A 44,078-nucleotide genomic window follows, 5' to 3' on the forward strand; every position below is an offset into this window, starting at 1 on the left:
ATAGCAACAAACATTGATACGATGGTGTTACCGTCGCAATCACAGAATTGCGTGCCCTGGTGGTGAAATTGGTAGACACAAGGGATTTAAAATCCTCGACGTTCGCGTCGTGCCGGTTCAAGTCCGGCCCGGGGCACCATCTATAAAGAAGCTCACAAGCGTTGGTTTGTGAGCTTTTTTTTGTGAATTTATTGAGTTTGTCTTGCTTTTCTGTATTTCTCCCCCAAAAAAGCCCACTGCTCTCTCATTTCTGTTGTGGTCGCATGCCTCCTTTGCTTTCAAGTTACGTAAATTTCTGGTCTTAAATTGGGTTGATATTTTTCATTGAGGTGGCAGAAATTCTATGCTGGCTTTTTATGCACTTCACTGAGTGTTTTTGTTCCAAGGTGCATGTGCTGTCTCATGTCTTTGTATTTTGAGAACGATTCATTCACCAACTTGGAGAGCTTTCTCACTGTTGGATTCGGATGCAAAAAGAACTCGCTCTTAGGTATGCTGTTGACCCGCCTTGCTACTGTATTTTGATAGCAATCGTAACCATTGAACATTGATGGGTTCATGCCATGTTGCTTTAGTTTGCTTTGATGTTATTCAGAATAATACTATGCGTACCTGCTGAGTGATGGATGGTCTTTGTGCGGGTGTGCTTGTTTTGAGTTACTAGTTAAAGTGCTTTCACAACATCTTTGGCCCTCATCTCTTTGCTCGGCTTATAGTGCAGTGTCTTTAGATAGTAAATGTTCGTCATTGGAGAGGGGGTGCGTCTCTCTTTCATGAGGTAACCAATGCTTGCTATGCGTGTTTTTTATTGGTTCTGAGGTTTTCTTTTCTCAGATAATCAAGCAGCCAGTCATACCCAAGCTCAGTGTCAGCTTTCTCGCAACTGCGGCTGAATAAGCTGATAGAGCTTGTGTATACCAATCTGAGGTATAAAGCCTGGCCAATGTAATGTCACGCTTGGCAAGCTGAAGAGGGTCTGTGGTCACTTGTTTATGTCGTTGATGTAGAGAATGAAAGGGGATGCTAAACGCTCGCTAGGCTAATGTTGGCATTACTTTCCTTCGCTCTTTGGCTTGCTACATCTTTCGGCTGAGTGCTATTTCGAGGTAAATGTCGTGCTCGTTTTTCAACAACTCTACCGTATCACCATAAATCGTATTCTTCGTTTCAGTATTGGCGACTTGGCGTTCAAGCAGTATTGTCTTTTGTGCAAGTATTTCGGTTGACTCGGACATAGGAGAGCACTCGTAAGGTAGAGGCTAATTTGACCTGTCATGTTTTGTGGCTATGGGTGCTTGAGCTTGTTGTGGGTTGGTTCGCCTATTTAAACTTATTGTGTGTAAATAAAGTGTTTCTAGTTTGTTTGGTTTCGTGCTTGGTTTTTATTCCTGTTCCATGGATGCTGCGGTGGGAGATGTAAGTTTATGTGGCTGCTTTGTGTGTGGGGGAGGGGATTGGCAGATCGTGAAGAAGATATGCATTAGTCGTAATCCATTGTATTAACATCAAGTAATACAACTGCTAAAGAGGCTGTGTGCTCCAATGTGAATGTTTGTTCTATATCGGATGAAGCCACTGAAGTAGTGGGCTGCTACTTGTTAAGTGCTATTGGTTTAGTGCTTGCTAAAAATAATAGGAGACAGTGCCGAGCAATTGAGTTGTTGTTGCCATATCATCTTTTTGGAATCCGGCTGTAGCGCCAAGATAAAGCCCTTTATAGGCTTCATACTCGGCCCCTATACTCAGGCTGCACCAACATGATTCTCCGACTTTTGGCCTGAAGTCACGGATATACTTGGGTGGGGAGTGGATATTTCGTGGTCAGTAAGCTGATTGTCTGCTTCTCTAGATGCTGAGCCAGTAATTTTGTATTGAGTGTATGTCAATCCTGCACCACACTTGAAGCGTAATTGGTCATTAAGTGCGTAAAAATAAACGGGCATTACAACAAGTTGTTTGGCCTTCAAGTCGGCATCCCATTCGTCTTCAATGACGATGCTTTGGGCGGCACTAACGAATTTACTGCGTGAAGAGTTGGCATCATATTGGTTGTAGCTCAACTCAAATCCGAAATTGTTATCAAAACGATATCCCAGAAGTCCTGAGAATGTAGAGTCAGAATTGTCTGGTGTGAGATTTGTGCCGTCACTGAATGAAACTGCGTTGTCTTGAGATACGTTGCTGATACCGTAGCCTAAAGATACGTATGGGGATGCTAGGGCTTGGGCGGAAAAAGTTGAGCCAATAATTAGTGCGATGGCTGAGTATGTTTTTTTCATTTTTAGAAGACTCTTTCTTGGGTTTATTATTGGGCGATACGAATGTTATCGACATCAATCATTGTATGGTTAAACTCTTTGTCAATTTGACCTTGGATAATCACTTTCGTTTTGTTTGTTACTTGTTGACCAAGCCATTTGTCATGGTCAATTTCCACATCGATAACACCAGTGGAATCTTTAAATGTATAAATTTCTCCTCCACGAGATTGAGTAATGAAGCCTGATAGAGATACGGGTTGGTCATCGCTAAACATACCAGTATCCAAAACCGCTTTAACTGTATCAATAGCGTTGACTGGGCCAGAGAAACCGCCTGTCGATGAGGCATTGATATTGTGGGCGAAGGCCCCAAAAGATAGAGATGAACTAAGAGCTAGGATAGCAGCGCAGAAATAAGTTTTCATATAACACCTTTTTATAATATCTCTCCATTGAGATGGCGGAATTTACCACTGAGGTTCCAAGTCGTCACTTTACATTTTTGTAAGCTTTATTTTTATTTAAATATATATTAACGGTTAAGGTTTGCGCAAAGTTGGTAAGAAAGTGCGCGTAACTGATCTTGAAAAAGAAAGTGAAATTGTGAGTCTTGCTGTTGCAGAAAACTGTATCCTTGATGGTTAGGTCGATTTATATTGATGATGTCATTTAGTGGGTTAAAACGAGCATTTCATCGTGACTTTATTGGCAGATTAAGTGACCCCTATTTTTTGCCTATTAAGTTTGGGTTGCCTAGCCTCCAATCCGGGCTGTTTTGCTTACCATATACTCTTTTCTACCAATCGCCTCATAAAATATCTGTCTAATGTTGCTTCGGTGTGGCTATGGTGTTTATCTAACTGTATTGGTTTAATACGAATAAATAACGTAGATTGGCCATTTGTAAAGAGACCTTTCATTTTTGTGTGAATGAGATGAGTGTATAGGAGGCGGCTATGGACAGCCCATATGAAAGAGAAAGCGCAAAAAGGATTGAGAGCTTTTATCTACGAACAACACCTGCGGTATCGGAAAGCGCGCAAGAATGTGCGTCTGAATTCCATGTCTTCAAAATAGATGTCTTCGAGCTGGAAACAGAAGAAAGCTATTCATTGTGGGTGTGTCCCAGCACCGTCTGCAAAGTGCAGGGTGACAGAGAGGTGTTAGGAGACTTTGAGAATCTGACGCTCTCGGATGTGACTATCTCCAACCCTTATCCTGATCGAAACGGTGACGAGGATATAGCGGGCTTTTGGTTAACAGAAAGATTCGCGACAGGACGTTTATCGTTTGGCCCTGCCGATTGGTTTGGCAACCTGATGCCGCATGAGCGTGGGCAAGGATTAGGGCGTTTCTGTACCAGTTTTTTGGTGAATCATTTCTTAAATCGAGGCTGTGCTCATCGTGCCGTCGAAACGCTGCAAGTTTATGACGACGAGAACTTCAAACTAAGGTGTGGATACTATCTGGCGTCAGGCTGGGAGATTGTCCCAAGTGAAGATATCTACTACCGCGCTATGTGTGCGTCGTTGTCGCAGCTAAAAACCTCTTACAACCACCAAAAAATCGATTACTTGCGAGACAGAGACTGGCAAATCGCAATCTCCCAATTCGAAAAGCCGTGCTGATGGTCAGCACGGCTTTTTCTATAAGATCCTGCTTTGCCATCGTTCTAGATATGTCTTGGATTAGACTCTGATCGGTAGTTTAAAATGTGTATGCGAATATTGTGTGGCAATATATGATGTTTGAATCAGCTTTAAAAACCTAATTGCCTCATCTGAATCTTCAAAAAGTGTCAGGTATCCGGCTGCCTAACCGCTAATTTTCTTTAGTGTTATAAGAAAGTAAAGTCTAAATATGATTGCAGTCCTGATTTGAATTGAAAGTATTGGTTAAATCAATGTGGAGCTTAGCGTCAAACTAAAAATGGAAGAAAGATTTTCATTGTCCGACTGGCTGCAATCAGATGGAAAACTAAAATTTAACAGTTTCTCAAGGGTAAGTAATTGCAAAGATTGTCCAGTGGATTTTTATATTCATATAATACTTCACCCTTGATAGATAGTTTACTTATGACTCTTCTTTCTCCTTTTTGGTTGCTCGAGAATTCTATAGAAGCCACTTGGTTATTATGTAAAATAGATTTTATTCTCTCGCAAAATCCATTGTCCAAATGACTAATAGTAAAAAAAACACCTTCATCACTCGCTAAGGAAAAAGTGGATGTCCAACGTCCATTCTTCACCTTAGAGATGCAGTAAGGTTCTGGTTTGGATATTTCGACATTGCTCAACGACATTTTGCTATATGGTAGGAAAAAGTACCAGAAGGTAAATGCTGCTAAGAAGATAGTAGTTAAGACGCTATAGTTTAATCTACTTAAACTATTCATGTTTAGAAACCTCGTTTGAAGAATACATTATTCCGACAGTACTTTCCGCATTGGAGAGACTCAAAACTTTTAAGAAAGAAGCAGCCCCTTTAATTGATGTATCTAACCCAAAATCTTGATTTGCTGCGAAACCAATCATTTCAAGATTATCAGGGGGTGTAGTTAATGCGATGGCTACATTGATGACTGCCGATTCGAAAGAATGTTTTGCCATGCCTGCCAGCTCTACCTCAATAGTATCTTGCTATGTCGCTTGGGCTAGGTTCGATAATATTTGTTTTGGTGAGAAAATAGGGACAGACGTTTTTTGAAAAATCGTAAGTTAGTCAGCTTCATGGTCCTATCGAAGTGGTTTCATACTGTTTCATTAAGCGTGAAATGACGTTCTGTTTACCGTATGTTGAAGTGACTCTATTCCGCGCTTGTCCTATTTGTGTTGATGTCACACCAACCTACCACTGAGTGTCGCGTTGTATGCTTCTTTGTCATAGCTAAAAACCTCTTACAACGACCAAAAATTCGATTCCGATTACTTTTATTTTTCTTGAATCCTTGAAGTGGAAGATAAGGACACCTTGTACTCACCTTACACATTCTTTGTGTTCTAAAGTTCTAGGTTAATAGATTGCCATATATTGAAACAATTCCTATTATTAACGCTTTTATGTTTTGTCTGCGAAAAATGAAGTATATTGAAGATGATATTGATAGAATCAGTATGGCTAAGTCTACAATGCCACTTAGTATGTACTTGTTTGGGTTGTTCAAAAATTCAGCTTTAAGTTTTTCACCTTCAACGTTCAAAATATCAGCTTCTTCGTTTGTTATGAAACCCTTTTTATCGAATTCATTAATTAGCTTAGTGTATTCACTATGCTTTGATTGTTGCGTGATAGTATAGTCTACTATGTTTGCCTTAAATGAGATAGTTAGAGTTAGGGCTATGAAGAATAAATATTTAGTCAACGTTTGAGAAAATTCTTTGCATATCAGAGAGAGCATAAATAGTCCTTGGATGTTAGGGTGTTTCCTGTTTGTCTACTTGTGGGTGTTTTAATTATTGAACCCGTTCTGATTGATGTTGATATGTTCATTGTGCGGTTAGTGTCTACTTTTCATGAATAAGAATCTCTGATGGGGAACCAATCATAACCATTTAGCGCAAATGCGGATCTTATCGACACAAAGAGTGCTATATAAGTGGAAACCTTAAATTTTGTTACACGAATATATTTACATATATTTAAAAAGGCAGTAAAGGTATATTGTGACTAAGATTGCTATGAACTTGATTTTGTTTTTGAATTCTTCTTTCATTTAATCTTGAAAGGTGATTTTATCATAAGATCTAATTAGAGAGTGAAGTATATGATAGTAAAGGGGGCCATATAAAAGAGCATAAGTTAGAGGTATTCCTTTTATCATCATGCTTCCAAATAAATCGTACATATGCAGTCCATAGAATAGCAGCATTAGAATGGTTGTTATTGGTATTGCGATTACTCGTCTAATATTGTCTACGTTTACTAAGTATTGAAAATACAAGGATAAAGCTATTGTAATCCCCAAAAATAAATCTTTATTGAAGCCAGTCTTTAAAATCACAGGAGTGGATAGGGCTGTAATTATTAGTATGGAGACTAAAGTGTGTATCTTCTGTAGTTTGTTCATCTCTTTGTCTTTACGTCCGAATCCCTTTAAAAGCAAATGCTTTTATTTCAGTAAGAAATGTCTAAATCTTAACCTATTTAGTCTATTTAAAAAACGGGCTATTATATCAGAGCCTATAAAATCTATAAGTAAAAAGGCCTAAGAAATGTTTATCTACAGGCCTTTTTTGTGCTTACTCAGGCATCGACACAAAATCGTCGGTAAAGTCGGTTTCCCAGAACTTATAACCTTGAAGAGTAGCTTGTGCTGCCGCTCCCCAAATCGCAGATTGGTAGATTTTTACGCCGTCGACATCAAATGACGCGTTCGCTGCGGCTTGGTCGCCTTGGTCATCTGCGCGGGCTGTTGCATCGGCTTTGGCTCCCGCATCCCAACCTGATGTTTCAAATCGCTTCATCGCCGCTTTGTCGTGAAAAGCATAAACAAAGGCCACTTTCTTAAAGCCAATGCCCAATCCTGCCCCGAGTGACGCAAAGCGGTAATATTTCGTTGAGCCAGCTTTGTGATAGGTACAGACACCGCCACCAGAAGATGCCGCAAAAATGTAACTGTCGCTGCCTGTGCAAACCAAATACGAATACGCCTTGTTGACGGCGGTTTTCGCCCCTGGGTGGTCTTTGTAAATTGCCTGAAGTGCTTCTTGGGTGTCTTTTCTTGCATTTGCTTTTTTTGCCGCTGGCGTATCGCCAGTCGCACAGCCCACAAGCAGCGAGGCGGCAAGTAATGACATGACTGCTTTTTTCATTTTCTTCACAATTCCATCAAATAATTCATATATTTCAATTGGATATATCTGTATTGCTGATCGTTTTATATACGACTGCTCAAATGTTGAGTAGTGGGTATGTACTGAAGTGTGGCGGTGATAAAAGTCTTTGGCGTGCTAATTTTGTGCGACGGTATCAAGATCAAAATTATGCTGTTTAGCATGGCGAAATGAGGCAGTGTTTTGCCTAACTTTTCGTCGTCTACTTGACGAAAATTTGGAAATGTAACAAACATTTAATCGTTTTATGTGATATTCATAAAATTCTGCTTGTAACTGAAAAACAGGCTATGTTAGGGTTTGCAACAATCTCAGGCATTGCGTTTCCTGAGACATACGCGACACAATGTTGAAGAAGTTGTTGTCGCAGGTAGGTATTGGAGAGTGGTTCTCCAATAGAAGGGCATTGATAGAGCTGTCTGACTCAAGGGGTCGGGGCATATTGAGGAACCCAACAGTGATCAAATCATATACTCACTTCAGCTTCGTCTTACCAAACTGCAGTATTATTACTGAGCCGTGATCAATTCGTTTCTCTGAGACGCACTCACCTTTTTACTGAGCTGTTCCCCCACGACCTGATCGTGATGCTTGGTGTAGTTGTATCTGCGTTCTCAAACACACTTTGTTTCCGTTAGTCAGCGCATGAGGCGTTGATACGGGTAATTCCCGATGTGGTAATCGGGGGTGTGCACCGTTCGCTCAAGCCATTACTTATCTTTTGTGCGCTTTCTCTTTGGAGATTGTGTGTTAGGGGTGTGTCTGTTTGAGCTTTAGGCGGTCGGTGGGACATGGAAGATCTAGAAAAATGATTAGCTTTAACACTGATTTTCAAGGGACAAAGGCAGCAAGCCCAATCCCTGTTTTACAAGGACTACACGATTTAACACCAGATGAATTGCTGCTCAGCCAAGAGCACTACGAGTCTGAAGTACGCTCTTATCCTCGCCGTTTACCTGTTGCCATTGCAAAGGCGTATGGTGCATTGGTAGAAGATAGCCGAGGCCAAGTCTATTTGGACTGTCTCGCGGGCGCGGGCACACTGGTGCTTGGTTATAACCATCCTGAGATCAATCAAGCCCTGATTGAGCAGCTCAACGCTGGTATCCCTTACCAAACGTTGGATATCACCACGCCTGCCAAAGATCACTTCATTCGTGAGTTGATGGCATTCCTTCCTCAAGACTTTGCAGAAAACGCCAAAGTGCAATTCTGTGGTCCTTCAGGTGCGGACGCCGTTGAAGCAGCAATCAAGCTTGCGAAGCAAACTACCGGACGAAACACCATTGCCGCTTTCCACGGTGCCTATCATGGTATGACCAATGGCACGATGGCAATGATGGGCAACCTCAACACCAAAGCGCGTCGACAAGGACTCATGTCTGACGTCCACTTCCTGCCTTTCCCGTATGACTTACGTTGTCCGTTCGGTCTTCAAGGCGAGCAGGGAGCGCGTCAGGGGCTTCGCTATATTGAACGCATGCTAGCCGATGACGAAAGCGGAGTACAAAAACCTGCAGCTATCATCGTTGAGCCAGTGCAAGGTGAAGGCGGTGTGATTCCAGCACCGGCATTCTGGCTTAAAGAACTGCGCAGAATTACTGAAGAACACGGCATTTTGCTGATCTTTGATGAAATTCAGTGCGGTATCGGCAAAACAGGTTCGAATTTCGCCTTTGAAGATGCAGGTATTCAACCTGACATTCTGTGTCTGTCGAAAGCGGTCGGCGGTGGCCTTCCGATGTCTTTGCTGGTGTTCAACAAAGACATCGATACTTGGCGTCCGGGTGAACATACCGGTACGTTCCGAGGCAACCAATTGGCGATGGTATCAGGTGCAAAAGCACTGGAGATCATCCGTCGAGATAGGTTAGCACAGCAAGCGCAAGTGACAGGCGATTACCTGCGACGTGGGCTTGAAAAAATCGCGGAGAAGACCCGTTGTATTGCTGATGTTCGCGGTAAAGGACTGATGCTGGGTGTCGAGATTTGTGACCCTGAAGGGAAGAAGAACAAGTTCGGCGAACCACTTTCTGCACCTGAATTGACCGTTGCGATCCAGCGTGCCGCGTTGGAGAGAGGGCTCATCATTGAGAAAGGTGGTCGTGAAGGTTCAGTATTGCGTTTTCTGCCGCCAATCATCATCACCTTCGAGCAAATCGACTTTGCACTTAAGGCGTTGGAAGAGGCGATTGATTCTTTGGTGGAACCAAAACCTGCCGTACAGCCATTGAATTCTATTCAGAACAGTTGGCGTGAGCACTTCATCCATGTGGGCAAGCAAGGTGCCGATGGTTTTGAAGCTGCGATGAACCAAAGCACGCAAGCATTGAAGAAAATCTTTGAGAGCACCGATTCGCCTTACAGTGGCTTGGACCCTATGGTGCTGCAATCTCAAATTCGCCGTGCGCAATTGGGTGAAAATCCACAGTCATTGTCTGATGTGATTGAAGAAACCAGCGAGCTAATCGGTAAAAACTCTATCATCGTTCAGCATCCTCACTGTATTGCCCATTTACATACCCCACCGATGTTGCCTGCTGTCGCGGCAGAAGCCTTTATCACCGCATTGAACCAATCTATGGATTCATGGGATCAGGCAAGTGCGGCAACCTTTATTGAACAGGAAGTGACGGATTGGCTTTGCAACCGCTTTGGCTTTGATGAAAACGCAGATGGTGTCTTCACCAGCGGCGGCACGCAAAGCAACCTAATGGGATTGCTGATGGCGCGTGACCACATCATCCATACCCTAAGCGGTGACAACGTTCAGAAAGATGGCCTGCCAGATTATGCGGATAAACTGCGCGTGATTTGCTCGAAGAATTCCCACTTCACCATGCAGAAATCTGCGTCTCTGCTGGGATTGGGTGAGCATGCGGTGGTGTGTGTGGATACCTACAGCGATGGCACCATCAGTGTTGAAGCGGCGGAAGACGCCATTTCATCTCTAAAAGCTGACGGTCTTATCCCGTTCGTTATTACAGGTACGGCCGGAACCACCGATCACGGTGCGGTTGATGACTTGGACGATGTTGCCGATCTGGCAAAAAAACACGGTATGTGGATGCACGTTGATGCGGCATACGGCGGCGCATTGAAGCTAAGCCGACACCATGCGCGTTTGGAAGGCATTGAACGCGCGGACTCCGTGACGATCGACTTCCACAAAATGTTCTTCCAGCCCATAAGCTGTGGTGCGGTGATCCTCAAAGATAAATCGCACTTCCGCTATATCCGCCACCATGCGGACTACCTCAATCGTGAAGAAGACGTGTTGCCAAATCTGGTTGATAAATCCATCGCCACGACTCGTCGATTTGATGCACTGAAAGTATGGATGACGTTGCAAAACGTTGGGCCGCAGGCCATGGGCTCTATGGTTGATCATTTGCTCAATCAAACCCAACTTGTTGCTGACATGATTAACCACCGCTCTCACTTCGAGCTGTTGGCAGCACCGTGTTTGTCGACCGTATTGTTCCGCTTTAAGGGGAATGAAAAAGGATGGGATCTGGATGCGCTAAACAAACAGATCCGCTTGGATGCGCTGGTGCAGGGCCGCGCCGTCGTCGGCGAGACGGTCGTTGACGGCAAGGTTGCACTGAAATTTACGCTGCTCAATCCGTGTTTGTCTTTGACCGACTTTGAGCAACTACTCACTGAACTAGAAGCGTTGGCGAACGATATCGTCAAACAGACTTCACTCTAATTGTTGTCGGTACTTCCGGCAGTTTTTGAAAGGAATTTGAAAATGGCAGTATTACAAATTGGTGCAGGTGGTGTTGGTTGGGTAATTGCGCATAAAGCCGCACAAAACAACGATGTGTTTGGTGACATCACACTCGCTTCACGCACAGTGAGTAAGTGTGAAGCGATCATCGCGTCTATCCATAAGCGCGAAAACCTCAAAGACACAACCAAGAAGCTAGAAGCGCGAGCAGTCGATGCAGATGACGTTGATGCGCTGGTGGCACTGATTAACGACGTGAAGCCTGACTTGGTGATTAATGCAGGTCCTCCTTGGGTAAACATGACCATTATGGAAGCGTGTTACCAAGCAAAAGTCTCTTACCTTGATACATCTGTGGCGGTTGATCTTTGCTCTGAAGGCCAGCAAGTGCCGCAAGCGTATGATTGGCAGTGGGGCTACCGTGAGAAGTTTGAGCAAGCTGGCATTACGGGCATTCTGGGTGCAGGTTTCGATCCGGGTGTTGTGAGCATTTTTGCCGCGTATGCGGTTAAGCACCTGTTTGATGAAATCGACACCATTGATGTGATGGACGTGAATGCAGGTGATCACGGCAAGAAGTTCGCGACCAACTTTGACCCAGAAACCAACATGCTGGAAATTCAGGGTGACTCTTTCTATTGGGAAGAGGGCGAATGGAAGCAAGTGGGTTGTCACACCCGCATGATGGAGTTCGATTTCCCACTCGTTGGTAAGCACAAAGTCTACTCGATGGCACACGACGAAGTGCGCTCCATGCAGGAGTTCATTCCTGCAAAACGCATTGAGTTCTGGATGGGCTTTGGCGACCGCTACCTCAACTACTTCAATTGTATGCGCGACATTGGCCTTTTGAGCCCAGACCCAATCACGCTGCAAGACGGTACTGTGGTTGAACCGCTGAAAGTACTTAAAGCACTGTTGCCAGATCCAACCTCATTGGCGCCGGGCTACACAGGTAAAACCTGTATCGGTACTTGGGTTCAGGGTAAGAAAGACGGCAAACAGCGTAGCGTGTTCGTTTACAACAATGCTGATCACGAAGTGGCGTATGAAGATGTGGAGCATCAAGCCATTGCTTACACCACAGGTGTGCCAGCCATTACTGCTGCGCTGCTTTACTTCAAGGGCGATTGGAACGGTAAAGGTGTGTTCAACATGGAACAGCTCGACCCAGATCCGTTCTTGGAGTTGATGCCATCAATCGGTTTGACCTGGGGCGTTGAAGAGCTGGAGCCAAGCGAGCCAGTGATCAATATCCTGAAGTAAGTGATGAATAAAGCCTGCGGTTACATGGGTTGCACGCAGGCTTTTGCGTATTTGGAAATTGAGAACTGACATGATCCCAACAGACTTAAAAACCCCATATTTTCTGATTGAAGAAGACAAGCTGATCGAAAACCTCGAAAAGGCAAAAAAACTTAAAGCACTATCTGGCGTTAAGCTGGTGCTGGCGTTGAAATGTTTTTCGACATGGGGTGTGTTCGACATCATCAAGCCGTATCTGGATGGAACAACCAGCAGCGGTCCGTTTGAAGTAAAACTGGGGCATGAGACCTTTGGCGGTGAGACCCACGCCTACAGTGTGGGCTATAGCGAAGACGACGTGCGCGAAGTGGCGGATATCTGCGACAAAATGATTTTTAATAGCCAATCTCAGCTAACGGCGTATCGCCATTTGGTAGAAGGTAAAGCGTCACTGGGCCTGAGATTAAACCCGGGTGTGAGTTATGCCGGGCAAGACTTGGCGAATCCAGCGCGTAAGTTTTCGCGATTGGGTGTTCATTCTGATCAAATTGACCCTGAGGTTTTCGCCTCTTTGAGCGGTGTCATGTTCCACATGAACTGTGAAAACAAAGACGTTGATGCATTCATTGGATTACTTGATGCGATTTCTGACAAGTTTGGCAGCTACCTCGACCAACTGGAGTGGGTAAGTTTGGGGGGCGGCGTATTCTTTACTTGGCCGGGTTATGACATCGAAAAGCTGGCGTTAGCTCTGAAAAACTTCAGTGAGAAACACGGCGTCCAACTGTATTTAGAGCCGGGTGAGGCAATTATTACCCAAACCACGGATTTGGTTGTGACCGTCGTCGATGTTGTTGAGAACGAGATGAAAACCGCGATTGTTGACAGTGCAACGGAAGCGCATCGACTCGATACGTTAATCTACAACGAACCTGCATCAATTGCGGAAGCCGTTGAGTCGGGAGAGCATACTTATGTCATTGGAAGCTGCTCTTGCTTGGCGGGCGATCAGTTCTGTGTTGCGAGCTTTGACAAGCCTCTTGAAATTGGGCAACGCCTTCACATCATGGACAGTGCGGGTTACACCATGGTGAAGCTCAATTGGTTTAATGGCCTGAGAATGCCATCTGTCTATTGCCGTCGAAGCAATGGCGACATTCAACTCCTCAACGAGTTCGATTATCAAGACTTTAAGCGCACCTTGTCACAATGGTCGGTTCAATAGCGTCTTAATCGGGGCGACAAAAGGGAGGGCTAAGGCTCTCTTTTTTGTTGTTATACGCTTATTTTTTGAAGCAAGTCAGCGAGTTGTAAGAACAGCTTTGTCCGAGACCTCGGAATCCTTTATAAAAGTAGCGTACGAAAATTAGACAAGGACAGGTGAGTTTGCATGGATGTGTTTCTCTTTATCATCGTCATTATTGCGGTAGGTGCGGGCACCAAAACTATCAAGAGTTATTTGGATTACAAAACGGCGTTGAGCGTATTTGAAACGAACCATAAAAAGCATGAGCGTGAGAGCATGATGAAAGAAATCAATGCTTTGAAAGCACGCATAGAGGTGCTGGAAAAGCTCGTAACAGATGAAGGCTACGAGCTAGATAAGAAAATTAAAGCCTTGTGAGAAAGAAGGCGGTCTAACGTTTTAAGTAGTCTTGCCGCTCTTCTTGGCTCAGTTTTTCAATCGCGTAGCGCAGCATAGTGCGGGGCATACGTTTTACATGCGTGTCCAAAAACGATTTCAGCAACGCGACATCTCTTTTCCCCAACTCCCTTAGCATCCAACCACACATCTTGTGTATCAAATCTTCCTTATCATCGAGAAGCTTTTCTGAAAGCTTCAATGTGTCTTCAAATTGATTGGCGCGGATAAAAGGGAAGGTCGCCATCACGGCAATTCTGCGTTCCCATAAAGAGGGCGACTCAGCGAGGCTGTAAAGAATGCTTCGGTCTTTGTTGATGAGATAGCCACCCACAATAATGTGTGCTGAGCAGTCTACGAGATCCCAGTTATTGATCCGTGCTGTGTGTGAAAGGTAGAAGTCATATAGCGTCTTTTGCTCGTCAGGCGTTGCTTTTTTAAATTGCTCGCTAAGAATCACTAACGCCAGTAGCCTGACTTCATGCCACTCACTCGCCAACAGTTCAGTGATTGTCGGCAAATTGGTTCGCTTAAACTGTTTAGCGAATTGGCGGACAACGGGTACCCTTATCCCAAGAAACTGATCCCCTTCGCCATACTCTCCCTGACCGGACTTAAAGAAACGCCCTGAGTGTTCGGCGATCTTGTTGTCGCCGGCTTGTTTCAGTGTTTGAACAATCGCTTCTGCTTGGGTCATTCTCGAAATCCAACCTTAGTGCTCAATGCATTTATTTGTGTGGTGAATGCTTTTTTAAATTCAAGATAAGCAACACGTTTCATTAAAAAGCAGCGTTCGCTTAGTTAATAAGTTTGTAACTAGCTGGTATATAAAGAAATAGATTCTCAATATTTTGCGTTTGGTCATATTTTAACATGGCAATAACAAGAGGTTTCTCGTAATTTCGACGCTTGCTAGACACTCTTACATTTCGCTGCGAAATAACTCTCAATCCCTTGGGCGATTGCCATTTATAGTGGTTAACGCTGCTTGCACCCCACGATGAACGGGTTTCATTGAACTGATATCAAATCATTTCTACCGTTTAGCGTACCCATTAAAACATAACGAGCACAGCAGCATCGATTGGCGGTAACAGACTGACAATCAAACCATTATTGATAAGGATATATACGATGAAACAGACGGTGCTGGCGAGTGCTATTTTTAGCGCGAGCTTCTTAGCGCATGGCGCAACCACTATGAACCCTCAGCCTGATCCTGAGAATGCAGGTGGCTACATTGTATCAAGGGTAGAGATACAAGCCGCTGAAGCCGCTCAGACGACCAATCCTATGTACGACATTTGGGCAAAGGCGTTAGAAACGCGCCCGAACACCATTGTCGACGCGATTGATGAAGGCTTGGCAACCAACCCTGAAAACGTAAAACGTGTAGAACGCGTGTTCCCGCGCGCGGATTGGGACTTCCTGACCAATATGGCGGCACCTGAATACACCTACACACGTTTCTTACAAGCGATTGGTAAGTTCCCTGCATTCTGTGGTGAGTACACAGACGGCCGCGACTCCGATGCTATCTGTAAGAAATCCATCATCACTGCATTTGCACACTTCGCACAGGAAACAGGCGGACACATCGCTGTCGACAATGTTTCAGATAACCCATTGGGCTTGGAAGAATGGCAACAAGCGCTGGTGCACGTTCGTGAGATGGGCTGGTCTGAAGGGCAAGAAGGCTACACAACGGGCTGTGGTCAAAATGATTGGCAAAACAAACGTTGGCCATGTGCAGCAGGTCAGGGTTACTTCGGACGAGGCGCAAAACAGCTTTCTTACCACTTTAACTATGGTGCTTTCTCTGAAGTCATGTATGGCGGCGATGCCACTAAGTTGCTGAATGAACCGGGCTTGGTTGCAGACTCTTGGTTGAATTTGGCTTCTGCTATTTGGTTCTTCTTAACGCCACAAGCACCAAAACCTGCAATGCTCCACGTTATCGACCGCACTTGGGTACCCTCTCAGCGTGAATTAGATGCGGGCATTGGCTATGGCTTTGGTACCACCATCAATATCATCAACGGCGGTATTGAGTGTGGTGAGCAGAATAAAGACAAAGGTCAGCCAGTAAACCGTATCCGTTACTGGGAAGGGTTGGCGGCACACTTTGATATTCCAATTGAAGCAGATGAAGTGAATACCTGTTGGCAGCAAACGCCATTTGGTAGCCTAAACCTGCAAGGGGCAACCGATGTGTTGTACACCAACTGGGATGGTAACTGGAAATACTATGCAGACCGTCCTGGCGGTTACTCATTCGAGTGTGAGCTCGTTGGCTTCCAAACTGCTTACTCTGCGTTGGTTGAAGGTGACTACGAGAAGTGTGTAGCGAACTTCTACGGCTCTCACGCAGGCTGGCCAGAAGTTCGTGTTGTCGACAAGATTGACGGTGGTGATACGGGAGGCGGAGATCCAGTAGACCCAAATGCTTGGGATGCTAACAAGGTATACAACACTGGTGATCGCGTTGTCGTAAACGGTGTGACTTATGAAGCGAAGTATTGGAACCAAGGTGTAGATCCTGTTACTTCCGGTGAGTGGGGTGCATGGAAGGTTGTTAGCGGCACCGCCGCTCCAACACCTGAGCCTACACCAGAGCCAACGCCAACACCGGATCCTGAGCCGACACCAACCCCGACGCCAGATCCAACTCCTGAACCAACGCCGGACCCAGTCCCAGGTAATTCAACATGGGATGCAACAGCCGCGTATCAAGGTGGTGATCAGGTAATTATTGATGGTGTGACGTATCAGGCCAAATATTGGACGCAAGGTGATGGCCCAACAGCGAGCGGTGCTTGGGGCCCTTGGCAAATAATCTAAGAAAATTTTCGTTAAAAAGGTCGCGATTTATCGCGGCCTTTTCTTTTATCTGATGAAAAAGAGCGATTTTGAAGAAAGAAAACTGGTTTTAGGGTGAGAGTTTTTTGATTTATATTCAATTAAAACAATAGGTTGAAGGTTTTTGATGTAAGCGAAATGAGGGAGAAAAACGGTTTTTCGAGGATGTATTCTGACTAAAGGTATCACAAAAAAATTTTGAATATCAGTCTTGTTAATAAAATTTCTGTTCCTATAATGCTGAAAACCGGAGCGTCTGCCAACGCTCCGGTTTTTTTGTGCCTGCTCATTGGTGAACTTTTAAGCTGCCTGCCAGCAGCTACGCTCATGAGCAATGTCCGAATAGGGCAACGTCTTATATTGAAAGGAAAAGACACATGCGTATCGAACAAGACTTGAAGTTGGGTTTCAAAGATGTACTGTTTCGCCCGAAACGTTCTAACCTAAAAAGCCGTTCTCAAGTTGAATTAACCCGCGAGTTTACATTTAAACACAGCGGTCGTCAATGGTCTGGTGTTCCTGTTATCGCAGCAAACATGGATTCAGTAGGTTCTTTCAATATGGCGAAAGCACTGGCTGAAAACGGTTGTATGACTGCTATTCACAAGCACTACACAGTTGAAGACTGGGCGGCGTTTGTAGCTGAGTCTGAAGCTAACGTTCTGAACAATGTAATGGTTTCTACCGGTACTTCAGAAGCTGACTTCGTGAAGACCCAACAAATCATGGCACTGTCTGATGAACTGATCTTCATCTGTATCGATATTGCTAACGGTTACTCTGAGCACCTGGTTGAGTACGTAGAAAAAGTACGTGCAGCATTCCCAGACAAAGTAATCAGCGCAGGTAACGTTGTTACTGGTGACATGGTTGAAGAGCTGATCCTGGCTGGTGCGGACATCGTTAAAGTAGGTATCGGTCCTGGTTCTGTATGTACTACTCGCGTTAAGACTGGTGTTGGTTACCCACAACTGTCTGCAATCATCGAGTGTGCTGATGCAGCGCATGGTCTGGGCGGTCGTATCATCGGTGACGGTGGTTGTGCATGTGCTGGTGACGTTGCAAAAGCGTTCGGTGGCGGTGCTGACTTCGTAATGCTTGGCGGTATGCTGGCTGGCCACGAAGAGAGCGGCGGCGAAGTGATTGAGCAAGACGGTAAAACCTTCATGAAGTTCTACGGTATGTCTTCTCAAAGCGCGATGGACAAGCACTCAGGCGGTGTTGCTAAGTACCGTGCGGCTGAAGGTAAAACTGTACTGCTGCCATACCGTGGCACTGTTCACAACACCATTGCTGACATCCTGGGCGGCGTTCGTTCTACTTGTACTTACGTTGGCGCAGCGAAGCTGAAAGAACTGACTAAGCGTACAACGTTTATCCGCGTTCAAGAGCAAGAGAACAACGTGTTCGGTAAAGAATAAGTCTTTACGAGAATTTGAAATGTTGAAACAACCATAAGTTGGTTGTTTCAACATGAAAAAAACGCCACCTTTGGGTGGCGTTTTTTTATAAGCAAAACTCTTTATGTTAAAACATCGAGGCTTTGTGAAAAGTGAAAGAGGATAGAATTCAAAGCTGAAGCCAACTGATTAATTTGCTATTTATTTCAGAGTCTTATGTATGTTTATCTAATTAGTTGAACCCTAGGACACGAACTGCATCCGTGTTCAGTTCAATCAGTTGTCCCTCAACAACATGCCCAATTAGATCTAGAGTGACGTTATCGTTTTCGAGCATCTCGAAATCGTAGTCTGACGCGAGTGGGGTGGCAATTCGCTCAGACGTATATGCAATTTCCTCTCCAGTGTTACCATCTAAAACGATTAGTTGTAGAGAAGAGTAGATCGAGGTCTTTTCGATACCCAACATCGATCTATTAAAAAGTCCATAGCCTTCTAAGACCGCGGATGTGCCATATATAAAATCGTCTGTATATACATCTTTAATAACTATAATGATGTCAGCACTTAGTTCGTTCCCAACATCCGAAACTAACTCTTTCTGTGAGCTTATATCCCAAACCGGGGTGTTGAATAAATTATCAACATTCTTCATTCGACCTAGTATGGATTTGTCTTTTACTTCGATAACACGGTACCGACCAGTTTTTTCTAAGGAATTAGTGGTAATTGATGTGGTTAAATCTACTACATCATGATTTGGTAAACTCAACTTGGCTTGAGCGTTTTGAAATATTGTTGTTCCAATTAGTATGGCAGTCGCTTGAGTATCCAGCATGTTTACGATTGCAACTGTTGCGCCATCGTAAGATCTGCTGACCTTTATGTTTTCTGTAGTGGCACAGCCAGTTAATAGAACTGAAATACAAAAAGCAAAAATGTAATTCTTCATTTGCAAGTTATTCCATTATGTGTCTAGAGAGAATGTTGAAATTTACTTAATAAAAATTAAATTAGAATTCTAATTATTTTTATGTGGGAGAAATTAATTTATATATTTAGTGCAACAGGTAAATGTAAAAGTTACTTGTCTAACGCCTTATACTAGATGGAGCGAATTGAAAGCAATAAATTATTTCAGTTTAAGATGTTGTCTTTAGGTGCCATTAGCTCAATCACTACTAGTATACTTTTAATTTCGGCATGACCGAAGCAGGGTTGTGTCCTGTCCAGCGTCTAAATGCGCGGCTGAAAGCACTTGGGTCGGAGTAACCCAGTTGAAAAGCAACTGCCGTGACGCTCTCATTCCCGCTCAACAAAAGCTCAAGGGCTATTTGTTTCTTAAATTGTTCTACCAGTTGTTTGAACGTTACGCCTTCTGCCCCTAACTTTCGAGATAGCGAACGCTCGCTCATGTTTAGGTGTTTTGCGATGTTCGGTAATGAAAGTTGCTCAACGGGCAATGCCGGCATTTGCTCAACAACCCGTTGTGATACCAGATCTTCCTTTGTGCGGGTTAACTCACTTTCAACCAATACCGTCATGGCGTGATACATAGCTGGGTTTGCATACCTGTTTGCTCTTTGTAGCAACGAGCCAGGGATAAACAGGCGGCGGACAGGGTGACCTTTGGTGATGTTGCAGTTAGAAAGGCTCGCGAGTTCCGCAATGGCTTTTTCGCCCACTTGAAACTGCATAATGCCGAGCTCAAAAGGCAGTGAGTCATCACCGAGTGCTTCTCTGACCAATCGGATGATCAGGGCAAAAAAATACACTTGGCTGACTGCCGATATATTGCCTTGAGCCTCGACATCTTCATGATCCAAAAACCACAGTTCCGCATCTCCATTGGTTTGTTGTGCAAAGTGCAGTTTCAACATGGGGTTGATGAGCGAGAAGCCACGCTCCAGCGTCGCGAGTGCGTCTTGTAACGTTGGCGCAGATTGAAAAGCGACAGCTACCGCACCCAAATCCAGCAAAGGAATGGCGTTCGCCGCGTCAAAAAGAGGTGAGAAGCTCTGTGCTTTTTCGTAGCTCTCAGCAATATAGGTTTCTAAATCGCGAAGAGACACCTTTTGGTCTGATGCCGTTGGTGACTCAGAACCCGCAAAAGTATCGGGCGAGAGTGCCCGATACCAATATGACGGCAAGATAGGAAATGACTTTTCGGTAGTTATCATCGCTTACACATGAATCGGTGCTTTTTTGTGTGCCCAAGGTCGGGCTTGTTCAAGTTGATATGCCAACTCAAACAATAACCTATCATTCCCACGAGCTGCTGAAAAATGGCTACCAACAGGTATCCTGTCGGGCGTCCAATATAGCGGGACAGACATGGCGGGGTTACCGGCCACATTTTCCACTGGGGTGTATGACATGAGTTTTTCAGAACGCTCCCAAATCGTCGCGCCACTGTTTTTCTTTTGGTCGAAATAGGCTAAATCGGGTGCAATCATTGAGCACACTGGCGTTAACCAAATGTCGATGTTTTCAAAAAACGCTCGGTTATGTTTGAGTGCAAATGCGTGACACTTTGCCACCGAGTCGGGATAAAGGTTTGGGTTGGCTTTAACACGCTTCTGCATTTCTCTCGCCAGGTAAGTGACGCTATCACTGACTTTGTCTGGCATTGACTCTAGCGGTTTTCCCATGCCATCAAACATGTCTGCAAACGCTGCCATTTTATTGCCAAATACACCCATGTAGTCCCAATAAAATGACGCGCTGTCATTGACTGGGTGTCTGACTTCAACCACGTCATGGCCTAGGTCGTTAAGTAGTTTGACCGTGGAATAGAAAGCCTTACGGGTTTCGGTGTCTGGCTTGGCACCAAAAACATCTTCGAGGGTGACGGCTATTCTGAGTTTTCGACGAAGCGGCTCAGTCACAAAACCGGTTGCCGTTCTGGCAAACGGGGTATCAAATCCATCTTTGGTGTGATTTTCCGTCAGCGATACTGCAAGTGCCGTGTCCCTGACTGAGCGAGACATAAAGGATTGGTGTGTGAAATCTTCTTTTGTCGAACCATTAGCAAGGCCGGTGATGAGTTGATCACGGCTCGGTTTAAAACCAAAAATGCCACAGGCCGAGGCCGGCATGCGTGATGAACCGCCACCATCGGTAGAGTGAATAAGCGGGACATACCCAGCGGCGACGGCTGCAGCACCGCCACCGGTGGATGCGTGAACACTCTTGCTTAAATTCCAAGGGTTTCTTGTCGCGCCATAAAGCGGGTTTTGCGTGCAACCCAGGGTCATCATTTCCGGAATATTGCTCATACCGATATTGATGAGGCCTGCGTTTTCAGAAGCGCGAACGAACCAAGAGGTTTTCTCGGGTTTTCTGCCCTTGTTCAAAACTGAACCGTTCGTGCTTTCCACGCCTTTTACATCGACGCAGTCTTTCACGAGAAATGGCACACCTGCAAACGGCGAGTTGACGTTAATGGTCTCTGCTCGCCGGAGTGCTTCATCAAAACAGGTTGCAACAACCGTATTCACTTGATGGTTCGTTTTTTGGATTTTATAGATGGCTTCTTGAACCAGTTCTTTTGGCGAAACCTTCTTCGCACGAACAAGTTCTGCCATTGCAATGCCGTCCAGCGGTGCTTCTGGAGATAAAACACTTGTAGCCAAGCTCTTCTTTGGGTCGGCTTTGACGAGTGGTGATGTGAGCACTGCGGCTGATGCTGCGCTTGCACCTAATGCTTTAAAGAAATCTCTTCTTTTCAAGTTAGTTACCTCCATCTGTGGGCATGGAGATAGTGTATTGAAAAACACGGTGTCATAAATGATAGCTGCTGCCAATCACCATACATTTTACGCCAAAATTGGTCGTGACTCGCAAAGCGTGATGTTACGGCGAAGGGTGGGGATATGAGGTTGTGAGTTTATTCTGTGTCGACAAAGCGCGGCCCTGCTGAGCCGCGCAGTGAAGTTCTATTTAATGCGTTATACAAAATCAAAAATGTCGGTAGTGACATGGTCCGCATCAAACTGTTTGAGGGTGATGGTGGTGTTGTCTCCCTTAAACGTCAGCACGGTCGCTGCACCGACTTGTTTTGCGTTGATCTGATTGATGTTTGATACCAGAGAACTGTCTATCTCCAGAGTGTCTTGATGTCGATTAAAGTCTTGAATGATGTCCTGACCGTCGTGGTCACGGAACACAAACACATCTTTACCTGTGCCGCCAATGAGATAGTCATTGCCGTTGTTTCCCACGATACGATCATTGCCATCTTGTCCGCCAATTTTGTCATTGCCAATGCCGCCAATGACATGGTCATGACCTTCACCACCCCAGAGTGTGTCATTTCCCGTGCCGCCACTGACGACATCATTCCCTTCGCCGCCGCGAGCAACATCATTGCCGTGACCGCCATTGATTGTATCGTTGCCTTCATTACCGCTAATGTTGTCGTTGCCTAGGCCGCCAAAGATATCATCGTCACCATGACTGCCTCTTAACGTGTCATCGCCATAGCCGCCAGCAATATGGTCATCACCACGTGCACCGCCGAAATTGTCATTGCCTGACCCACCGTGGAAATAGTCATCACCATCACCACCGTCACCATAATCGTTGCCTAGTCCACCTAGAATGAAGTCGTCACCATCGCCACCCCAGATGCCGTCATTACCCGTTCCGCCGACAATATGGTCTTCGCCCGCGCCGCCTTTGATGATGTCATTGCCATTACCACCTTTAATGTCATCATTCCCGTTTCCACCCAGCAGCATGTCATCGCCGTTTTCTCCGGCAATGATGTCGTCACCATTGCCGCCTTCAACGGTGTCATTGTCATCACCAGCCCAAAGATCGTCGTTCCCGTCGCCGCCAATCAGGTGATCATCCCCCGTGAAGCCTTCCAACAGATCGTTACCGGCTCCACCATGCATATAATCGTTGCCAGCCTGACCAAAGAGGGTGTCATTACCGTCTTCTCCAAACATGCGGTCGTTGCCGTCGCCCCCTAGCAATGTGTCATTGCCCGTGCCGCCGTATTGGAGATCGTTTCCTGCTTCACCCCAAAGGTAGTCGTCGCCGGCATCACCGATTTGTTTATCGTTTCCGTTTCCGCCCCAGAGGATGTCGTTGCCATCACCGCCTTCTAAGCGGTCATTGCCTTCATCACCAAACAGAATGTCATTACCCAGACCGCCATAAAGGTAATCGATGCCATTGCCGCCAATAAGACGGTCAAAACCCGCGCCACCGTAGAGGGTGTCATTGCCATCTTGGCCGAATAATATGTCGTCGCCGATACCGCCATACAGTAAGTCGATACCAATGCCGCCTTCTAAGCGGTCGTTACCCTCGTCACCGTAGAGGGTGTCGTTGCCAAAACCGCCGCGCAAATGGTCGTCGCCTTCGCCACCCCGAAGTTCGTCGTCATGGTCTCCGCCAATAACGGTGTCGTTTCCTGCACCGCCATCTGCGAAATCAACGTCACCATCGGCCTGAATAAAGTCGTCACCATCATAGCCATAAATCTCATCCATCCCTGGCGTCCCAATTAAGATGTCGTTGCCGTTTGTTCCGTGAATTACATTTGCCATTGTTATGTCCCTTGTCCTTGCTGACCTAAACACGCCAAAAACCGGATGAGCGCGCTAAAAATTGAGACCCAACTATGACAGTGGGCTATTCACGGTCTTGTCTCAGAGCTGACGCTGGCCATTCCCTATATAAGCGGAAGCTAAAACTGGGTGCGGAAAAAGTATGACAAGTGCTTTCTTGCCGTTTGGGGTTGATGAAGGGGGACTGATTTCCCTTCACCAGTTGTGGGTAATGGTTGAGGATTTCTGCGTTTTTCTTTGGGCGGCTTAATGCTTTAACACAATGAGCAATCAAACCCCGCGAATGCCGTGAGTATGAAAATGGAATGAAATGGTGATTCACGCACTGGATTAGCGATATTCATTGCGTTTCAACGTGAGAAAAGAAATGCTGCTGTTAAGTTCGTGAGACATCGAGGCTCTCAACATAAACCGCATTCTCTTTGGCATTGCGGTGTGTTTCGCGTTAACGTTCAATCTAGCGTGAATGTGAAACCGAGAATGTAAGGTTGGCGTATCAGGGAGAGCGCATGGCGGAATGTGAACAGCTCATACAAACATTAAAACAACAGCTTAAGCAGAGAGGCTTGCAGTATCAGGACATTGCGAAGGTACTCGACCTCAGTGAAGGCTCAGTCAAACGTCTGTTTGCGAACGGCGGCAGCATTAGTCTTGAACGCCTGTCTGCCATCTGTGAAGCGATAGGGCTGGAGATGGCAGAACTGTTTAAGCTCGCATCAGAAAACACCAAGCATTTAACTCAGCTCACGCGCCAGCAGGAAGAAGAATTGGTGGCGGATAAAGCACTGCTTCTGGTGGCGGTTTGTATCACCAATGGCTACAAATTCGAGCAAATCTTGGCGCAGTATAATCTCTCTGAACATATGCTCATTCAAAAACTGGCGCACCTTGACCGCTTGAATGTGATTGAGTTGCAGCCCGGTAATCGCATCAAACTGAAAATCTCACCGTCTTTTCACTGGATTGCTGGTGGTCCCATTCAGCAGTTTTTCCAACAGCAAGTGATTCGCACCTTCTTCAAAACCCATTTTTCGGGGGATGATGAAAAGCTTGTGATGTCGACAGGTTTGATGTCTTTGCCTTCAAACCACAAGTTTCAACAGAAAATTCAACGCTTGGTGGCAGAGTTTTACGATGCCTGTAACAGCGACAGCGACCTTACCATGCAGCAGCGACACGGCACCTCGATGGTGATCGCCATGCGCCGCTGGACCTTTCCTCTCTTTGATGAGTTTGAAGAGGAAAACGACGCGCACACCGTGCAATAGTCTCAACATACATGACGTGGCGTATCAAGATACGCCACTTTTTTCTCCGCACTTTTGCTGCCTCATGCCTTGTTGCAAGCTTTGCGTCATAGAGCCAGATGCTCTTATTACGTAACGCATAGGAGGCACCACATGAACTTCAATCCCTCACATCGTTTCTACGCTATATTCCTTTTGCTGATGGTGTTACTGATCAGCGTGTTTCTGCCACGCGCTCATGCGAGCGGCTTGTTGAAGCCTATCAATAGCAACTATCAAGACCTCTCTATCCAGACACATGATGTGGATGTGGTCATCGAAGATGGCTACGCCACAACGTCCATCGAGCAAACGTTCTATAACCCGAACGATACCGCGCTTGAAGCCCATTACTCCTTTCCTGTGCCCAAAGATGCCGTCGTGGGGGAGTTTATCTATTGGATAGACGGCACACCGGTGATTGCCGAAGCGGTGAAAAAGAAAGAAGCGCGTAAAATCTACGAAGAACAAAAATCGCAAGGCAACGCGACAGCAATTACCGAGAAAGACGATTTTAAAACCTTCGAGATGCGTGTCTTTCCGGTTCAACCAAACCAGAGCGTGAAAGTGAAATTGGTGTATCTGCAAGATGCGCTCACCGACCATGGTATCGGTCGATACGTTTACCCAATGGAAGAGGGCGGTGTGGATGAACAACGAAACAGTTTTTGGACAAGAAACGATGCGGTTGAACAAGCGTTTTCATTCAACGTAACGCTTCGCTCAGGCTATCCAGTCGATGGTGTAAGGCTGCCAGCGCACCCCAGTGCCGTCATCACTGAAACGCCAGACGGTGAACATGTTCAGTGGCATGCCTTGCTGTCAAACCATCAAGCGTCTTCCGTTGATGAAGACGAGGGCACGTCAGGGCAATCCGTAACCCCAGTTGCTCGATTGGACAAAGACATCGTGTTCTATTGGCGTTTGCAAGATGGCCTTCCTGGTCGCCTCGATATGGTGGCATACCGCGACCCTGCAACGTCTAATAAAGGCACCGTGAAACTGACATTTACATCGGGGGACGATCTTCTACCAGTTACACAAGGTCGAGACTGGGTGTTTATTCTGGACAAATCAGGTTCTATGTCAGGGAAATACAGCACTCTGGTGGACGGTGTGCGACAAGGACTGGAGAAGCTCCCACAGCAAGACCGCTTTCGTGTGGTGATGTTTGATGACAGCACCTATGACCTGACGAATGGTTTTGTTGCTGCGAACAAAGAGAACGTGAACCGAGCATTGTCTGCTGTGGAGAATACGCAGCCTGACAACGGCACGAATCTCTACGAAGGCATGCAGGCAGCATTGAGAAAGCTCGACCAAGACAGACCAACAGGCATTGTTTTGGTGACAGATGGCGTGGCGAATGTTGGCGTGACAGAAAAGCGTAAGTTTCTCGCAATGATGGAAAAGTACGATGTACGCCTGTTCACCTTCATCATGGGAAACAGCGCAAACACTCCGCTGTTGGTACCAATGACAAAAGTGTCGAATGGCGTTGCGACCTCGGTGTCGAACTCGGACGATATTATCGGTCACTTGCTTAATATTTCGAGCAAGCTGACGCACCAAGCTTATCGGGATATCGCACTAGAAATTGACGGTGTGAAAGTGAAAGATTTAACACCTCGTGACATCAGTTCGCTCTACCGCGGAGAACAACTGGTTGTGTTTGGTCACTACTTCAAACCAGGTAAAGCGACACTTACCTTGTCTATGGACGTTGACGGAGAGACGCGTAAGTACACAACAGAGGTTGTATTGCCGGACTCAGCAACCCAAAATCCGGAGCTTGAGCGAATGTGGGCATTGTCTGCGATTAACGATCTTGAAGCGGAAATGGACTACTTCGAGCAAAAGGACAGCGACATTGAATCTGCCATTGAAGACATCGCGTTGGAGTATGGCTTATTGACAGACTATACCTCCTTGCTGGTGGTTGAAGAGGATGTGTTCACGCAATTAGGTATTGACCGAAACAATAAAGCGCGTGTGGAACTTGAGCAAAATGCGAGAGCGCAGCGTCAGAGTGACAAAGTGACCTCGAATCGTGTGGATACGCAAAAGCCAATGTTTACGCAGCCTGCACCGACGCATTCAAGCGGAGGCAGCAGTGGGGGCAGTATGGGTGGTATCGTGATGCTGATGTTGGGCGCGATGGTAATAGCAAGAAAAGCGGCGGTGAAAGCCGAGTAAGGTGTTAGCCCCACAACGCGAAGGTAGAACAAAGGCCGCGTATCGCGGCCTTTTTCGGTTAACTTAAACTGAGTCCACCATCCATGACTAGCGTGTGACCGACAATGTAACTCGATTGCTCTGAGGAAAGCCAAAAAATGGCGTTAGCGACTTCTTCTGGTGAAGCGAAGCGGCCGTTTGGTACTTGCTTAGCGACGGTTTCTCTCAAGTTGATATTGAGCTCTGCTTGTTGTTGCTCCCAACGAGGCGTCCATGTCACGCCAGGCGCGATGGCATTGACGCGGATACCTTTGCGAATGGCCTCCACCGCCACAGAGCGGGTTAATCCTTCGATGCCATGTTTTGCGGCAGATACATCGCAGCATTGGGTGTTGGGCGAATGCCATTGACTGAGCTTAAATTCACGATGGCACTGCCAGCAGGCATCAAGTTTAGCTCGTAGCGCAGGCACAACGTGTGAATCCAAAAGTCGGTGACCATGGTGCTGTATAACGCATCAATGGGTACGGAGGAAAACTCTCCGCGCGATTCCAGTTTTGGGGAGGCGTTATTTATCGCGATATCGAGGTGTCCGTAGCTCTCTCGGATGTATCCAAAGAAACGATCGGCTTGATGAACGTCTTTAAGATCAACCGGAAGATAATCGACGGCAGAAAGTTCAGGGTGAGTAGCGAGGGCTTGGTTCCATTTGTTCTCGTCACGAGAACAGGTGATAACGCGATAACCCGCTTGTTGAAACGCAAGTACTGTTTGAAGGCCAATACCGCTGCTGCCTCCGGTCACAAGAACAATTTTCATGTGTGCTCCGGCTGAACATAGGGGGTAACTTGGCGTTTAACGATGCATAAAAATATCGTCCAGCATCAGTCTTTGAGTGCTGCGAACCTTTTTGTTTTCTTCGTGTTCGTCTTGATATTGCTGCTCGCCAAGCATAATCAGAATATCAAAAAAGTACCTCACGCTACCTCTTTGATTATTCATCACTTTAAGCATAGCATCGCAGAATCTGTCTGAGTCATTTGATGTTAAATCGGACGCGATTTTTCCGATTTGCTGGCAACAATGCACGGTTCTAGGGCGATCGAGCGTGTTTGCATAGCTGATGCAATCCATCCACTCGTCACTTCTTAGCGCATCCCAAATGCGGGTCGATACTTGTGCGCGCACATCGAGTGGTGTGGTAGACAGTGCTTTTAAATAATATTTTTGGCGATTGACCTTGAGCTTATCTTGCACGCGGGGCGATTCGACATAAGAGCGCGTCAGCATGGGCATGGTCATCAAATAGAGCAGCAAAGTGAGCGTTAATGTCGCGACGAAAAAGATGTCATCCACTAAGCCGAAGGAATAACAAACGAGACCTGTGGACGCGGCAAACATCAGAAAGGCAATGGATATAGCGAGTCGGGCTTTCCAACGTGCAGTCGAAACAAAATCAGGAACGTTGCTGTTCAACGCCTGAAAAGAAATTCCTCTGAACTCCAAAGAGGGAAGCTGGGGTATAGGGAATTGCTCCTGATGCACGGTTAGATTCTCCGCCTAGATGAGTTGGTGATACTCTACCGGAATTGGTACAAAAATCGCTCGACGACCTCAAAGTTATCAAAAAAAGTTCTGATAATTCTGTTAGTTATCCTAACGGCGAAAATAATGTAGAATTATGGATTGGAGCGCTATGTATCGCTGTCTTGCTCTACCCAGCCTTGCTCCATGGCATATTTCACAAGGCCTGCCGTGGACGTCACGCCAAGCTTTTTCTTAACGCGAAGTCTGTGTGTTTCGACCGTTCTCACGCTGATATTTAGCTCGCGCGCGATGGTTTTGTTGCACGCGCCGTTGGCAATCAGCACCAGAACATCTTTTTCACGAGGCGTGGGCGTCGTGTCGTCGCTGTCGGGCTTGGTTAAGTCCGTCATGCTTTCCATCAGCGTTTCCGACACGCCTGCACTGAAGTAGGTGCCGCCGCCAGCAATCACGTCGAGAGCTTGCACCAACTCTTGTGACGAAACGTCTTTAAGCACATATCCTTTCGCGCCACCGCGCATTGCAGCGAGCACATATTCCTTGTTGTTGTGCATGCTAAGAATCACGACTTTTATCTCAGGGGCTTTTTCTCGCAGTTCGTTGAGCACGTCCAAGCCCGTTTTGTTCGGCATTGTGATGTCAGTGAGTACGATGTCAGGCTTCAATGAGAGAGCCTGTTTGATGGCCGCTTCACCATCATTGGCTGCACCAAGAATCTCGAACTGCGGTTGTCTTGATAGCCTTTCCATCAGGCCATCTTGGAGCAAGACATGATCGTCTGCGAGCAGTAGCGTAGTCATGGAAGTTCTCCTTTTCTTCTCATGTTGCCTGTTCATGGGGAGCAACGGGCAACATGGCGCGCACTTCAGTGCCTTGGTCAAGCAAGCTACTGATGCTGAAAACACCGTCTAGGTTTTCGATTCTCTCACGCATATTTTTCAGTCCCATTGAATGCGCGGCTGCTTTTAACCTATGTTCTTCGAAACCGACGCATCATCCGCGATAGTCAGCACAATTTCGCCTTCTTCCTCCTGAAGTATGATATCGACAGCTTCTGCATTCGCGTGTTTCTCCGCATTATGCAGAGCTTCTTGTGCTACTCGGTAGAGAGTGACTTCCGCCGATTTCGACACATGCTTCATATTGATGTGATGGTCAAAAAGAACTGTCATGCCTGAGCGAAGTGAGACTTCTTTGGCCAAGTCATCAAGAGCAACAAGAAGGCCAAGATCGTCCAGTAGGGCAGGTTTAAGGTCTTTGGAAATCCGGCGCAATTCCGTCACGGCTTGATCGAGCGTTTCTTGACCGAGCACTATGTTCTGGTCAAGTTCGTCCTTCGTTTTGGCTTCGCTGATGTTATCCAAGCGGTACTTTACGGATACCAGCATCTGGTTAATGCCGTCATGCAGCTCTCTGGCGATGCGGGTACGTTCTTCTTCCTGTGATTCAATTAGCTGACGATTTAGCACTTGGAGCTTTTGGCTCGCAAGCTCACGGGCATTGATGTGAATACTGGTCGCAAGGCTTGCCATGATGCCGATGGTAATCACAAGAGCGATACTCAGGCCAATGAAGGTTTTGCTAATAGTTTCCGCAATCTTGCTGTGAACAGTGCCTACTTGAGTATCGATGTCATCAATATACACACCCGTGCCGACCATCCAGCCCCACTTCTCAAGACCAATGGCGTAACTCAATTTCTTCACTTGCTCTTTTTTGGAAGGCTTGTGCCAGTAGTAATCGACAAAGCCGCCACCTTCCTGTGCGGTTCGGATCAAGGCTTGCAGTAATTTGAAGCCGCGTGAGTCTTCGACATCCCAAATATTGGTCCCCACCATTTCAGGTTGATAGGGCAAAACGAGATTGGTGCCGTCATAGGTGTATGCGAAGAAATAACCGTCCTCGCCGTACGTGAGGTTGTTGAGGATATCGATAACGGCTTGCTGGGCGTCGGTGTCATTTTCGTGGGCGGCATCATAAATTGGCGAAATAGATGCGCGTGCGAGTTCTACGTATTTCAGCAGTTCTTGTTTTTTCGACGCCAAGGTTTCTGAACGAATAACGCTGGCTTGATTTTTAGACAGGTTGTCGGATTGAATCATCACCAATCCGATAATCAGCCCAAACATCAAGAGCAAAGGCACCATGGCCAAGACCAGAATCTTGACGCGCAAAGGTGAATTTATGCCAGAAAAAGTAGTCATGTTTTAGCCGCTCAAAGTGACAACCTATGAAACCATTACGTAGTAATACGTAGACCAATTACGTACTGCTGTGGAGGCTAAGTCCGTTATCTAACTGATATTATTTTCCAAAATGTGGCGATAGGCTGGATGGTAACAAATATTTAACAGCGCAGAAAACGCTGTCATCCTCAACCTAAACAGCGGTAACAATAAATCATGCAACCAGTGATACCGCGCAGCCAAGGAGTGGACAATGAAACTGTCAGCCTCGAATACCCTCAAAGCCCTCGCGCTCGCCACCATGTGTGTCTCAGGTACAGCACTTGCCGATAAAGTTTTGCTGAAAACACCGATTGCGTTTGGCACACACCTGCCAGCATTGGGCACGCCGATTAAGTGGGTGTCAGAACGTATTGAACCGCTCTCAGGCAATACCATCCGTATGAAAGTGTACGAGCCGGGCAAACTGGTTGCGCCATTGGAAATTTTGGACGCTGTCTCTAGTGGCAAAGTGAACTCAGGCTACGCTACGGCAGGTTACTGGCAGGGCAAAATGCCAGCCGCAACATTGTTCTCCGCGGTTCCTTTTGGCCCAGAAGCACCGGAATACATGGCTTGGCTCTTTTACGGTAACGGACTCGATTTATACCAAGGCATGTACGATGAAGCAGGCTACAACGTAAAAGTCCTACCATGTGCCATTATCTCGCCTGAAACCTCAGGCTGGTTTAAAAAGCCAATCGAGAAGCCAGAAGATTTGAAAGGCCTGACAATGCGCTTCTTTGGCCTCGGTGGTCAGGTGATGGAAAAACTCGGTGTAGGCACGGTGCAATTGCCGGGCGGTGAGATCTTTGGTGCGCTAGAAAAAGGTGCGATCGACGCCAGTGAGTTCTCTCAACCTGCGATTGACCAGCGTTTGGGCTTCCACAAAATCGTGAAATACAACTACTTCCCAGGCTGGCACCAGCAAGCCACCTTGTTCGAGCTTCTCATCAACAAAGACACCTGGAACAAGATGGATGAAGACCAACAAGCAGCGGTTGAAACGCTGTGTATGGCGTCGATGACTAACTCCATTGCTGAAGGTGAAGCGATGCAGTTTGAAGCCATGCAGAAAGCACAAGAGCAAGGCGTAGAGCTTCGTTACTGGAACGAAGAAATGCTTAATCTGTTTGAAACCACTTGGTTGGAAGTGGTGGAAGAGCAGAAACAAGACCCTTACTTCGCGAAAGTCTGGAAAGACATGTCTGACTTCCGCCAAAACTACCAAATCTGGGAATCGAAAGGTTTCTTACCGCGTTCTAATTGATGATGTCCTTAAGTTTTGGGCGGCGGGATGCCGCCCACTTTTTTTCAATTGGGTGAAGGGAGCGAGTTATGACCCAGCCTTCTCATTCACCACCTAATTCCTCACCATTGGCAGATAGCATTGAGCATGTCGTTCGACTTGTAGGACGCACATTTGCTTGGAGCTACCTAGTCCTCGTTCTGGTGATTATTACTCAGGTGGTGCTTCGTAAAGTTTTCAGTAATGGGCAAATTGCCTTGGAGGAACTCCAATGGCACCTGTACGCCATTGGTGTGTTATTTGGCCTGTCTTACGCCGAAATCACAGGCACTCACGTTCGCGTCGACATTTTCTATCATCGCTTTTCTGCGCGAACCAAAGCGTGGGTTGAAGTTGTTACCGTCCTCTTTTTCGTTTGGCCTTTCATGTATGTCATCTTCATTCACTCTTTGGACTTCGTCTACGAGGCGTGGCGAGTGCAAGAGCGCTCAAACGCGCCGTCGGGTTTACCGTGGCGATGGCTAATTAAATCTGCGATTCCTTTCAGTGCTGCTTTGTTAGCCTTCGCCAGCTTGGCGAGATTGCTTCGTGCTGTGGCTGTTATTCGTCATGGAGGTAAGCATGGAAGCGAATGAGATCCTAATCTTAGGGATGTTTGGCAGTTTTATCGTACTGCTGTTTGTCGGTATTCCGGTCGCGTGGGTACTGGGTGGCGTAGGTGTCGCGTTTGCGTTCATCGGTTATTACTCTGATATCCACTTTGATACGTGGACAGGGTTAGATTTCACCACGCTTGGACTGGTGGTTAACCGACTCTACAAGATCATGGATAACTGGATATTGGTCGCGCTGCCCATGTTCATCTTTATGGGGAACATGCTCGATAAATCCGGTGTTGCTGACAGATTAATGCATGCCATGCAGGCGTTGTTTGGTCGTGTCCACGGTGGCTTAGCCATCACCGTGATGGCCATTGGCATTATCCTCGCGGCGTCGACCGGCATCATTGGGGCATCTGTGGTATTGCTGGCTACCATGTCTTTACCCGCCATGATGAAGCAAGGGTATAACGTGCCGCTTGCGCTGGGTACGGTAGCCTCGGCGGGGACGCTGGGCATATTGCTTCCGCCTTCCATCATGCTCGTGATCATGGCCGACCAATTAGGATTGTCGGTGGGTGATCTCTTCATGGGCGCCATGTTCCCAGGCTTAATGCTCGGGGCTATCTACATTGTCTATTTGCTGGTGATGGGGGTGGTGAAGTCTGATTCGTTGCCTTTGCCGGAAAATGCCAAAGGCGTGGACTGGGCGGTGATAAAAGATGTCGCAAAAGCTATCGTACCGACCTTCATGCTTATCATCGTGGTGTTGGGCTCTATTTTCGCAGGCATTGCAACGCCCACAGAAGCATCAGGTGTTGGTGCGTTTGGTGCCATCTTGCTCGCCATGTACTACAAACGCTTTTCTATCGCCGTGTTGAAAGATGTGCTGTTAGACAGCTACAAAACGACAGCTTACATCTTTGCGATTTTCATCGGTGCGACGTGTTTTGCCTTGGTACTTCGTGAACTGGGCGGTGACGAGTTTATAGAAAGTGCGTTTGAGGCGTTGCCGTTTGGTCCTTATGGCGTTGTCGCATTTATCTTGCTGGTCATTTTCCTGCTGGGTTTCTTTCTTGATTGGATTGAAATCACCCTGATTGTGTTGCCACTGTTGGCACCTGTCGTGCTTGGGTTGGATTTGGATATTGGCATGTATCCGGGGCTCGATAATCCTGAGATGGTGTGGTTTGTGATGCTGGTGGCGATGGCCTTGCAGACAAGCTTCTTAACGCCGCCCGTGGGGTTTGCGCTTTTCTATCTCAAAGGGGTATGCCCGCCGGAAGTGAAGCTTATGGATATCTACAAAGGCGTGGTGCCGTTTATTATCCTGCAGCTTATTGCCTTGGTGTTGCTGGTTTTCTGGCCGCAATTGGTGCTTTGGCTACCGTCTATTGCTTATGGCTAAGCACTACTGACTGTTACCCACAAAAAAGCCGACATGAAGTCGGCTTTTTCTCGTTTAGGGGCAATCAGCTTTTGCTGGCTGACTTACGCAGCGCTTCCAAGTTCTTCGCCGCTTTGTGCAGAACCGTATCCGCTTTGAATTTTCCTTTGCTATCTGGTTTACCTGTCGAGATACCCGTGAACAACTCAATGGCCTCGCTCACGTGATCAATAGCGTAAATGTGGAATTTTCCTTTTTCGACCGCATGGATGATGTCTTTACGCAGCATCAGGTTATGCACGTTCGAAGTAGGAATGATCACACCTTGAGAGGACTTCGGACCTTTGAGGGTACAAACATCAAAGAAGCCTTCAATTTTCTCATTTACGCCGCCGATTGGCTGGGATTGACCGAACTGGTTCATTGAACCTGTGATGGCCAAATCTTGACGCAGCGGCACACCTGAAATCGCTGAAATCACGGCACAGAACTCTGCCATCGACGCGCTGTCGCCATCCACGCCGCCGTATGACTGTTCGAACGTCAGACGGGTTGTCAGCGGGATCTTCGCCGTTTTACCTAACAGAGAAGACAGGTAAGCGGTGAGGATCATGACGCCTTTTGAGTGGATATTTCCGCCCAGTTTGACGCTGCGCTCGATATCTAAAACGGCACCTTCCCCGAATGAGGTCGTTGCTGTGATTCGATTAGGCGCGCCAAAACTGAAATCGCTGGTGGCCAGCACTGACAGGGCATTAACCTGACCAACGGCCTTACCTTTGGTATCGATCAGTGTCGTGCCGTTGTTAAAGCCTTCCATCACATGATCGCGCAGTCGACTAACACGCATGTCGCGGCTCGCCAGCGCTTTTTCAACGTGAGATGCTCGCATGACATTGGCACCTGAGCTTTTGGCTTGGTAGTTCGACTCACGCAGCAGGTTTGCGATGTCCGCAGAGTGCAGTGAGAGCTTGTCCTGATCGCCAGACTGACGAGAACTGTGCTCAATGATGCGGCCAATAGCGCCTTGGTCACAGTGCAGCAATCCATTGTCGTGACAGATGCTGGAGATGAATTTCGCGTACTTCAATTCGCTGTCATCATTACGCGGCATTTCATCTTCAAAGTCCGCAGTGACTCGGAACAGCTCGCTGAACTCTGGGTCGTAGTGCTGAAGCAAGGTGTAGGTCTGGTAATCACCGAACAGGATAATTTTCAGATCTAACGGAATTGGCTCTGGCTCAAGCGAAATGGTGCCACTCAAGGTGACTTCTCGCTCTAGCGAGCTCAAGTTCGCTTTGCGCGAGCTTAAAGCGCGTTTCAGGCCGTCCCATACATAGGGACGCTCCAGTACTTTTACCGCATCAATCAGCAGAACCCCGCCGTTTGCACGGTGAATGCTACCCGGACGGATAAGCGAAAAGTCTGTAAACACGGTGCCTTTGTAAGTCGCATTTTCGACGTAACCAAAAATACTGTGGTATGTCGGGCTGTCTTCAACCACAACAGGTGGCACATCATCTTCTTGGCTAACCAGTACGTTGACTTGATAACGACGTGGCAGCTTTTTGTCTAATGCAGCGTAGGCGAGGGCAGCTTGCTCTTCGCTTTCTTGCAAGAAGATGTCGATATTTTCAACAATATCGCCTTGCATCTCTTTGAGGTACTTTTTGACTTGCGGCAGGTCACTGTAAGCTTCAATGAGCGGCGTGATGAGATGGCTCACGACTTCCGTTGCGATTTCTTCATCCAGCTTTTGTTGTTTCTCTGCGTAGTGCTCTTCCCACTCGGTCAGTTTTCTCACTAAGCCACGAAGCTGGATTTCAAGCTCGCGAATTGCGGTGTCAAACCGTTCTTGTTCCTGCTCAGAAAGTTCTGCAAAGGTTTCTTCGGTATGCGGTTCTTCGCCGTTTAGCGCAATGAACTGGTAGTCACCCGTTGCAGTGATAGACAAACTCACACTTTGTGCATTTGCATCTTGGCTTAAGTCCGCGAGCGCACCTTCTTGCTGCTGGCTCAGGCGGTTTTTCAGCACGTCTGCACGGGAGTAATACATTTCATTGTCGAAGGCCATCGGCAGTGAGTTGCCCATTCTGCCCATCAGCTTTTCGATGTCTTTTTTCAGTTTCAGACCGCGGCCAGCAGGCAGTTGCAGCACGGTAGGCGAACGGGAGTCCTGAAAGTTGGCGACATAACACCAGTCAAAGACTGGGTGAGTGTATTGCCAATGACGATTGAGGTAGCGCATGACCATGGTGCGCTTGCCAAGGCCATTCTGGCCAACAGCATAGATGTTGTACCCTTTTTCCTTAATGGACATGGCAAACTCAACCGCTTGACGGGCACGGTCTTGACCGACGATTTCGTCGAGCGGTTCTAAATGCTTGGTTGAAGTGACGTCAAGTTTGCTCAATTTCGAAGAGCGATAGAGCTTGTCGCTAGATAAAGGCATATAAGGCATGTGCGCTCTCCTTGCACGTGTAGGTATCTTTCTTCCAGTGTAGCGTCGTTAACTTACTGATTTTGAGATAAAGAGTGCAGGATGTGCTGGCAATGTGGGCTGGCGCACTTATTTACGCATTAAGTGGTTAATAAGTGCGCAGGGTTTGTTGGGTTAAACGGGCTGAAATTAGGTTGCTGTCCAGCCTCCATCAATGGCTATCGCTTGTGCAGTGATGTTTTTTGCCGCTGGGGAGCACAAGAAAAGTGCGGTGTCAGCCATCTCACTTAACGCAATGAACGCCTTCTTCGGCATGGGTTTTAGCATGATGGTGTTGATGACTTCTTCTTCAGAAATCTGGTGGTTTTCAGCCTGCGCCTTAATTTGGTTTTCGACCAGCGGTGTTTTTACGTAAGACGGGCACAGCGTATTGATGGTGACATCATGTTGAGCGCTTTCGAGTGCGATGGTTTTAGAAAAACCCAGCAGCCCATGTTTTGCAGATACATAGGCAGATTTGTACGGCGAAGCAACCAGGCTGTGTATGGAACCGACATTGATAATTCGGCCAAAACTTTGCGCGTACATAGAGGGAAGAAAGGCACGCGTTAGCATAGCAGGGCCCGTTAGCAGGATATCAATGATGAGTCGCCACTTGTCCTCGGGGAAGGACTCTAATGCAGAGACGAATTGAATGCCGGCATTGTTAACAAGCACATCGACAGACGCGTCAACTCGCTCAGGTGCTGTGGCAATATGTTCGGAATTCGTCACGTCTAAGATGATGCCGTTTATGGTGGCATCATATTGCTGACTCAGTGTAGATACAGCCTGATCGAGTGCGTCTTGATTGATGTCTGAAAGGGTGACGCGGTAACCAGCTTGTGCGAATCCTTCCGCCATGCCATAGCCAATTCCGCTTGCGCCACCTGTTATCAAAACGTGTTTTGTAGACATAGTTGCTTCCTTCTCATGGTCAGTTTTTACACTATGACTCTGTGAGTAAAGCAGCAATCCGTATAAGTACGCAATTTGCCAAAAGTTTGCGCTTGCTAGGGTTAGCAGCCCCTAGGCTTTTTTGGGCATGAACTTCGTGATGATGTTGACGACAAAGACCACTAAAACCCCAGCGATTAAACCAATAACGCCATTTAAAATCGTTGGCAGCAGTGCAGAGACGATCGAGCCTACTGAAGGGATAAGGGCAGTTTCTTGTGCTGCATCGGTGATGAGCTCAGAGAGTACGTGCACCCCGTGTGTCAGGATGCCACCGCCAACCAAGAACATCGCAAGGGTGCCGATAAACGAGAGCGATTTCATCAACCAAGGCGCGAAAGCGAGTAAACCTCGGCCAATGCCTTGCACCATGGCCGCTTTTTTCTGGCTCAGATACAAACCGACATCATCAATTTTTACGATAACCGCAACCAAGCCGTAGACACCCGCGGTCATCAAAAAAGCGATGCCGAACAGGGTAATGACTTGAGTGAGGAAGGAGCTTTCCGACACCACGCCGAGGGTAATCACGATGATCTCTGCCGACAGAATAAAATCGGTTCTGATCGCGCCTTTTACCTTCTGAGCTTCTTGTTCAGCGGCGTTGAGGGTGACTGCATTGTAGTCAGGCTTTTCCTCAGGTTTTGGTGCAGTGTGGGCATGCGCGTCTTTTTTGTGAAAGAAGCTGTGAATCACTTTCTCTGCACCTTCAAAGCACAAGAACAAACCCCCTAACATCAACAACGGGGTGATGAGCCAAGGCGCAACAGCACTGATGGCTAGCGCAGCAGGAACCAGTATGAGCTTGTTGATAAAGGAGCCTTTGGCGACCGCCCAGACGACAGGCAGCTCGCGATCGGCTTTCACACCGGAGACTTGCTCTGCGTTAAGTGCTAAGTCATCACCCAACACACCGGCCGTTTTCTTGGCGGCGACCTTACTCATCACCGATACATCATCGAGGATTGTGGCAATGTCGTCTAGTAGTGTCAGTAAGCTTGCACCAGCCATATTGGCTCCTTGTTAATCTACAAAAAAGTCAGGGGCGGATAACCGCCCCTGATTTTTTTCACTGAATACGTTTTCGTGAAATTATAGCTGTTGCTCGATGGCTGACAGCAGAGCGTCGATGTCTGCTTTCGTCACGTCTTTATGCGTAACAAAACGCATTGCTTTGTGAGAAGGAGACACCAGAATACCTTGCTCTTTTAGCACTTTAGCAATCGCATGGATATCGATATGCTGTGCAATATCCGCGTAAACAATGTTTGTTTGCACTGGATAGATAAACGTATTAAAACCCGGGATCGCACCAAGATTCTCAGACAGATAGCGTGCGTTGTCGTGGTCATCTTTGAGACGTTCCACATTTTCAGTCAGTGCCATCATGCCAGCGGCTGCAAGAATGCCTGCTTGACGCATACCGCCGCCGACCATCTTACGAAGGCGACGTGCACGTTGAATATATTCTGCGTCACCCAACAGAAGAGAGCCGATAGGCGCACCGAGGCCTTTTGACAGACAAATTGTCATTGAATCAAAGTGCTTGCTGATTTCAGTGATATCAACATTCAATGCCACACTCGCGTTGTAGACGCGAGCACCATCAAGATGCAGTTTCAGGTTGTGCTGGTTTACAAATTCGCGGGCTTTTGCCAAGTAATCCAGAGGAAGCACTTTACCGCCGATGGTGTTTTCAAGGCTCAACAGTGTTGTGCGTGCAAAATGCACATCATCCGGTTTTACTGCCGCAGCCAGCTTTTCAAAACACAAGGTACCGTCTTTGTTGTTTTCGATCGGTTGAGGTTGAACAGAGCCTAAAACCGCCGCACCGCCAGCTTCATACTTGTAATTGTGCGCTTGTTGACCGCACAAATATTCGTCACCACGGTCACAATGTGCCAGAATACCTAGCAGGTTTGCTTGCGTTCCAGATGCAGTAAACACAGCCGCTTCGAAACCATGACGTTCCGCCGCCCATTTTTCCAGTTCATTGACTGTCGGGTCATCTCCGTAAACGTCGTCGCCGACAGGCGCATTGGCCATTGCTTCACGCATTCTTTGGTCTGGCTGAGTTACCGTGTCTGAACGAAAATCAATCATTTCTATCTATCCTGATTACAGCGTTGATCTTGCGTCAAGATTACTCTTGTTCGTTGAAAAAGTAATTACATAACAGCGTCAAATTACGAAGATGTCCTCATGTTGAGTCAATCAGGATAGTCCGTCAGGGAAGGGAGGCTAAGTATGGATTTATCGTGGTTATTTATTTCATTGGCATGTTTGGTGACAGGCTTCTCTAAGTTCTCGATAGGGGGCTTGGGACTGATCATTTTGCCCTTGATGATGCTCGCATTTCCGGGGCCGGAAGCCCTTGGCGTTATCGCACCTATCTATCTGCTAACCGACTTGATGGCAGTCGTCACTTATCGCAACAATGTGAACTGGCGGGTACTGGCAAAACTCATTCCGTTTGGCGCGGTGGGCATCTTTGCGGGCACCTTGGTATTGGGCAGCATTAACCCCTCCACATTTGTGACTGTGCTGGGTGGGCTGATCCTCGCCTTGCTTGCTCTGTCGCTATGGCTGGATTACCACCCGCTGCCGATTTTTACCAACCGCTATGCTGCGGGGATTGCAGGAACGGTGTGTGGCTTTACAGGGATTTTAGCGAACGCAGCAGGGCCTCTGATGGGGCTTTTCCTGATTGAACAAAAAATGGAAAAGTCAGCCTATATCGCTACTCGAGCATGGATATTCCTGACGCTCAATGTCATGAAACTCTTTGGCCTGATCAGCTTGGGATTGTTGAATATGGAAACGTTGCAAGGCAGTGCGGTTGGCTTGCCAGCTTTGTTCTTGGGAATGTTTTTGGGTCACAAACTGTTTGCGGTTATCTCTGTCGAGCAGTTAAAGCTCATCGTGCGTGGCGCGATTTCGCTAAGTGCGGCACATCTATTGTTCTTTCGGTCGAACTGATTATCCCATTTGCCAAAAACAAAAAACCGCAGCCAAGGCTGCGGTTTTCTTTTGCTTCGAATGAAAAGGCTTAGCTTTTCAGAAGTTGCCAGTAGCGGTTGTAGATAGCCACAGCGTCGCCAACATCGTTGGTGAACTCGCCTTTTTCTACATCAGCGTCTGACGGGAAAATCATGTTGTTTTCGGTGTACTCAGCAGTCAGCTTTTCTTTCGCGCGCTTGCTTGGTGCTGGGTAGCCAAGTTCTTCAACCATTGCCGCTTGGTTTTCTGGGCGGTACAGGAAGTCGATGAACTTATGTGCCAAATCGACTTTTTCCGCACCCTTAGGAATGATGAAGTTGTCCATCCACATGATAGAGCCTTCTTCTGGGTACACGTACTCAATGGTGTCCATCTCAGCTTTCGCTAGGTACGCGTTACCATTCCACTGTTGACCGATACCGACTTCGCCAGTCACGAAAGGCACGTGCGGCGCATCTGAGTTGTAAACCACAACGCTTGGGCGCAAGTCTTTCAGCATTTCGTATGCTTCTTTGATCTCTGCCTCGTTGGTGGTGTTGATGCTGTAGCCTTTGGCTTTCAGTGCCATGCCGAACACGTCACGCACGTCGTCCAGTAGCATGATTTGGCCTGCGTACTCGTCTTTCCACAGATCAGCCCACTTGGTGACGTTGCTGCCATCTACGATGTCGCTGTTGTAGCTGATCGCAGTGACACCCCAGATGTACGGCAGGGAGTAGTCGTTGTTTTTGTCGAATGGCTGACCCATCAGGCCAGGATGATGTCTTTGACATGCGGGATCTTCGATTTATCGATTTTCGCCAGCATGCCTTCGTTACTCATACGCTCAATAAAGTACGTTGATGCGAAAGCAAGATCGTACCCTTTGCCGTCAAGCAACTTCAGCTTGGTATACATGGATTCGTTGTTTTCAAACGTCGAATAGTTCACCGTCACATCATATTCTTTCTCGAACGCTTCAATCACGTTCATGGGCATGTACTCGGCCCAGTTATAGATGTTTAGGACTTCGCTGTTTGCAGAAACATTGAAAGACACAGTTGCGGTAAGTGCGATGCTCGCCGCTTTCACCCCTTTAAGATATTGGTTCATTTTGTATTTGTCCTTAAGCGGTATACCCAAACTACCTTAAGGCGCAGGCCCCCTGTCCTAGGGAACAGCTACGGGCTAAGAGGCACTACTCCGAAGTCGATCCTTTGACTTCGTCATTAAGCAGAAACCACTAACTTAACCCGTCATTCTCAGCGAAAAGCACCTTGAGGTAGTTTGGGTAAATACCAAGCTGAAAATAGAGCGCGCATCATCTGGATAAGTGGCGATTTAGTCAACGAAAACCTATTGGCAATTAGTAACAAATTGTGCACACGTCACACCTTGCATAATGTCCTTGCCAGCAGTGAGGGTTGGTGCGAATATTCGCCATCTTTTTTTCCACTTTTAGCTTCTTTAATTAGGATGTAATCGCAAAATGGCGAAAGAACACGGGTATATCGATAGCTACTACCAAGCGACTGCAAACGTATTGCCTGAGCAACCAGAGCTGACTTCTGATATTCAGGCTGACGTTTGTATTATCGGTGCGGGTCTTACCGGCACGAACGCGGCAATTGAGCTGCGTAAAAAAGGACTGAGCGTGGTTGTTCTGGAAGGACAACGTATCGCATTCGGCGGCTCAGGCCGTAACGGTGGTCAAGCGCTGGTGGGTTACTGTCTGGGTCTGCGTGAAGTTGACGAGGAGTACGGTCCAGAGTGGGGCAAACAGCTGTGGGATCTGTCCGTTGAATCTATCGATATTATTCGTGAGCGCATTAGCGAGTTCAACATCGACTGTGACTTCCAAGAAGGTTACATCGAACTGGCACTGAATAAAGGCCAAGAAAAAGAGCTGAAGTCTTGGCATGAGCTAAAGCACGGCCGTTACAACTACCCAGTAGCGCAATGGTGGGACACCGACAAGATTGAAGAAGTGGCGAACACTCGCCGCTACTTGGGCGGTCTGTTCGATCCTAACAGCGGTCACGTTCACACGCTGAACTACACATTGGGTTTGGCGCAAGCTGCAATTTCTGTTGGTGCTGAAATCTACGAGAACAGCCCAGTGATCAAACTGGAAAAAGGCGCAGGCGTAAATACTGTTAAAACAGCGAAAGGCAGCGTGAAAGCGAAGCAGGTTCTGCTGGCGTGTAACGCATACCTAGATGGTCTGCACCGTAAAGCGCAGTCAAAGGTACTGCCGGTGGCGTCTTACATTGCCGTCACTGAACAACTGGGTGATCGTCAGCCAATCACCAATAAGATGGCAATGTCTGATCTGAACAACTGTCTGGACTACTTCCGCCCAACCGCGGATGGCCGTATTTTGTTTGGTGGCGTGAACCACCCATTCAACGGTGAGTACCCAGATAGCCAAGATCGTCTGCGTCAGCGTATGCTGAAAGTCTTCCCGCAGCTGGCTGATGTGAAGATGGAATACCACTGGGGTGGTCTGTTCGCCGTAACGCGCAGCTACATGCCAGAAATTCGTCACTTGGGTAATGACATCTACACTGCCCACGGTTACACAGGTCACGGCGTTGGCCTGACAAACATTGCAGGCCGTGTCGTTGCGGAAGCAATGGCAGGACAGGCTGGTCGTTTTGACGTGTTCTCTCGTATTGATCACGGCTGGATTCCAACACCTAAAGTATTGCGTAAGCCTGCTCTGGCAATGGCAATTTGGAAAGCAAGATGGAAGATGCTCTGGCGAGCTAATTTGCTGTCGTGTATTTTTCTGAAAAGGGTGGCTTCGGCCGCCCTTTTTTATTGGGGTTCGACCTTTTACCCGCTTCGTTTGGGTATAGTGTTAAAAAGGGAGGAAGCGATGCAAGGCGATCTATTTGAAGAACACGGCTGGATAAACATTCCAGATGGTTTGCTTTATTGGCAACCGAATTTTATTCAGCAAGATGAAGCCGATAAATTGTTTGCGTTGTTGTCGGATTCCCTTCCTTGGCAACAATTACCTATCACTATGTTTGGCAAAGAAGTGCTTCAACCGAGAATGCAGGCTTGGTTTGGAGAGGCCTATACCTATTCAGGGCTGGCACTCACGCCAGCAAAAATGCCCCCGGCACTGGTTGCGCTCAAGGAAAGATGTGAAGACGTGGCAGGCATTGCATTCAACTCGGTCCTCGCCAACTTGTATAGAGATGGCCAGGATTATATGGCTGGCACCAAGACAATGAACCTGAGTTAGGTATGGCTCCTTCCATTGCGTCTTTAACTCTCGGCGACACTCGGCGCTTTGTACTGCGCCATTTGCACTCAGGAGAAAAGAGGGAATTTGCGTTAAATTCTGGCTCATTGCTTATTATGGCGGGTAAAACACAAACTTATTGGCAACATTCGGTGCCCAAGACCGCTAAAGTTAGGGGGCCGAGAATCAACCTGACCTACCGACATATCAATTTCCAATGAAAAAATTGCGTGAATAAGCCGCGATTTGCTCGATTTATATCGTCTTTGCTGTGTATTTGAGCGAACGAACATTGATTTCAAAAAATAGTGTTGACTAGATCACGTGAATCCGTAGAATGCGCACCGTACCGCAGCGGAAGGCAACTTACTCAAGCGGAACTGGAAA

The 44,078-nt window shown here is 47.0% G+C and carries 32 protein-coding genes, 1 tRNA gene and 4 pseudogenes; 16 read left to right on the forward strand and 21 right to left on the reverse strand.

Annotated features, from left to right (window positions below; genetic code table 11):
• Positions 1-53 precede the first annotated feature (53 nt).
• A tRNA-Leu gene (locus ATN88_RS08450) sits at positions 54-139 on the forward strand.
• A gap of 691 nt (positions 140-830) precedes the next feature.
• Here the strand turns inward: ATN88_RS08450 and ATN88_RS25790 are convergent.
• The 4 genes from ATN88_RS25790 to ATN88_RS08460 form a co-directional block, all read right to left on the reverse strand.
• Positions 831-986, reverse strand: coding sequence for a hypothetical protein (locus tag ATN88_RS25790; RefSeq protein ID WP_157490687.1), 156 nt, complete (start codon positions 984-986; stop codon positions 831-833).
• A 90-nt stretch (positions 987-1,076) separates the two neighbouring features.
• On the reverse strand, positions 1,077-1,235 hold the full coding sequence (locus ATN88_RS25795; protein ID WP_157490688.1) for a hypothetical protein: 159 nt from the start codon (positions 1,233-1,235) through the stop codon (positions 1,077-1,079).
• Between the two features lie 507 nt (positions 1,236-1,742).
• Positions 1,743-2,279 carry an AcfA family outer membrane beta-barrel protein gene (locus tag ATN88_RS08455; protein ID WP_067414138.1) on the reverse strand — a complete coding sequence of 179 codons (537 nt, stop codon included), beginning with the start codon at positions 2,277-2,279 and terminating at the stop codon, positions 1,743-1,745.
• Between the two features lie 26 nt (positions 2,280-2,305).
• Positions 2,306-2,686: a YgiW/YdeI family stress tolerance OB fold protein gene (locus tag ATN88_RS08460; protein ID WP_067414141.1), complete on the reverse strand. Its 381-nt coding sequence runs from the start codon at positions 2,684-2,686 to the stop codon at positions 2,306-2,308.
• 531 nt (positions 2,687-3,217) lie between these two features.
• Between ATN88_RS08460 and ATN88_RS08465 the strand changes: the two genes are divergently transcribed.
• Positions 3,218-3,889, forward strand: coding sequence for an N-acetyltransferase (locus ATN88_RS08465; RefSeq protein ID WP_067414145.1), 672 nt, complete (start codon positions 3,218-3,220; stop codon positions 3,887-3,889).
• Between the two features lie 759 nt (positions 3,890-4,648).
• On the opposite strand, the gene ATN88_RS08470 is transcribed toward ATN88_RS08465, so the two are convergent.
• Complete coding sequence (locus ATN88_RS08470) at positions 4,649-4,870, reverse strand: hypothetical protein (RefSeq protein ID WP_067414148.1); 222 nt, start codon at positions 4,868-4,870, stop codon at positions 4,649-4,651.
• 1,629 nt (positions 4,871-6,499) lie between these two features.
• On the reverse strand, positions 6,500-7,072 hold the full coding sequence (locus ATN88_RS08485; RefSeq protein WP_067414156.1) for a lipid-binding SYLF domain-containing protein: 573 nt from the start codon (positions 7,070-7,072) through the stop codon (positions 6,500-6,502).
• An 829-nt stretch (positions 7,073-7,901) separates the two neighbouring features.
• Here ATN88_RS08485 and ATN88_RS08490 point away from each other — a divergent pair.
• The 4 genes from ATN88_RS08490 to ATN88_RS08505 all read left to right on the forward strand — a co-directional run bounded on the left by ATN88_RS08490 (position 7,902) and on the right by ATN88_RS08505 (position 13,695).
• On the forward strand, positions 7,902-10,805 hold the full coding sequence (locus tag ATN88_RS08490) for a pyridoxal phosphate-dependent class III aminotransferase (RefSeq protein ID WP_067414160.1): 2,904 nt from the start codon (positions 7,902-7,904) through the stop codon (positions 10,803-10,805).
• 42 nt (positions 10,806-10,847) lie between these two features.
• On the forward strand, positions 10,848-12,092 hold the full coding sequence (locus tag ATN88_RS08495; RefSeq protein ID WP_067414163.1) for a carboxynorspermidine synthase: 1,245 nt from the start codon (positions 10,848-10,850) through the stop codon (positions 12,090-12,092).
• Positions 12,093-12,162: 70 nt separating this feature from the next.
• Entirely contained in the window at positions 12,163-13,296 is a 1,134-nt protein-coding gene (gene nspC, locus ATN88_RS08500; protein WP_067414166.1) for a carboxynorspermidine decarboxylase, read from the forward strand.
• Positions 13,297-13,461: 165 nt separating this feature from the next.
• Positions 13,462-13,695 carry a hypothetical protein gene (locus tag ATN88_RS08505; protein ID WP_067414170.1) on the forward strand — a complete coding sequence of 78 codons (234 nt, stop codon included), beginning with the start codon at positions 13,462-13,464 and terminating at the stop codon, positions 13,693-13,695.
• Positions 13,696-13,708: 13 nt separating this feature from the next.
• Here ATN88_RS08505 and ATN88_RS08510 read toward each other — a convergent pair whose 3' ends face one another.
• Positions 13,709-14,410: a DNA alkylation repair protein gene (locus ATN88_RS08510; protein WP_067414173.1), complete on the reverse strand. Its 702-nt coding sequence runs from the start codon at positions 14,408-14,410 to the stop codon at positions 13,709-13,711.
• Positions 14,411-14,847: 437 nt separating this feature from the next.
• Between ATN88_RS08510 and ATN88_RS08515 the strand changes: the two genes are divergently transcribed.
• Together ATN88_RS08515 and ATN88_RS08520 are read left to right on the forward strand one after the other, a co-directional pair.
• A complete protein-coding gene (locus ATN88_RS08515; RefSeq protein ID WP_067414176.1) occupies positions 14,848-16,554 on the forward strand; it encodes a chitinase in 1,707 nt (568 codons plus the stop codon).
• 395 nt (positions 16,555-16,949) lie between these two features.
• Complete coding sequence (locus ATN88_RS08520) at positions 16,950-17,993, forward strand: GMP reductase (protein WP_067414180.1); 1,044 nt, start codon at positions 16,950-16,952, stop codon at positions 17,991-17,993.
• A 211-nt stretch (positions 17,994-18,204) separates the two neighbouring features.
• On the opposite strand, the gene ATN88_RS08525 is transcribed toward ATN88_RS08520, so the two are convergent.
• The 4 genes from ATN88_RS08525 to ATN88_RS08540 all read right to left on the reverse strand — a co-directional run bounded on the left by ATN88_RS08525 (position 18,205) and on the right by ATN88_RS08540 (position 23,533).
• Positions 18,205-18,924, reverse strand: a complete 720-nt coding sequence (locus tag ATN88_RS08525) for a hypothetical protein (RefSeq protein WP_067414185.1) — start codon at positions 18,922-18,924, stop codon at positions 18,205-18,207.
• Positions 18,925-19,153: 229 nt separating this feature from the next.
• Entirely contained in the window at positions 19,154-20,152 is a 999-nt protein-coding gene (locus ATN88_RS08530; protein ID WP_067414188.1) for an AraC family transcriptional regulator, read from the reverse strand.
• A gap of 3 nt (positions 20,153-20,155) precedes the next feature.
• Positions 20,156-21,718: an amidase gene (locus ATN88_RS08535; protein WP_067414237.1), complete on the reverse strand. Its 1,563-nt coding sequence runs from the start codon at positions 21,716-21,718 to the stop codon at positions 20,156-20,158.
• A gap of 204 nt (positions 21,719-21,922) precedes the next feature.
• A complete protein-coding gene (locus ATN88_RS08540) occupies positions 21,923-23,533 on the reverse strand; it encodes a calcium-binding protein (protein WP_067414191.1) in 1,611 nt (536 codons plus the stop codon).
• A gap of 530 nt (positions 23,534-24,063) precedes the next feature.
• On the opposite strand from ATN88_RS08540, the gene ATN88_RS08545 reads away from it, so the two are divergent.
• Entirely contained in the window at positions 24,064-24,822 is a 759-nt protein-coding gene (locus ATN88_RS08545) for a helix-turn-helix domain-containing protein (RefSeq protein WP_067414195.1), read from the forward strand.
• Positions 24,823-24,954: 132 nt separating this feature from the next.
• Positions 24,955-27,036 (forward strand): VIT and vWA domain-containing protein, encoded by a 2,082-nt coding sequence (locus ATN88_RS08550; RefSeq protein WP_067414199.1) that lies wholly within the window; start codon positions 24,955-24,957, stop codon positions 27,034-27,036.
• Between the two features lie 58 nt (positions 27,037-27,094).
• Here the strand turns inward: ATN88_RS08550 and ATN88_RS08555 are convergent.
• The 5 genes and pseudogenes from ATN88_RS08555 to ATN88_RS08570 all read right to left on the reverse strand — a co-directional run bounded on the left by ATN88_RS08555 (position 27,095) and on the right by ATN88_RS08570 (position 30,764).
• Positions 27,095-27,834, reverse strand: a pseudogene (locus ATN88_RS08555) (SDR family NAD(P)-dependent oxidoreductase).
• A gap of 36 nt (positions 27,835-27,870) precedes the next feature.
• Positions 27,871-28,560 (reverse strand): hypothetical protein, encoded by a 690-nt coding sequence (locus ATN88_RS08560; RefSeq protein ID WP_067414202.1) that lies wholly within the window; start codon positions 28,558-28,560, stop codon positions 27,871-27,873.
• Positions 28,561-28,709: 149 nt separating this feature from the next.
• Positions 28,710-29,360 (reverse strand): response regulator, encoded by a 651-nt coding sequence (locus ATN88_RS08565; RefSeq protein WP_067414205.1) that lies wholly within the window; start codon positions 29,358-29,360, stop codon positions 28,710-28,712.
• A 19-nt stretch (positions 29,361-29,379) separates the two neighbouring features.
• Entirely contained in the window at positions 29,380-29,508 is a 129-nt protein-coding gene (locus ATN88_RS28215; protein WP_269748121.1) for a hypothetical protein, read from the reverse strand.
• Between the two features lie 17 nt (positions 29,509-29,525).
• Positions 29,526-30,764 (reverse strand): cache domain-containing protein, encoded by a 1,239-nt coding sequence (locus ATN88_RS08570; protein WP_232312995.1) that lies wholly within the window; start codon positions 30,762-30,764, stop codon positions 29,526-29,528.
• A 283-nt stretch (positions 30,765-31,047) separates the two neighbouring features.
• Between ATN88_RS08570 and ATN88_RS08575 the strand changes: the two genes are divergently transcribed.
• The 3 genes from ATN88_RS08575 to ATN88_RS08585 all read left to right on the forward strand — a co-directional run bounded on the left by ATN88_RS08575 (position 31,048) and on the right by ATN88_RS08585 (position 34,041).
• The gene (locus ATN88_RS08575) at positions 31,048-32,055 is read left to right on the forward strand and encodes a TRAP transporter substrate-binding protein (protein ID WP_232312997.1); all 1,008 of its coding nucleotides are present in this window, start codon (positions 31,048-31,050) and stop codon (positions 32,053-32,055) included.
• Positions 32,056-32,123: 68 nt separating this feature from the next.
• Complete coding sequence (locus ATN88_RS08580) at positions 32,124-32,669, forward strand: TRAP transporter small permease subunit (protein ID WP_067414211.1); 546 nt, start codon at positions 32,124-32,126, stop codon at positions 32,667-32,669.
• Positions 32,656-34,041, forward strand: a complete 1,386-nt coding sequence (locus ATN88_RS08585; protein WP_067414214.1) for a TRAP transporter large permease — start codon at positions 32,656-32,658, stop codon at positions 34,039-34,041. The genes ATN88_RS08580 and ATN88_RS08585 overlap by 14 nt, the downstream gene beginning before the upstream one ends.
• Before the next feature lie 64 nt (positions 34,042-34,105).
• Here ATN88_RS08585 and ATN88_RS08590 read toward each other — a convergent pair whose 3' ends face one another.
• The 4 genes from ATN88_RS08590 to ltaE form a co-directional block, all read right to left on the reverse strand.
• Positions 34,106-36,481 carry a Lon protease family protein gene (locus ATN88_RS08590; protein ID WP_067414217.1) on the reverse strand — a complete coding sequence of 792 codons (2,376 nt, stop codon included), beginning with the start codon at positions 36,479-36,481 and terminating at the stop codon, positions 34,106-34,108.
• A gap of 168 nt (positions 36,482-36,649) precedes the next feature.
• Positions 36,650-37,417, reverse strand: a complete 768-nt coding sequence (locus ATN88_RS08595) for a 3-hydroxybutyrate dehydrogenase (protein WP_067414221.1) — start codon at positions 37,415-37,417, stop codon at positions 36,650-36,652.
• A gap of 111 nt (positions 37,418-37,528) precedes the next feature.
• The gene (locus ATN88_RS08600; protein ID WP_067414224.1) at positions 37,529-38,467 is read right to left on the reverse strand and encodes a DUF808 domain-containing protein; all 939 of its coding nucleotides are present in this window, start codon (positions 38,465-38,467) and stop codon (positions 37,529-37,531) included.
• An 81-nt stretch (positions 38,468-38,548) separates the two neighbouring features.
• Positions 38,549-39,559 (reverse strand): low-specificity L-threonine aldolase, encoded by a 1,011-nt coding sequence (gene ltaE / locus ATN88_RS08605; protein ID WP_067414227.1) that lies wholly within the window; start codon positions 39,557-39,559, stop codon positions 38,549-38,551.
• A gap of 144 nt (positions 39,560-39,703) precedes the next feature.
• Between ltaE and ATN88_RS08610 the strand changes: the two genes are divergently transcribed.
• Complete coding sequence (locus tag ATN88_RS08610) at positions 39,704-40,435, forward strand: sulfite exporter TauE/SafE family protein (RefSeq protein ID WP_067414230.1); 732 nt, start codon at positions 39,704-39,706, stop codon at positions 40,433-40,435.
• 70 nt (positions 40,436-40,505) lie between these two features.
• Here the strand turns inward: ATN88_RS08610 and ATN88_RS08615 are convergent.
• Positions 40,506-41,548, reverse strand: a pseudogene (locus tag ATN88_RS08615) (ABC transporter substrate-binding protein).
• A gap of 376 nt (positions 41,549-41,924) precedes the next feature.
• On the opposite strand from ATN88_RS08615, the pseudogene ATN88_RS08620 reads away from it, so the two are divergent.
• Together ATN88_RS08620 and ATN88_RS25505 are read left to right on the forward strand one after the other, a co-directional pair.
• Positions 41,925-43,207 (forward strand): annotated as a pseudogene (locus tag ATN88_RS08620) (NAD(P)/FAD-dependent oxidoreductase).
• A 109-nt stretch (positions 43,208-43,316) separates the two neighbouring features.
• Positions 43,317-43,912 (forward strand): annotated as a pseudogene (locus ATN88_RS25505) (alpha-ketoglutarate-dependent dioxygenase AlkB family protein).
• Positions 43,913-44,078: the final 166 nt, after the last annotated feature.

Source organism: Enterovibrio coralii (assembly GCF_001559595.1).
Lineage (GTDB): Bacteria > Pseudomonadota > Gammaproteobacteria > Enterobacterales > Vibrionaceae > Enterovibrio > Enterovibrio coralii.

Excerpts from the sequence above, each read along its gene's own strand:
- ATN88_RS08580 (WP_067414211.1), top strand. The coding sequence starts at position 32,124 with ATGACCCAGCCTTCTCATTCACCACCTAATTCCTCACCATTGGCAGAT.
- ATN88_RS08610 (WP_067414230.1), top strand. The coding sequence starts at position 39,704 with ATGGATTTATCGTGGTTATTTATTTCATTGGCATGTTTGGTGACAGGC.
- ATN88_RS08460 (WP_067414141.1), bottom strand. The coding sequence starts at position 2,686 with ATGAAAACTTATTTCTGCGCTGCTATCCTAGCTCTTAGTTCATCTCTA.
- ATN88_RS08575 (WP_232312997.1), top strand. The coding sequence starts at position 31,048 with ATGTGTGTCTCAGGTACAGCACTTGCCGATAAAGTTTTGCTGAAAACA.
- ATN88_RS08490 (WP_067414160.1), top strand. The coding sequence starts at position 7,902 with ATGATTAGCTTTAACACTGATTTTCAAGGGACAAAGGCAGCAAGCCCA.
- ATN88_RS08570 (WP_232312995.1), bottom strand. The coding sequence starts at position 30,764 with ATGACTACTTTTTCTGGCATAAATTCACCTTTGCGCGTCAAGATTCTG.
- ATN88_RS08545 (WP_067414195.1), top strand. The coding sequence starts at position 24,064 with ATGGCGGAATGTGAACAGCTCATACAAACATTAAAACAACAGCTTAAG.
- ATN88_RS08470 (WP_067414148.1), bottom strand. The coding sequence starts at position 4,870 with ATGGCAAAACATTCTTTCGAATCGGCAGTCATCAATGTAGCCATCGCA.
- ATN88_RS28215 (WP_269748121.1), bottom strand. The coding sequence starts at position 29,508 with ATGGGACTGAAAAATATGCGTGAGAGAATCGAAAACCTAGACGGTGTT.
- ATN88_RS08515 (WP_067414176.1), top strand. The coding sequence starts at position 14,848 with ATGAAACAGACGGTGCTGGCGAGTGCTATTTTTAGCGCGAGCTTCTTA.
- ATN88_RS08520 (WP_067414180.1), top strand. The coding sequence starts at position 16,950 with ATGCGTATCGAACAAGACTTGAAGTTGGGTTTCAAAGATGTACTGTTT.
- ATN88_RS08585 (WP_067414214.1), top strand. The coding sequence starts at position 32,656 with ATGGAAGCGAATGAGATCCTAATCTTAGGGATGTTTGGCAGTTTTATC.
- ltaE (WP_067414227.1), bottom strand. The coding sequence starts at position 39,559 with ATGATTGATTTTCGTTCAGACACGGTAACTCAGCCAGACCAAAGAATG.
- ATN88_RS08590 (WP_067414217.1), bottom strand. The coding sequence starts at position 36,481 with ATGCCTTATATGCCTTTATCTAGCGACAAGCTCTATCGCTCTTCGAAA.
- ATN88_RS08595 (WP_067414221.1), bottom strand. The coding sequence starts at position 37,417 with ATGTCTACAAAACACGTTTTGATAACAGGTGGCGCAAGCGGAATTGGC.
- ATN88_RS08525 (WP_067414185.1), bottom strand. The coding sequence starts at position 18,924 with ATGAAGAATTACATTTTTGCTTTTTGTATTTCAGTTCTATTAACTGGC.
- ATN88_RS08510 (WP_067414173.1), bottom strand. The coding sequence starts at position 14,410 with ATGACCCAAGCAGAAGCGATTGTTCAAACACTGAAACAAGCCGGCGAC.
- ATN88_RS08455 (WP_067414138.1), bottom strand. The coding sequence starts at position 2,279 with ATGAAAAAAACATACTCAGCCATCGCACTAATTATTGGCTCAACTTTT.
- ATN88_RS08505 (WP_067414170.1), top strand. The coding sequence starts at position 13,462 with ATGGATGTGTTTCTCTTTATCATCGTCATTATTGCGGTAGGTGCGGGC.
- ATN88_RS08535 (WP_067414237.1), bottom strand. The coding sequence starts at position 21,718 with ATGGAGGTAACTAACTTGAAAAGAAGAGATTTCTTTAAAGCATTAGGT.
- ATN88_RS08600 (WP_067414224.1), bottom strand. The coding sequence starts at position 38,467 with ATGGCTGGTGCAAGCTTACTGACACTACTAGACGACATTGCCACAATC.
- ATN88_RS08565 (WP_067414205.1), bottom strand. The coding sequence starts at position 29,360 with ATGACTACGCTACTGCTCGCAGACGATCATGTCTTGCTCCAAGATGGC.
- ATN88_RS25795 (WP_157490688.1), bottom strand. The coding sequence starts at position 1,235 with ATGTCCGAGTCAACCGAAATACTTGCACAAAAGACAATACTGCTTGAA.
- ATN88_RS08550 (WP_067414199.1), top strand. The coding sequence starts at position 24,955 with ATGAACTTCAATCCCTCACATCGTTTCTACGCTATATTCCTTTTGCTG.
- nspC (WP_067414166.1), top strand. The coding sequence starts at position 12,163 with ATGATCCCAACAGACTTAAAAACCCCATATTTTCTGATTGAAGAAGAC.
- ATN88_RS08530 (WP_067414188.1), bottom strand. The coding sequence starts at position 20,152 with ATGATAACTACCGAAAAGTCATTTCCTATCTTGCCGTCATATTGGTAT.
- ATN88_RS08540 (WP_067414191.1), bottom strand. The coding sequence starts at position 23,533 with ATGGCAAATGTAATTCACGGAACAAACGGCAACGACATCTTAATTGGG.
- ATN88_RS08465 (WP_067414145.1), top strand. The coding sequence starts at position 3,218 with ATGGACAGCCCATATGAAAGAGAAAGCGCAAAAAGGATTGAGAGCTTT.
- ATN88_RS08485 (WP_067414156.1), bottom strand. The coding sequence starts at position 7,072 with ATGAAAAAAGCAGTCATGTCATTACTTGCCGCCTCGCTGCTTGTGGGC.
- ATN88_RS08495 (WP_067414163.1), top strand. The coding sequence starts at position 10,848 with ATGGCAGTATTACAAATTGGTGCAGGTGGTGTTGGTTGGGTAATTGCG.